This is a genomic window from Pseudomonas sp. 8_5_2, from assembly GCF_059295255.1.
Genome location: NZ_CM181238.1, coordinates 5,417,843 through 5,474,998 on the forward strand (window position 1 = coordinate 5,417,843; position 57,156 = coordinate 5,474,998).

General features: G+C 63.6%; 48 protein-coding genes, 1 pseudogene and 1 riboswitch (2 of these 50 only partly in view). Of the genes and pseudogenes, 25 read left to right on the plus strand and 24 right to left on the minus strand.

The genetic code is table 11. The features are described 5' to 3' along the window. Positions 1-123 carry the start of a carbamoyltransferase family protein gene (locus tag AC5O5R_RS24810; protein ID WP_110745982.1) on the minus strand. Its footprint begins 1,635 nt before the window's first position, so 123 of the gene's 1,758 nt are visible here — the first part of the coding sequence; it begins with the start codon at positions 121-123; its stop codon lies off the left edge, out of view. Between the two features lie 124 nt (positions 124-247). Beyond that, positions 248-1,084 (minus strand): 23S rRNA (adenine(2030)-N(6))-methyltransferase RlmJ, encoded by an 837-nt coding sequence (locus AC5O5R_RS24815; RefSeq protein ID WP_494514809.1) that lies wholly within the window; start codon positions 1,082-1,084, stop codon positions 248-250. Positions 1,085-1,274: 190 nt separating this feature from the next. On the opposite strand from AC5O5R_RS24815, the gene AC5O5R_RS24820 reads away from it, so the two are divergent. Next, the gene (locus AC5O5R_RS24820) at positions 1,275-1,529 is read left to right on the plus strand and encodes a hypothetical protein (protein ID WP_172224422.1); all 255 of its coding nucleotides are present in this window, start codon (positions 1,275-1,277) and stop codon (positions 1,527-1,529) included. A gap of 76 nt (positions 1,530-1,605) precedes the next feature. Here the strand turns inward: AC5O5R_RS24820 and putP are convergent, their stop codons facing one another. Continuing rightward, on the minus strand, positions 1,606-3,084 hold the full coding sequence (gene putP / locus AC5O5R_RS24825) for a sodium/proline symporter PutP (RefSeq protein WP_172224425.1): 1,479 nt from the start codon (positions 3,082-3,084) through the stop codon (positions 1,606-1,608). Between the two features lie 75 nt (positions 3,085-3,159). Here putP and AC5O5R_RS24830 point away from each other — a divergent pair, with 75 nt between their 5' ends. Together AC5O5R_RS24830 and putA are read left to right on the plus strand one after the other, a co-directional pair. Continuing rightward, on the plus strand, positions 3,160-3,378 hold the full coding sequence (locus tag AC5O5R_RS24830) for a hypothetical protein (protein WP_172224428.1): 219 nt from the start codon (positions 3,160-3,162) through the stop codon (positions 3,376-3,378). Positions 3,379-3,442: 64 nt separating this feature from the next. Then, positions 3,443-7,396 (plus strand): trifunctional transcriptional regulator/proline dehydrogenase/L-glutamate gamma-semialdehyde dehydrogenase, encoded by a 3,954-nt coding sequence (gene putA, locus AC5O5R_RS24835; RefSeq protein WP_172286282.1) that lies wholly within the window; start codon positions 3,443-3,445, stop codon positions 7,394-7,396. A 171-nt stretch (positions 7,397-7,567) separates the two neighbouring features. Here putA and AC5O5R_RS24840 read toward each other — a convergent pair. Continuing rightward, a pseudogene (locus AC5O5R_RS24840) lies at positions 7,568-7,669 on the minus strand (DUF3077 domain-containing protein); the annotation flags it as partial. A 155-nt stretch (positions 7,670-7,824) separates the two neighbouring features. Then, complete coding sequence (locus AC5O5R_RS24845; protein ID WP_256676313.1) at positions 7,825-8,022, minus strand: hypothetical protein; 198 nt, start codon at positions 8,020-8,022, stop codon at positions 7,825-7,827. Positions 8,023-8,320: 298 nt separating this feature from the next. Between AC5O5R_RS24845 and AC5O5R_RS24850 the strand changes: the two genes are divergently transcribed. The 8 genes from AC5O5R_RS24850 (at position 8,321) to AC5O5R_RS24885 (ending at position 20,054) form a co-directional block, all read left to right on the plus strand. Next, positions 8,321-10,123 (plus strand): acyl-CoA dehydrogenase, encoded by a 1,803-nt coding sequence (locus AC5O5R_RS24850; protein ID WP_172286281.1) that lies wholly within the window; start codon positions 8,321-8,323, stop codon positions 10,121-10,123. 32 nt (positions 10,124-10,155) lie between these two features. Next, positions 10,156-11,598 carry a TldD/PmbA family protein gene (locus tag AC5O5R_RS24855; RefSeq protein WP_494514810.1) on the plus strand — a complete coding sequence of 481 codons (1,443 nt, stop codon included), beginning with the start codon at positions 10,156-10,158 and terminating at the stop codon, positions 11,596-11,598. Next, complete coding sequence (locus AC5O5R_RS24860) at positions 11,598-12,917, plus strand: TldD/PmbA family protein (RefSeq protein ID WP_494511768.1); 1,320 nt, start codon at positions 11,598-11,600, stop codon at positions 12,915-12,917. The genes AC5O5R_RS24855 and AC5O5R_RS24860 overlap by 1 nt, the downstream gene beginning before the upstream one ends. Positions 12,918-13,054: 137 nt before the next feature. Next, positions 13,055-14,482, plus strand: a complete 1,428-nt coding sequence (gene mdtD, locus AC5O5R_RS24865; RefSeq protein ID WP_494514811.1) for a multidrug transporter subunit MdtD — start codon at positions 13,055-13,057, stop codon at positions 14,480-14,482. A gap of 113 nt (positions 14,483-14,595) precedes the next feature. Further along, positions 14,596-15,933 carry an ATP-dependent RNA helicase DbpA gene (dbpA, locus tag AC5O5R_RS24870; RefSeq protein WP_256676351.1) on the plus strand — a complete coding sequence of 446 codons (1,338 nt, stop codon included), beginning with the start codon at positions 14,596-14,598 and terminating at the stop codon, positions 15,931-15,933. 128 nt (positions 15,934-16,061) lie between these two features. Beyond that, entirely contained in the window at positions 16,062-17,243 is a 1,182-nt protein-coding gene (locus tag AC5O5R_RS24875; protein ID WP_172286751.1) for a BaiN/RdsA family NAD(P)/FAD-dependent oxidoreductase, read from the plus strand. A gap of 83 nt (positions 17,244-17,326) precedes the next feature. Continuing rightward, the gene (yccS, locus tag AC5O5R_RS24880) at positions 17,327-19,510 is read left to right on the plus strand and encodes a YccS family putative transporter (protein WP_172227266.1); all 2,184 of its coding nucleotides are present in this window, start codon (positions 17,327-17,329) and stop codon (positions 19,508-19,510) included. 91 nt (positions 19,511-19,601) lie between these two features. Continuing rightward, positions 19,602-20,054, plus strand: a complete 453-nt coding sequence (locus AC5O5R_RS24885; protein WP_172227268.1) for a GNAT family N-acetyltransferase — start codon at positions 19,602-19,604, stop codon at positions 20,052-20,054. A gap of 53 nt (positions 20,055-20,107) precedes the next feature. Here the strand turns inward: AC5O5R_RS24885 and AC5O5R_RS24890 are convergent, their stop codons facing one another. From AC5O5R_RS24890 to tkt, 9 genes are all read right to left on the minus strand, one after another. After that, positions 20,108-20,404 (minus strand): winged helix-turn-helix domain-containing protein, encoded by a 297-nt coding sequence (locus tag AC5O5R_RS24890; RefSeq protein ID WP_003249396.1) that lies wholly within the window; start codon positions 20,402-20,404, stop codon positions 20,108-20,110. 12 nt (positions 20,405-20,416) lie between these two features. Further along, the gene (locus tag AC5O5R_RS24895; protein WP_172286752.1) at positions 20,417-20,917 is read right to left on the minus strand and encodes a M48 metallopeptidase family protein; all 501 of its coding nucleotides are present in this window, start codon (positions 20,915-20,917) and stop codon (positions 20,417-20,419) included. A 39-nt stretch (positions 20,918-20,956) separates the two neighbouring features. After that, a complete protein-coding gene (locus tag AC5O5R_RS24900; RefSeq protein WP_494514812.1) occupies positions 20,957-23,083 on the minus strand; it encodes a putative bifunctional diguanylate cyclase/phosphodiesterase in 2,127 nt (708 codons plus the stop codon). Positions 23,084-23,299: 216 nt separating this feature from the next. After that, a complete protein-coding gene (gene fba / locus AC5O5R_RS24905) occupies positions 23,300-24,364 on the minus strand; it encodes a class II fructose-bisphosphate aldolase (protein ID WP_172227274.1) in 1,065 nt (354 codons plus the stop codon). Between the two features lie 100 nt (positions 24,365-24,464). Then, complete coding sequence (locus tag AC5O5R_RS24910) at positions 24,465-24,794, minus strand: MliC family protein (RefSeq protein WP_172227276.1); 330 nt, start codon at positions 24,792-24,794, stop codon at positions 24,465-24,467. Positions 24,795-24,971: 177 nt separating this feature from the next. After that, the gene (locus AC5O5R_RS24915) at positions 24,972-25,223 is read right to left on the minus strand and encodes a hypothetical protein (protein WP_172227278.1); all 252 of its coding nucleotides are present in this window, start codon (positions 25,221-25,223) and stop codon (positions 24,972-24,974) included. Then, a complete protein-coding gene (locus AC5O5R_RS24920; RefSeq protein ID WP_172227280.1) occupies positions 25,223-26,386 on the minus strand; it encodes a phosphoglycerate kinase in 1,164 nt (387 codons plus the stop codon). Before AC5O5R_RS24920 ends, AC5O5R_RS24915 begins: the two co-directional genes overlap by 1 nt. A 12-nt stretch (positions 26,387-26,398) precedes the next feature. Then, positions 26,399-27,460: an erythrose-4-phosphate dehydrogenase gene (gene epd, locus AC5O5R_RS24925; RefSeq protein WP_172227282.1), complete on the minus strand. Its 1,062-nt coding sequence runs from the start codon at positions 27,458-27,460 to the stop codon at positions 26,399-26,401. 191 nt (positions 27,461-27,651) lie between these two features. Then, positions 27,652-29,649 carry a transketolase gene (gene tkt / locus AC5O5R_RS24930; RefSeq protein ID WP_494514813.1) on the minus strand — a complete coding sequence of 666 codons (1,998 nt, stop codon included), beginning with the start codon at positions 29,647-29,649 and terminating at the stop codon, positions 27,652-27,654. A gap of 229 nt (positions 29,650-29,878) precedes the next feature. Here tkt and AC5O5R_RS24935 point away from each other — a divergent pair, with 229 nt between their 5' ends. From AC5O5R_RS24935 to AC5O5R_RS24950, 4 genes are all read left to right on the plus strand, one after another. Continuing rightward, the gene (locus AC5O5R_RS24935; RefSeq protein ID WP_172232941.1) at positions 29,879-30,871 is read left to right on the plus strand and encodes an ArsR/SmtB family transcription factor; all 993 of its coding nucleotides are present in this window, start codon (positions 29,879-29,881) and stop codon (positions 30,869-30,871) included. A gap of 18 nt (positions 30,872-30,889) precedes the next feature. Then, positions 30,890-32,080, plus strand: coding sequence for a methionine adenosyltransferase (gene metK, locus AC5O5R_RS24940; RefSeq protein ID WP_172232944.1), 1,191 nt, complete (start codon positions 30,890-30,892; stop codon positions 32,078-32,080). 146 nt (positions 32,081-32,226) lie between these two features. After that, positions 32,227-33,924 carry an NAD-dependent DNA ligase LigB gene (gene ligB / locus AC5O5R_RS24945; protein WP_172228761.1) on the plus strand — a complete coding sequence of 566 codons (1,698 nt, stop codon included), beginning with the start codon at positions 32,227-32,229 and terminating at the stop codon, positions 33,922-33,924. Positions 33,925-34,055: 131 nt separating this feature from the next. After that, entirely contained in the window at positions 34,056-34,448 is a 393-nt protein-coding gene (locus AC5O5R_RS24950; RefSeq protein ID WP_172228759.1) for a DUF1090 domain-containing protein, read from the plus strand. A 183-nt stretch (positions 34,449-34,631) separates the two neighbouring features. On the opposite strand, the gene AC5O5R_RS24955 is transcribed toward AC5O5R_RS24950, so the two are convergent. Continuing rightward, positions 34,632-35,081 (minus strand): c-type cytochrome, encoded by a 450-nt coding sequence (locus tag AC5O5R_RS24955; protein ID WP_172228757.1) that lies wholly within the window; start codon positions 35,079-35,081, stop codon positions 34,632-34,634. A gap of 119 nt (positions 35,082-35,200) precedes the next feature. Here AC5O5R_RS24955 and mltA point away from each other — a divergent pair, with 119 nt between their 5' ends. Continuing rightward, positions 35,201-36,352 (plus strand): murein transglycosylase A, encoded by a 1,152-nt coding sequence (gene mltA / locus AC5O5R_RS24960; RefSeq protein ID WP_172228731.1) that lies wholly within the window; start codon positions 35,201-35,203, stop codon positions 36,350-36,352. 82 nt (positions 36,353-36,434) lie between these two features. On the opposite strand, the gene AC5O5R_RS24965 is transcribed toward mltA, so the two are convergent. Continuing rightward, positions 36,435-36,821: an MAPEG family protein gene (locus tag AC5O5R_RS24965; RefSeq protein WP_172228729.1), complete on the minus strand. Its 387-nt coding sequence runs from the start codon at positions 36,819-36,821 to the stop codon at positions 36,435-36,437. Positions 36,822-36,849: 28 nt separating this feature from the next. Next, the gene (locus tag AC5O5R_RS24970; RefSeq protein WP_172228727.1) at positions 36,850-37,683 is read right to left on the minus strand and encodes an EamA family transporter; all 834 of its coding nucleotides are present in this window, start codon (positions 37,681-37,683) and stop codon (positions 36,850-36,852) included. Between the two features lie 293 nt (positions 37,684-37,976). On the opposite strand from AC5O5R_RS24970, the gene AC5O5R_RS24975 reads away from it, so the two are divergent. Further along, positions 37,977-39,212, plus strand: coding sequence for a cation:proton antiporter (locus AC5O5R_RS24975; RefSeq protein ID WP_172228725.1), 1,236 nt, complete (start codon positions 37,977-37,979; stop codon positions 39,210-39,212). 130 nt (positions 39,213-39,342) lie between these two features. Here AC5O5R_RS24975 and AC5O5R_RS24980 read toward each other — a convergent pair whose 3' ends face one another. Next, complete coding sequence (locus AC5O5R_RS24980) at positions 39,343-39,744, minus strand: acyl-CoA thioesterase (protein WP_027592453.1); 402 nt, start codon at positions 39,742-39,744, stop codon at positions 39,343-39,345. A gap of 178 nt (positions 39,745-39,922) precedes the next feature. Beyond that, positions 39,923-40,019, plus strand: a riboswitch (S-adenosyl-L-homocysteine riboswitch). Positions 40,020-40,039: 20 nt separating this feature from the next. Here AC5O5R_RS24980 and ahcY point away from each other — a divergent pair. The 5 genes from ahcY (at position 40,040) to rhlE2 (ending at position 46,547) form a co-directional block, all read left to right on the plus strand. Continuing rightward, positions 40,040-41,449, plus strand: a complete 1,410-nt coding sequence (ahcY, locus tag AC5O5R_RS24985) for an adenosylhomocysteinase (protein WP_172228723.1) — start codon at positions 40,040-40,042, stop codon at positions 41,447-41,449. A 105-nt stretch (positions 41,450-41,554) separates the two neighbouring features. Next, complete coding sequence (gene metF, locus AC5O5R_RS24990; protein WP_172231076.1) at positions 41,555-42,400, plus strand: methylenetetrahydrofolate reductase [NAD(P)H]; 846 nt, start codon at positions 41,555-41,557, stop codon at positions 42,398-42,400. Between the two features lie 93 nt (positions 42,401-42,493). Next, the gene (locus AC5O5R_RS24995) at positions 42,494-43,570 is read left to right on the plus strand and encodes a hypothetical protein (RefSeq protein ID WP_172231073.1); all 1,077 of its coding nucleotides are present in this window, start codon (positions 42,494-42,496) and stop codon (positions 43,568-43,570) included. A gap of 67 nt (positions 43,571-43,637) precedes the next feature. Then, positions 43,638-44,426 (plus strand): substrate-binding periplasmic protein, encoded by a 789-nt coding sequence (locus AC5O5R_RS25000; protein WP_172231070.1) that lies wholly within the window; start codon positions 43,638-43,640, stop codon positions 44,424-44,426. A gap of 219 nt (positions 44,427-44,645) precedes the next feature. Next, on the plus strand, positions 44,646-46,547 hold the full coding sequence (gene rhlE2 / locus AC5O5R_RS25005; protein ID WP_172231067.1) for an RNA helicase RhlE2: 1,902 nt from the start codon (positions 44,646-44,648) through the stop codon (positions 46,545-46,547). A gap of 88 nt (positions 46,548-46,635) precedes the next feature. On the opposite strand, the gene AC5O5R_RS25010 is transcribed toward rhlE2, so the two are convergent. From AC5O5R_RS25010 to AC5O5R_RS25020, 3 genes are all read right to left on the minus strand, one after another. Continuing rightward, the gene (locus AC5O5R_RS25010) at positions 46,636-47,214 is read right to left on the minus strand and encodes a YceI family protein (protein ID WP_172227145.1); all 579 of its coding nucleotides are present in this window, start codon (positions 47,212-47,214) and stop codon (positions 46,636-46,638) included. A gap of 34 nt (positions 47,215-47,248) precedes the next feature. After that, positions 47,249-47,800, minus strand: a complete 552-nt coding sequence (locus AC5O5R_RS25015; RefSeq protein ID WP_172227142.1) for a cytochrome b — start codon at positions 47,798-47,800, stop codon at positions 47,249-47,251. A 214-nt stretch (positions 47,801-48,014) separates the two neighbouring features. Beyond that, positions 48,015-49,859, minus strand: coding sequence for a flavin monoamine oxidase family protein (locus AC5O5R_RS25020; RefSeq protein ID WP_172227138.1), 1,845 nt, complete (start codon positions 49,857-49,859; stop codon positions 48,015-48,017). A gap of 208 nt (positions 49,860-50,067) precedes the next feature. Here AC5O5R_RS25020 and AC5O5R_RS25025 point away from each other — a divergent pair, with 208 nt between their 5' ends. The 3 genes from AC5O5R_RS25025 to AC5O5R_RS25035 all read left to right on the plus strand — a co-directional run bounded on the left by AC5O5R_RS25025 (position 50,068) and on the right by AC5O5R_RS25035 (position 52,896). Beyond that, a complete protein-coding gene (locus AC5O5R_RS25025) occupies positions 50,068-50,559 on the plus strand; it encodes a hypothetical protein (RefSeq protein WP_172227135.1) in 492 nt (163 codons plus the stop codon). A gap of 79 nt (positions 50,560-50,638) precedes the next feature. Beyond that, positions 50,639-52,045, plus strand: coding sequence for an adenosylmethionine--8-amino-7-oxononanoate transaminase (locus tag AC5O5R_RS25030; protein ID WP_172227132.1), 1,407 nt, complete (start codon positions 50,639-50,641; stop codon positions 52,043-52,045). A 131-nt stretch (positions 52,046-52,176) separates the two neighbouring features. Continuing rightward, positions 52,177-52,896, plus strand: a complete 720-nt coding sequence (locus AC5O5R_RS25035; protein ID WP_172227129.1) for a 16S rRNA (uracil(1498)-N(3))-methyltransferase — start codon at positions 52,177-52,179, stop codon at positions 52,894-52,896. On the opposite strand, the gene trhA is transcribed toward AC5O5R_RS25035, so the two are convergent. The 3 genes from trhA to AC5O5R_RS25050 form a co-directional block, all read right to left on the minus strand. After that, the gene (gene trhA / locus AC5O5R_RS25040; protein ID WP_172227126.1) at positions 52,897-53,514 is read right to left on the minus strand and encodes a PAQR family membrane homeostasis protein TrhA; all 618 of its coding nucleotides are present in this window, start codon (positions 53,512-53,514) and stop codon (positions 52,897-52,899) included. Between the two features lie 69 nt (positions 53,515-53,583). Then, the gene (locus AC5O5R_RS25045; protein WP_172227123.1) at positions 53,584-54,057 is read right to left on the minus strand and encodes a chemotaxis protein CheW; all 474 of its coding nucleotides are present in this window, start codon (positions 54,055-54,057) and stop codon (positions 53,584-53,586) included. Next, on the minus strand, positions 54,050-57,156 hold the 3' portion of the coding sequence (locus tag AC5O5R_RS25050; RefSeq protein ID WP_372242436.1) for a hybrid sensor histidine kinase/response regulator. The gene runs 1,885 nt beyond the window's last position; 3,107 of the gene's 4,992 nt are visible here — the last part of the coding sequence; its start codon lies off the right edge, out of view — the gene reads right to left on this strand; its stop codon occupies positions 54,050-54,052. Before AC5O5R_RS25050 ends, AC5O5R_RS25045 begins: the two co-directional genes overlap by 8 nt.

Consider the following 57,156-nt stretch of genomic DNA (forward strand, 5'->3'; position numbering starts at 1 on the left):
CGCATGCTTGTCACGCACGAAGCGCTCTTCTTCGGCGGCGGCAATCAGCTTGCCGTCAATGTACAGGGCCGCGGAAGGGTCATGGCTAAGGGCGCCGGACAGGCCAAGAATCGTCAATGCCAAGGGATTAGCCTCTTCGTTCGGTAGAAATGCGCCAGCGGCCTCATGGGCGGGTGGCGACTAAAGGGCGGGATTATAACGCAAACACCAAGAACTGCGCGCTCCTGCACAGGGATCGCGGCGCGGCTTATTCGGCGATCAGCCAGTCCATGCGATAGCTGCCGGCGGTCTGCGCCAGCTCTTTGGCCAGCCACGGCAGCAGCTCTTTGAGCTCTTCTTCCAGGCCCCACGGCGGGTTGGCGATGGCCAGGCCCGAGCCGTTCAGGCCCAGCGGGCTGTCCTGGTGATGCACATACAGCTCGACCCGCAGCAACTTCGGCGCGCCAGTGCTGGTCAGGTCCTGGTAGAAACGGGTGAGCGAGCGTTGATCCTTGATCGGGTACCAGATGGCCGCGACAGTCTGGCGCATGCGGCCGATCGCCTCTTTCATCGATGTGGTGCAACGCTTGAGCTCGTCAGCCTGCTCGAACGGCGGGTCGATCAGCATGATCGCGCGCTTTTCCTGCACCGGCAGCAGGGCCCGCGGCACATGCCAGCCTTCGCCCAGGTGCACGGTCACACGCGGGTCTTTCTTCATGTTCTCTTTGAGCAGCGGCCCGTCTTCAGGGTGCTTTTCATTGAGCAGGGCGCGGTCCTGCTGGCGCATGAGGCGGCGGGCCAATTCGGGCGAGCCGGGGTAGTAGCGCAGCTCGCCGTCGGCATTGAGGCGCTTGATGACGCGCAGGTAATCAGCGGCCATGGCCGGCAGGTCATCGCGATTCCACAGGCGGGCGACGCCTTCCAGGTACTCGCCGGTGCGGGTCGCCTGGTCGCCTTGCAAGTCATACAGACCAAGGCCGGCGTGGGTATCGATATAGGCGAACGGCTGCTCCTTGCGCGACATCAGGGCGATGAGGCGGGTCAGCACGATGTGTTTGAGGACGTCGGCGTGGTTGCCGGCGTGGAAGGCGTGACGATAGTTCATGGCAACTCCTGCGCAAGCGGCAAGTTTACCTCGCCTTGCCAGCGGAGTCAGGTGCAGCGATCAACCAGCAACACTTCTTCAGGCGCTCCCGCCCCCCCTGAAAACCTTCATCCGCCGGAACGGGTTCCTGATTCTCCGCCGCGCTGCCAGCAGCAAGAATCCAGCTTCCACCCACCAGGAGTAGATGCAAATGAAAGCTTCCATTCAATACGATAAAACTCAAAATCGACTGCACGGAACACTCGGCGTGAACAATGTGCCCTACACCGCGCAGCTGAAACTCAAGAAACAAGATGGCACTGCCGAGACAATAGTGGTACCGAGCTCGAAGTCCGACGAGTGGGAAGTGAGCCTGGACCGCCATGGCCCTGGTACCTATGAAGCCAGGATCGTCCCGCGTGAAGCCGGCGCATTCGAGCCGACCCGGTGCGAGTTCACGCTCTAAGCAACAATCGCCCCAAACGCAAGCGGCCCGAACAACTACATTGTTCGGGCCGCTTGCGTTACTCATTCACAACTCATCACTTGTCAGCGTGATATGCCGCATCAGCGGTCTCAAAACGCTGCACCATCGCCTGCGAGGGGCTGCCCAGCTTGCTCACCAGGAAAATGGCGATGCTGGCGAACAGGAAGCCCGGGATGATTTCGTACAGCCCGAGAGTGTCGAAGTTCTTCCACAGGATCACGGTCAGTGCGCCAACCACGATCCCGGCCAGCGCGCCGTTACGGGTCATGCCTTTCCACAATACCGAGATCAGCACCACCGGGCCAAAGGCAGCGCCGAAGCCAGCCCAGGCATAGGCCACCAGGCCCAGTACGCGGTTTTCCGGGTTGGCCGCCATGCCAATGGCAATCAGTGCAACGGCCAATACCATCACCCGGCCTACCCATACCAGCTCGCGCTGCGAAGCACCCTTGCGCAGGAAGGCTTTGTAGAAGTCTTCGGTCAGCGCGCTAGAGCACACCAGCAGCTGGCAGCTCAGGGTACTCATCACTGCCGCCAGAATAGCCGACAGCAGCACGCCAGCCACCCATGGGTTGAACAGAATCTTGGCCAGCTCGATGAACACGCGCTCGTGGTTCTCGGTCACCGGGCCCGCCAGGTCCGGGTGCGCAGAGAAGTAGGCAATGCCGAAGAAGCCGACAGCACAGGTACCGGCCAGGCACAGGATCATCCAGGTCATGGAGATGCGACGGGCCTTGGCGATCGACTTGACCGAGTCGGCAGCCATGAAGCGCGCCAGGATGTGCGGCTGACCGAAGTAGCCCAGGCCCCAGCCCATCAGCGAAATGATGCCGATGAAGGTCGCGCCCTTGAGCATGTCGAAGTTGGCCGGGTTCTGCGCCTCGATGGCCAGGAAGGTCGTGTCGACGCCGCCCGTGGAGATCAGCACGATGATCGGCGTGAGGATGAGCGCGAAGATCATCAGCGAAGCCTGAACCGTGTCAGTCCAGCTCACCGCCAGGAAACCACCGATGAAGGTGTAGGCAATGGTCGCCGCGGCACCGGCCCACAGAGCGGTCTCGTACGGCATGCCGAAGGTGCTTTCGAACAGGCGGGCACCGGCCACGATGCCGGAGGCGCAATAGATGGTGAAGAACACCAGGATGACAATGGCCGAGATGATGCGCAGCAGGCCGCTCTGGTCCTCGAACCGGCTGGAGAAGTAGTCCGGCAGGGTCAACGCATCACCGTTGTGCTCGGTCTGCACGCGCAGGCGGCCTGCCACGAACAGCCAGTTCAGGTAGGCACCGACCGTCAGGCCGATGGCAATCCAGGCTTCGGAAAGGCCCGAGAAATAGATAGCGCCCGGCAGGCCCATCAGCAGCCAGCCGCTCATGTCGGAAGCGCCAGCCGAGAGCGCAGTGACCACGCTGCCCAGGCTGCGACCGCCAAGGATGTAGTCGGAAAGGTTGTTGGTGGAGCGATAGGCGGCGAAGCCGATCAGCACCATTACCGCAATGTAGATCACGAAAGTGATCGTTAGTGGATTGCCCATGCGTGTGCCCTGGCGTTTGTTTTTATGTCATGCACAACCAACCGTTTGGATGGTTGCACCCAGGCGGCGAATCCTATGCAACAACGCAAAGACGGTGCAACCCTTTTTCAGTTACAAGTTGCACCTTCTGCAACATTTTCAGATAAAGCCGCTTTTTTGCTCCTTTTGGGAGCATCAACCGCAATTTTCAGAAGAAAAAGCAACCAAAACGGCCCTTTCGGCCATATGGAAAAGAGTGTCGGACGAGTTGCACCCAATAAACGGAAAATTCCGGTTGCACCTGGTTGCACCTGAAATATCCTACAGCTACTCTTGGCAACAGCTTAGGCCACAACCGTGGCAATAATGAGGATAAGAAATGGCGACGACCACCCTTGGGGTCAAACTCGATGACCCGACCCGTGAGCGACTCAAGGCAGCTGCGCAGTCTATCGACCGCACGCCGCATTGGTTGATCAAGCAAGCGATCTTCAATTACCTGGAGAAGCTCGAGGGTGGTGCCACCCTGACCGAAATCAACGGTCATGCCAGCAGCCTGGCAGATGACGCCGGCGAAGTGCAGGCCGATCATGCTCACCAGTGCTTCCTGGAGTTTGCCGAGAGCATCCTGCCGCAGTCGGTACTGCGCTCGGCAATTACCGCCGCTTACCGCCGCCCCGAACAGGAAGTGGTGCCGATGCTGCTGGAGCAGGCGCGCCTGAGCGCTCCGCTGGCCGAAGCGACCAACAAGATGGCCGCTGGTATCGCTGAAAAGCTGCGCAACCAGAAGAGCGCTGGCGGCCGTGCCGGTATCGTCCAGGGCCTGCTGCAGGAATTCTCCCTCTCCTCCCAGGAAGGCGTGGCACTGATGTGTCTGGCCGAAGCGCTGCTGCGCATCCCCGACAAAGGTACCCGCGACGCCCTGATCCGCGACAAGATCAGCAACGGCAACTGGCAGCCACACCTGGGCAACAGCCCATCGCTGTTTGTCAACGCGGCTACCTGGGGCCTGCTGCTGACCGGCAAGCTTGTTTCCACCCATAACGAAGCAGGCCTCACCTCCTCGCTCACCCGCATCATCGGCAAGAGCGGCGAGCCGATGATCCGCAAGGGCGTCGACATGGCCATGCGTTTGATGGGCGAGCAGTTCGTCACTGGCGAAACCATCGCCGAAGCCCTGGCCAACGCCAGCCGCTTCGAGTCCAAGGGCTTCCGTTACTCCTACGACATGCTTGGCGAAGCTGCACTCACCGAGCACGATGCGCAGAAGTACCTGGCGTCCTACGAACAGGCGATCCATTCGATCGGCAAGGCTTCCCATGGCCGTGGCATCTATGAAGGCCCGGGCATCTCGATCAAGCTGTCCGCGCTGCACCCGCGCTACAGCCGCGCCCAGTACGAGCGCGTGATGGAAGAGCTGTACCCGCGCCTGCTGTCGCTGACCCTGCTGGCCAAGCAATACGACATCGGTCTGAACATCGACGCCGAAGAAGCCGACCGCCTTGAGCTTTCCCTCGACCTGCTCGAGCGCCTGTGCTTCGAGCCGTCCCTGGCGGGCTGGAACGGTATCGGCTTCGTCATCCAGGCCTATCAGAAACGCTGCCCGTACGTGATCGACTACGTCATCGACCTGGCCAAGCGTAGCCGCCATCGCCTGATGATCCGCCTGGTGAAAGGCGCCTACTGGGACAGCGAGATCAAGCGCGCCCAGGTCGAAGGCCTGGAAGGCTACCCGGTCTACACCCGTAAGGTTTACACCGACGTGTCCTACGTGGCCTGCGCCCGCAAGCTGCTGGCCGTGCCGGAAGCCATCTACCCGCAGTTCGCTACCCACAACGCCCACACCCTGTCGGCCATCTACCACATCGCCGGCCAGAACTATTACCCCGGCCAGTACGAGTTCCAGTGCCTGCACGGCATGGGCGAGCCGCTGTACGAGCAGGTGGTCGGCAAGATCTCCGAAGGCAAGCTGAACCGTCCTTGCCGCGTTTATGCGCCGGTCGGCACCCACGAAACGCTGCTGGCCTACCTGGTGCGTCGCCTGCTGGAAAACGGCGCCAACACCTCGTTCGTCAACCGCATCGCCGACCACTCGATTTCCATTCAGGAACTGGTTGCCGACCCGGTCGCCAGCATCGAGCGCATGGGCACCCAGGAAGGCAGCCTCGGCCTGCCACACCCGCGCATCCCGATGCCGCGTGAGCTGTATGGCAGCGAGCGGGCCAACTCGGCCGGTATCGACATGGCCAACGAACACCGCCTGGCGTCGCTGTCCTGCGCCATGCTGGCCACCGCGCACAACGACTGGAAAGCTGCCCCGCTGCTGGCCTGCAGCGCCAGCGAGTCCGCTGCTGCACCTGTGCTGAACCCGGCGGACCACCGCGACGTGGTCGGCCATGTCCAGGAAGCCACCGTAGGCGACGTCGACAACGCCATCCAGTGCGCGATCAACGCCGCGCCGATCTGGCAGGCCACGCCGCCGGCTGAACGCGCCGCCATCCTGGAACGCACCGCCGACCTGATGGAAGCCGAGATCCAGCCGCTGATGGGCCTGCTGGTGCGTGAAGCCGGCAAGACCTTCGCCAACGCCATCGCCGAAGTGCGCGAGGCGGTGGACTTCCTGCGCTACTACGCAGTGCAGGCCCGCAACGACTTCAGCAACGACGCCCACCGCCCGCTGGGCCCGGTGGTGTGCATCAGCCCGTGGAACTTCCCGCTGGCCATCTTCACCGGCCAGGTGGCTGCGGCACTGGCCGCGGGCAACCCGGTACTGGCCAAGCCGGCCGAGCAAACCCCGCTGATCGCCGCACAGGCCGTGCGCCTGCTGCTGGAAGCCGGCATTCCTGAAGGCGTGCTGCAACTGCTGCCAGGCCGCGGCGAAACCGTCGGTGCCGGCCTGGTCGGTGACGAGCGCGTCAAGGGCGTTATGTTCACCGGCTCCACCGAAGTTGCCCGTCTGCTGCAGCGTAACGTTGCCGGCCGCCTGGACAACCAGGGCCGCCCGATCCCGCTGATCGCCGAAACCGGCGGCCAGAACGCCATGATCGTCGACTCCTCGGCACTGACCGAGCAGGTGGTGATCGACGTGGTGTCTTCGGCCTTTGACAGCGCCGGCCAGCGTTGCTCGGCCCTGCGCGTGCTGTGCCTGCAGGAAGACTCCGCCGACCGCGTGATCGAAATGCTCAAAGGTGCCATGGCCGAGAGCCGCCTGGGCAACCCGGACCGCCTGGCCGTGGACATCGGTCCGGTGATCGACGCCGAAGCCAAGGCCGGCATCGAGAAGCACATCCAGGGTATGCGCGAAAAAGGCCGTTCGGTTTATCAGGTCGCCATTGCCGATGCTGCCGAGGTCAAACGCGGCACCTTCGTCATGCCGACGTTGATCGAACTGGACAGCTTCGACGAACTGAAACGCGAAATCTTCGGCCCGGTGCTGCACGTGGTGCGCTACAACCGTCGCAACCTGGACCAGCTGATCGAGCAGATCAACAATTCCGGCTATGGCCTGACCCTGGGCGTGCACACCCGTATCGACGAGACCATTGCCAAGGTGGTGGAAACCGCCAACGCCGGCAACATGTACGTCAACCGCAACATCGTAGGTGCAGTGGTGGGCGTGCAGCCGTTCGGTGGTGAAGGCTTGTCCGGCACCGGCCCGAAAGCCGGCGGCCCGCTGTACCTCTACCGCCTGTTGTCGACCCGCCCGGTCGACGCAATAGCTCGCCACTTCGCACTGCAGGATGGCGAAGGCAAGCCAGACCGCGCCCTGCACGAGCAACTGATCAAGCCTCTGCACGGCCTGAAGGCCTGGGCCGAAGGCAACCAGCTGGCCGACCTGGCCACACTGTGCAGCCAGTTCGCCGGGCAATCGCAAAGCGGCATCGCCCGCCTGTTGCCAGGCCCGACCGGCGAGCGCAACAGCTACACCATCCTGCCCCGCGAGCATGTGCTGTGCCTGGCAGACAACGAAGCCGACCTGCTGGCGCAGTTCGCTGCAGTGCTGGCGGTTGGCAGCTCGGCGGTATGGGCTGACGGCGAACCGGGCAAAGCCCTGCGCGCCCGCCTGCCGAAGGAGCTGCAGGCCAAGGTCAAGCTGGTAGCGGACTGGAGCAAGGATGAGGTAGCGTTCGACGCCGTGATCCACCATGGCGACTCGGACCAGCTGCGCAGCGTGTGCCAGCAGGTAGCCAAGCGTGCCGGGGCGATCGTCGGTGTGCACGGGCTGTCCAGCGGCGACCATCAGATTGCGCTTGAGCGACTGGTGATCGAGCGGGCGGTGAGTGTGAACACTGCGGCTGCTGGGGGTAATGCCAGCTTGATGACCATTGGCTGAGGCTGGGGGTTGTTGAAAGGAAAGGGAGAGCTTCGGCTCTCCCTTTTTTATGGAGTGCATGACTTGAAATTGGGGGTGGGCAGACAGGTGCCCGCCCCTTCACGCAACCGGGAGGCATGCCCTCACTGCTTCATGCCCAACTCGGCATCATCCATCAGTGCCTTGGCCATTGCACGGGATACCGGGCTCAATGCGAAACAGTGGATGTGTGCAGTTTTCGCCTTGGTAGAAAGTCGTCTTGCCTACGGTGAACTGGGTATCTTCTGTTGTCATTGTTCAATCCCCTGATAATTTTCGACAGCCTGGGCGGCCCCTTTCGCGGGTGAACCCGCTCCCACAGGTTCATTACAAGCCCCAAGGTTTGCACAGTACCTGTGGGAGCGGATTTACCCGCGAAGAGGCCAGCCCAGGCAACACGTTACACAGCCTCAATGCACAGGCTTGGGCTCAGCGGCCATCTGCACCTGAATCAACGTCGACTCACGCAAAGCCCGCAGCGCCTCCAGTTCATGTATCGAGGTCATCATCAGGATCGAAGCCGGCGACCTGGGCTGCAGCTGCATGGCGTGGTGCACAACGGTTGCGGCACACGGCGCGTGATCCGTGGCCTGGAACAGGGTGCACAACCGCCACTCTCTTGTTTGACAGCAGGTGTGTGGTGGCCCTTATGACGGAAAACCTAACCGAACCAGGTCAGAATGCGGGGGACTGGAAGGTGTCCGCCTCACCCTTTCCAGCACCTGTGAGCGGCCTTGTCACGCGAAGCGCCACGCGGGCGGCGCCCGATCTCACAAGCGCAAAAAGGATCAAAGCGGGCAGCTGTATGCCCCACCCGTTCTCACCCCATATCACCCAAACCTATTAACCTCCCCCCACCTCAGCCGATTCCCTACACTCGCAGCATCCCGCCTCAGGACCGCCCCCATGCCCGAGACCCTGCTCTGCCACCGCAACCTGGCCTTCGAGCTCTACGAAGTCCTCGACGCCCAAGCCCTGACCCAACGCCCGCGCTTCGCCGAGCACAGCCGCGAAACCTTCGACGCGGCCCTGACCACCGCACGCACCATCGCCGAAAAGTTCTTCGCTCCGCACAACCGAAAGGCCGACGAAAACGAGCCGCGCTATGTAGACGGCCGCGCCGAGCTGATCGCGGAGGTGAAGCCGGCAGTCGACGCCTTCCTCGAAGCCGGCTTCCTCAACGCCAACCGCGACTTCGAGGTCGGTGGCATGCAGCTGCCCAGCCTGGTTTCGCAGGCCTGCTTCGCCCACTTCCAGGCCGCCAACGCTGGCACCACGGCCTACCCGTTCCTGACCATGGGCGCGGCGAACCTGATCGAGAGTTTCGGCACGGATGAACAGAAACGGCTGTTCCTGCAGCCGATGATCGAAGGCCGCTACTTCGGCACCATGGCGCTGACCGAGCCCCACGCAGGATCCTCGCTTGCCGATATCCGCACCCGTGCGGAACCGGCGGGCGACGGCAGCTACCGGCTCAGGGGCAACAAGATCTTCATCTCCGGCGGTGACCACGAACTGTCGGAAAATATCGTGCACATGGTCCTGGCCAAACTGCCGGACGCACCGCCAGGGGTGAAGGGCATCTCGCTGTTCATTGTCCCCAAGTACACGGTGAATCCGGACGGCAGCCTTGGCCCGCGCAACGATGTGCTGCTGGCCGGGCTGTTCCACAAGATGGGCTGGCGCGGCACCACCTCCACCGCCCTGAACTTCGGTGAGAATGGCCAGTGCGTCGGTTACCTGGTTGGCAAGCCACACCATGGCCTGGCCTGCATGTTCCAGATGATGAACGAGGCGCGCATCGGCGTTGGCATGGGCGCAGTAATGCTGGGTTACGCCGGCTACCTGTATTCGCTGGACTATGCCCGTCAGCGGCCACAAGGCCGGCTGCCGGACAGCAAAGACCCGCTCAGCCCCGCGGTACCGATCATCGCGCACACCGATGTGAAACGTATGCTGCTGGCACAGAAGGCATACGTGGAAGGTGCCTTCGACCTGGGCCTCTACGCAGCGCGCCTGTTCGACGATACCCAGACCGCCAACGACGAGGCGTCCCGCCACCAAGCGCAGGCGCTGCTCGACCTGCTGACCCCGATCGTCAAATCCTGGCCCTCGGCGTTCTGCCTCAAGGCCAACGAACTGGCTATCCAGATTCTCGGCGGCCACGGCTATACCCGTGAATACCCGGTTGAGCAGTACTACCGCGACAACCGCCTGAACCCGATTCACGAGGGCACCGAGGGCATCCAGTCGCTCGACTTGCTTGGGCGCAAACTGGCACAAAACAAGGGTGCCGGGCTCAAGCAACTTTTTCGGCTGATGGCAGCAACTGGCGAGCGCGCCAGCCACCATCCAAACCTTGCCTCCCTGCGCCAGCCGCTGGAGCAGTTGGTCAACCGCCTGCAAAGCGTAACCCTGGTACTGCTCGGCGACCTGGCCAAAGGTAAAGTCGCTGCCACCTTGGCCAATTCAGCCTTGTACCTCAAAGCCTTCGGTCACTGCGTGATCGGCTGGCGCTGGCTGGAGCAGGCGATTCACGCAGAGCTCGGCATGCGCAAAGGCAACCCCGCCGACCACGACTTCTACCTCGGCAAGCTGCAGGCCGCGCGTTATTTTCTGACCTGGGAATTACCAGGCTGCCATAATGAGCTGGCATTGCTCGAGGCGCGCGATGATACCTGCCTCGCCATGCAAGACGCGTGGTTCTAGGGGGGAGCCACCGTGTACACGGAGGCTTCCGCATGTTCGATTCCAGCGCCCTGCTGCGCCAGCGCTTTGCCGCGCTGCGCAGTACGGCCGAGTTGTTTTCCCTGCGCCATGTGACCCAGTCGCACCAGGCGCTTTCGGTTCGCCGCAATGTTGCCGAACCGCCGTTCTTCAGCCAGGACGAAGGCGCCATGCTCATCGCACGGGTGAATGGGGTGGAAGCTTATGCGGCCACCGCCGACCTGTCCCAGGCAGGCCTGCAGCGAGCACTGGAACGTGCCGAGGCACTGGCCCGGCAGATTGCCCGGCATAGCCTGCTCGATCTGCGCGATCAGCCAGTGACCGATGCACGCCACGACCACATTTCGCCCAACTTCGACCAACCTGTACCCACCCTGGGCGAGTGCCTTGGCCTGCTCGCCGCCGAATCGGCCAGCGTGCCCAAGGACAGCCGCCTGGTAGACTGGCAGGCCAGCCTGGGCCTGAGCCTGGTCGAGCAGACCTATCTCAATTCGGCCGGCGCCGAACTGCGCCACGCCCAACGCTTCCTGTTCCCCGGCCTGGGCGTCACCGCCAGCGATGGCCAGGACAGCCAGAGCCGTAGCCTGGGCCGCGACAACTTCGGCCAGCAGGGTGGCTTCGAGATCATCGAGCGCTGCGGCCTGGTGGGCGCAGCCAGCCGGGTGGCTGACGAAGCGCTGCAGCTGCTGCTGGCCCCGAACACACCCAGCGGCCCGCGCGACCTGTTGCTGATGCCGGACCAGATGATGCTGCAAATCCACGAGTCCATTGGCCACCCGCTGGAGATGGACCGTATTCTCGGCGACGAGCGCAACTACGCCGGTACCAGCTTCGTCAAAGCCAGTGACTTCGGCCACCTGCAATACGGCTCTCCGCTGCTGAACGTGACCTTCGACCCGACCATCGGCGAAGAACTGGCCAGCTACAGTTTCGATGACGACGGCACCCCGGCCAGCAAGCAGTTCCTGATTCGCCACGGCCTGTTGCTGCGCCCGCTGGGCGGCGCGCTGTCGCAGTTCCGTTCTGGCCTGGACGGCGTGGCCAACAGCCGCGCCTGTGGCTGGAACCGTGCGCCGATCGATCGCATGGCCAACCTCAACATCGAACCCGGCGACCAGACCCTGCGGCAACTGATCCAGGGCATCGAACACGGCATACTGATGCGTACCAACCGCTCCTGGTCCATCGACGATGCGCGCAACAAGTTCCAGTTCGGCTGTGAATGGGGCCAGTTGATTGAAAACGGCGAGCTCAAGGGCATCGTCAAGAACCCCAACTATCGCGGCATCTCCGCGCAGTTCTGGCGCAACCTGTCGGCAGTCGGCGACCGCAGCACCTTCCAGGTACTGGGCACGCCCAACTGCGGCAAGGGTGAACCCAACCAGGTGGTGCGGGTCGGCCACGCGTCGCCAGCCTGCGTGTTCCGCCAGATCGACGTATTCGGAGGGGACGCCTGATGAAACAAGCATTCGAAGCCCTGGCCCTCGATGTGCGCACCGAGCTGCAAGCGGGCGAACAATTCACCCTCGGCTACAGCGCCGAGCAATCGCAATTCGTGCGTTTCAACCACGCCAAGGTGCGTCAGGCCGGTGAAGTGAGCCAGGCCAGTGCGCAACTGCGGCTGATCAGTGATGGCCGCCAGGCTGAACAACAGGTGACCTTGAGTGGGGATGCGCAACTGGATTCCCAGCGCCTGGTCGCTGCCCTGGAGCAACTGCGCCAGACGTTGCCGCTGCTGGCGGTCGACCCCTACCTGCGCCTGGACGACAGCGCCTGGCACAGCCACAGCCAGCAGGAGCAACCGCTGCCCGAGCTGAGCGATGTACTGGCCCTGCTCGACCGCGAAGCCGGGGACCTGGACCTCGTCGGCATCTATGCCGCCGGGCCCATCTGCCGTGGCTTTGCCAGTTCGTTTGGCGCCTTCGGCTGGCATCAGGCCAACAGCTTCAACGTGGACTGGAGCCTGTTCCATGAAAATGGCCAGGCGGTGAAAGCCAACTATGCCGGTCAAGAATGGAACTCCGACAACTTCACCGCACGGCTGCGCCAGGCGCGGGAGCAACTGGGTTTCCTCGGCCTTCCGGCAGTCACCCTGAAGCCCGGCAGCTACCGCGCCTATCTGGCACCGTCAGCCATGGACGAGATCGCCGGCATGCTGTGCTGGGGCGGTTTCTCGGCGCAGGCGCTGGCCACCGGCAACAGCGCTCTGCAGCGCCTGTACAACGGCGATGCACGACTGAGCCCGCTGGTAAGCTTCACCGAGCAGGTCAGCGGCTCGTTGAGCCCGGCGTTTTCCGATGAAGGCTCGCCACGCCTGGATGTGCCATTGATTCAGCAGGGCCAGGCTGTGCAGCGGTTGACCAGTGCGCGCAGTGCCGCCGAGTTCGAGCTGCTGGCCAATGGCGCCGACAGCTACGAGTCGCCCTGCGCGCTCAGCCTGGCGCCGGGGAGCTTGCCCAGCGAGCAGATCCTCGAGCGGCTTGGCAGCGGGCTGTACATCAGCAACCTGTGGTACCTGAACTACTCCGACTTGCCGGCAGCCCGCATGACCGGGCTGACCCGTTTTGCCACTTTCTGGGTAGAGGATGGCCAGATCCAGGGGCCCGTCAGCACCATGCGTTTCGATGACAGCCTGTACAGTTTGCTCGGCAGCCAGCTGGAAGACCTGACCCGGGAGCGCGAGATGATTCTGTCGACCAGTACCTATGGACAGCGCAGTACCGGGTCGAGTCATTTGCCGGGGGCACTGGTCAAAGGCCTGACCCTGACATTGTAATAGGCCATTCCGGCCTCATCGCCGGCAAGCCAGCTCCCACAGGGACCGCACCCAGTCCGGGGCCTGTGGTGATCCTGTGGGAGCTGGCTTGCCGGCGATGAGGCCAGTACAGGCAATGCCGAACATTGAGGTTCCTCATGCCCGAACGCACTCCGCTGGACCCTGTCACCGCCCGCTGGATCCCCTGGGTGGTGGCGATCGCCTTCTTCATGCAGTCCCTGGACGGCACCATTCTCAACACCGCGCTGCCGGCCATGGCCCGCTCGCTGGCCGAAGACCCGCTGCGCATGCAGGGCGTGATCATCGCCTACATGCTCACCGTGGCCCTGCTGATCCCCGCCTCGGGCTGGATCGCCGACCGCTTCGGCACCAAGCGCATCTTCTTCAGCGCCATCCTGCTGTTCAGCTTCGGCTCGCTGTTGTGCGCTGCAGCCAACAGCCTGGGTTTTCTGATCTTCGCCCGGGTGGTGCAGGGCCTGGGCGGTGCACTGATGTTGCCGGTGGGGCGTTTGGTGGTGCTGCGCGCCTACCCGCGTAGCGAGCTGGTGCGGATCATGAGTTTCATCACCATTCCCGGCTTGCTCGGGCCATTGCTGGGGCCAACGGTTGGCGGCTGGCTGGTGGAAATCCTCACCTGGCACTGGATCTTTTTGCTGAACCTGCCGGTCGGTCTGATCGGTTGCTACGCGGTCTGGAGGTTCATCCCCGACCTGCGCGGCGCCGAACGCACCAGCTTCGACGGCCCTGGCTTTGTGCTTTTCGGCGCGGCGATGGTGCTGATCACCATCGCCATGGAAGGCCTGGGCGAGCTGCACCTGCCGCACTTGCGCGTGATGTTGCTGCTGTTTGCCGGCATGGCCTGCCTGGCCGCCTACTGGCTGCGCGCCGGGCGCGACCCGGAGCCGCTGTTCTCGCCCAGCCTGTTCCGTGTGCGCACCTTCGCCATCGGCATCCTCGGCAACCTGTTCGCGCGCCTGGGCAGCGGCGCACTGCCGTTCCTGGTGCCGCTACTGCTGCAGGTGGCGCTGGGCTATTCACCGGCCCAGGCCGGCATGAGCATGATCCCGCTGGCGGCGGCTGCCATGCTCGCAAAATCCATCGCCAGGCCGCTGATCGAACGCTTTGGCTACCGCATCATCCTCACCGGCAACACCCTGCTGCTGGGCCTGCTGCTGGCCAGCCTGGGCCTGGTCGACGAACAGACACCCTATGCTGTGCTACTGATCCAGCTGGGCCTGCTCGGCGCGGTCAACTCCATGCAGTTCACGGCAATGAATACGGTGACCCTGATCGACCTTGACGACGCCAGCGCCAGCAGCGGCAACAGCCTGCTGTCGGTGGTCGCACAGCTGTCGCTCAGCCTCGGTGTGGCCTGCGCCGGTGCGTTGCTCGGCGGGTTTACTGCAGCCGGCAGCGCCGATGGCGTGGAAACCACGCTGGGGGCGTTCCAGCTGACCTTCGTCACCATCGGCGTGATGGCAATGCTGGCAGCGGCGATCTTCATGCAACTGGCGCCGACGGACGGAAGGCGTGCCCGTCGTCCGGAACAACACATGGAGTCGTAGGGCGAATGGCCATGAGGCTGGTAGACTGTGCGGCATTTTTTCGCTTCGCAACGCAGGCCTGCCTCGTGACCACCGAATCCACCGCTTTTGCCACTCTGCCGCTGTCCGCCGCCATGCTGGCCAACCTGGACGCCCTTGGCTATGCCTCGATGACGCCGATCCAGGCCCAGAGCCTGCCGGTCATCCTCAAGGGCCAGGACCTGATCGCCCAGGCCAAGACCGGCAGCGGCAAGACCGCCGCCTTCGGCATCGGCCTGCTCAACCCGATCAACCCGCGCTACTTCGGCTGCCAGGCCTTGGTGCTGTGCCCTACCCGCGAACTCGCCGACCAGGTAGCCAAGGAGCTGCGCCGCCTGGCGCGGGCCGAGGACAACATCAAGATCCTGACCCTGTGCGGCGGCGTTTCACTGGGCCCGCAGATTGCCTCGCTGGAGCACGGTGCGCACATCATCGTCGGCACCCCGGGGCGCATCCAGCAGCACCTGGACAAAGGCACCCTGGTGCTGGATGGCCTGAACACCCTGGTGCTGGACGAAGCCGACCGCATGCTCGACATGGGCTTTTTCGACGCCATCGCCAGCATCATCGGCAAGACCCCATCGCGCCGCCAGACCCTGCTGTTCTCGGCCACCTACCCAACCGGCATCAAGCAGCTGGCTGCCGACTTCATGCGCAATCCGCAGCAAGTGAAGGTCGAGAGCCTGCACGCCGACAACCAGATCGAGCAGAGCTTCATCGAGATCGACCCGCAGCAGCGCCTGGAGGCCGTCACCCGCGTGCTCGGCCACTACCGCCCGCAGTCGTGCGTAGCGTTCTGCTTCACCAAGCAGCAGTGCGAAGACGTGGTTGCCCACCTCACCGCCAAGGGCATCGTCGCCCAGGCCCTGCATGGCGACCTGGAACAGCGTGACCGCGACCAGGTACTGACCATGTTCGCCAACCGCAGCAGCTCGGTGCTGGTAGCCACCGACGTAGCCGCGCGCGGCCTGGATATCGATGGCCTGGACATGGTCCTCAACGTGGAGCTGGCGCGTGATGCGGAAATCCACGTGCACCGCGTGGGCCGTACCGGTCGCGCCGGCGAGAAAGGGATTGCGGTCAGCCTGGTGGCCCCGGCCGAAGGCCACCGTGCCCAGGCCATCGAACAGCTGCAGAAGAGCCCGTTGCGCTGGGACCAACTGGACAGCCTGAAAAACAAAGGCGGCGAGCCGCTGCTGCCGGTGATGACCACGCTGTGCATCGCAGCCGGGCGCAAGGACAAGCTGCGCCCGGGTGACATCCTCGGTGCGCTGACCGGTGATGCCGGTATCCCGGGCAAGCAGGTGGGCAAGATCGCCATCTTCGACTTCCAGGCGTTCGTGGCCGTGGAACGTGCGCTGGCCAAGCAGGCCATGCAGCGGCTGAACAGCGGCAAGATCAAGGGCCGCGCCCTGAAAGTCCGCATTCTTTAATCCCAGACAGTGACCCTGTGGGAGCGGGTTCACCCGCGAAAGCCATGGTGCATGCGCCATCGTATTCGCGGGTAAACCCGCTCCCACAGGGTCGGCATTCCACATTCGAATCCAGACAGGTTCATACCGTGCACTCCACCGACGTGATCATCCTCGGCGCTGGCGCCGCCGGCCTGATGTGCGCCCAGCTCAGCGCCCGCCGTGGCCGCCGGGTACTGCTGCTCGACCACGCCAACAAACCGGGCAAGAAAATCCTCATGTCCGGCGGCGGCCGCTGCAACTTCACCAACATGTACACCGAGCCGGCCAACTTCCTTTCGCACAATGCACACTTCTGCAAATCGGCCCTGGCCCGCTACACCCAGTGGGACTTCATCGAGCTGGTGTGCAAGCATGGCGTGGCGTACCACGAGAAGAAACTCGGCCAGCTGTTCTGCGACAACAAGGCCAGTGACATCCTCGACATGCTGCTGGCCGAATGCGACGAGGCCGGTGCCGAGATCCGCATGCAAATCAGCATCGAGCAGATCGAGAAAACCGCAAACGGCTATCTGCTGCAGACCAGCGGCGGCCAGTTCGCCTGCCAGTCGCTGGTGATCGCCACCGGTGGCCTGTCGATCCCGACACTAGGCGCCACCGGCTTCGGCTACCAGGTCGCGCGCCAGTTCGGCCACACACTGCTGCCAACCCGCGCCGGCCTGGTGCCCTTCACTATCACCGAGCCCCAACTCAAGGCATTGTGCACCGAGCTGTCCGGCACCTCGCTGGATTGCACCGCCAGCTGCAATGGCAGCAGCTTCCGCGAGAACCTGCTGTTTACCCACCGCGGTCTGAGCGGCCCGGCGATCCTGCAGATTTCGTCGTTCTGGGAAGCCGGTGACACGGTCGAGATCAACCTGCTGCCGGACCGTGACGCACTGACCTGGCTGCAACAGATGCAAACCGAACGCGCCAACGCCGAACTGAAGACCGTGCTGGGCGAGGTCTTTACCCGCAAACTGGCCAACCTGCTGGCCGAGCAGTGGTTCGAGTCCAGGCCCATGAAGCAGTACACCCCGGCAGAGCTGGCCCAGATCGCCGAAAAGCTGGCGAACTGGCAGGTGGTGCCGGCCGGCACCGAAGGCTACCGCACCGCCGAGGTGACGCTGGGAGGGGTCGACACCCGCGAAGTGTCGTCCAAGACCATGGAATCACTGAAGAGCCCCGGGCTGTACTTCATCGGTGAAGTGCTGGACGTGACCGGCCACCTGGGCGGTTTCAACTTCCAGTGGGCCTGGGCATCGGCCAACGCCGCAGCGCAGTTCGTGTAGAGTAGAATCCATTCAGCAGCACGGAACGCTTCTTGCTGGCCGTGCTGCAATGCATTCATTCGCTCACTGCCTAGCAGGCCATCATGTCATCGAGCTCGTTCCGTCAGTCACTGCGTCGCCTGTGGGGCCAAGACAAGTTCAGCTACAGCATCCGGGTCACCATCGCCCTCACCGGCAGCCTGGCCCTGTGCTGGTACCAGAACGAGATGGCCCTGCTGATTCCGCTGTTCCTCGGCATCATCGCCAGTGCCCTGGCCGAAACCGACGACAGCTGGCAGGGCCGCCTCAGCGCCCTGGCCGTTACCCTGGTGTGCTTCGCCATCGCTGCACTGGCCGTCGAACTGCTGTTCCCCTACCCCTGGATCTTCGCCATCGCCCTGGCCCTGGCGGCGTTCGGGCTGACCATGCTCGGCGCCCTGGGCGAACGTTATGGCGCGATCGCCTCGGCAACGCTGATCACGGCGGTGTACACCATGATCGGCGTGGACCAGCGCGGTGGCCAGGTAACGGACTTCTGGCACGAGCCGATGCTGTTGGTGGCAGGTGCGGCCTGGTACGGGCTGCTGTCGGTGCTGTGGCAGGCGCTGTTCTCCAACCAGCCGGTGCAACAGAGCCTTGCCAAGCTGTTTTTCGAACTGGGCCGCTACCTCAAGCTCAAGGCCAGCCTGTTCGAACCCATCCGCACCCTCGACCTGGAGGCCCGGCGCCTGGAACTGGCCCAGCAGAATGGCAAGGTGGTGGCGGCGCTCAACGCCGCCAAGGAAATCATCCTGCACCGGGTCGGCAACAGCCAGCCCAACTCCAAGGTCAGCCGCTACCTCAAGCTGTACTTCCTGGCCCAGGATATCCACGAGCGGGTCAGTGCCTCGCACTACCCCTACAACGCCCTGACCGAGGCGTTCTTCCACAGCGACGTGATGTTCCGCTGCCAGCGCCTGCTGCGCAAGCAGGGCTCATCCTGCCAGGAACTGGCCCGCTCTATCCGCTTGCGCCAGCCGTTCGTACTCGCCAGCGGCTTTACCGAAGCACTCGAGGACCTCAACGCGTCGCTGGAGCACCTGCGCAACCAGAACAACCCGGCCTGGCGCAGCCTGCTACGCTCGCTGCGGGCGCTGGCCGCCAACCTGGCCACGCTGGACCGCCTGCTCAGCGCTGCCAGCAACCCCGACAGCCTGGCCGATGCCAGCGACAGCAGCCTGCTCGACCGTTCGCCACGCTCGCTGAAGGATGTGTGGACGCGCCTGCGCACCCAGCTCACACCGACCTCGCTGCTGTTCCGCCACGCCTTGCGCCTGCCGCTGGCGTTGTCGATCGGCTACGGCATGGTGCACCTGATTCACCCCACCCAGGGCTACTGGATCATCCTCACCACGCTGTTCGTGTGCCAGCCCAACTACGGTGCAACCCGGCGCAAGCTGGTGCAGCGCATTTTCGGTACCGCAGTCGGCCTGACGGTGGGCTGGGCGCTGTTCGACCTGTTCCCCAACCCGGTCATCCAGTCGCTGTTTGCCGTGGTCGCCGGGGTGGTGTTCTTCGTCAACCGCACCACCCGCTACACCCTGGCCACGGCCGCGATCACTTTGATGGTGCTGTTCTGCTTCAACCAGATCGGCGATGGCTATGGCCTGTTCCTGCCGCGCCTGTTCGATACCCTGGTCGGCAGCCTGATCGCCATCCTCGCGGTGTTCCTGTTCCTGCCCGACTGGCAGGGGCGGCGGTTGAACAAGGCACTGGCCAATACCCTGGCCTGCGCCAGCGTCTATCTGCGGCAGATCATGCAGCAGTACGCCCACGGCAAGCGCGACGACCTGGCCTACCGCCTGGCCCGGCGCAACGCCCACAACGCCGATGCGGCGCTGTCCACCACCCTGGCCAACATGCTGATGGAGCCTGGGCACTTCCGCAAGGAAGCCGACGTCGGCTTCCGCTTCCTGGTGCTGTCGCACACCTTGCTCAGCTATCTGTCGGGGCTGGGTGCGCACCGCGATATGGCGTTGCCCGCGCAGGTGCAGGAGCAATTGATCGAAGGTGCAGGGCAGAGCCTGGCCAACAGTCTGGACGAGATTGCCAACGGCCTGGCCGCACGGCTGCCGGTGGCGATTCATAGCGATGCCGAGGAGGCGCTGGCCAATGCCCTGGAACAGATGCCGGAAGAACTGGATGAACATCAGCGGCTGGTGCAGACCCAGCTGGCGTTGATCTGCCGGCAGTTGGGGCCGCTGCGTACCTTGGCGGGGCACTTGATCAAAGAGAGCCCGCCCGCCTGATTTTTCGCGGGGTCTGTGCTTTTCAGCCTCTATTTTGGCCAAATGCATTCGACATGCGATGATCGAGGTCTCATTCAAGGAGTTCGCGCCTGTGTCCATCGACTGGCTCTGCAAGCACCACACCGACCTTGGCAAAGATCAGCTCTACGCCATTCTGCAATTGCGTACCGAAGTGTTCGTGGTCGAGCAGCGCTGCGCCTATCAGGACGTCGATGGCCAGGACCTGAGCGGCGACACCCTGCACCTCATGGCGTGGCAGGAAGACAAACTGGTGGCTTACCTGCGTTTGCTCGATCCGCAATCCCAGGGCGGGGATGTGGTGATCGGGCGGGTAGTGACTTCACCTGCGGCGCGAGGGCTGAAGCTGGGGCACACGTTGCTGTCGAAGGCGCTGGAGGCGGCGGAGCATTGCTGGCCGGGAGTACCGGTTTATCTGTCGGCGCAGGCGCATTTGCAGGCGTTTTATGCCAGGCATGGGTTTGTGGTGGCGGGTGAGGAATACCTTGAAGATGACATTCCACATATCGGCATGCGCAAAGGCTGAATTGCCGGGGGTGCTTTGCACCCCTTTCGCCGGCAAGCCAGCTCCCATAAACCTCAGGGGTAGCCCAGCACTTCGCGTATCTGCCGCAGATGGCGGATGATCCACTGCTTGTCGATCGCACCCCAGTCATGAATGCGGTAATGCCCGGCGTGGTTGCGCGCGCCTTCCTGCTGCTCGAACTCGCAGACGATATCCAGGTCGGCTAGCGCCGCGATAGTGTCCTGGGCGGTGCGCCGTGGCATGCCGGTGGCCTCCATCAGGGCTGGCACGCTGGTCGCGGTCTGGCTGTCGATCAGCCAGGCCACGTACAGGCGGCGGTAGAAGCTGCTCTTGGTCTTGCTCACTTCCATGCTGCATGTTCCTTAGGGGTTGCCCGGCAGCTCCCGATAGGTCAGGTAGACGCGCAGGTCGAATTCCAGTTGGTGGTAGTCCGGCTCCATGTGCTGGCAGAGCTGGTAGAACGCCTTGTTGTGATCGCGCTCGCGCAGATGTGCCAGCTCGTGCACCACGATCATGCGCAAGAACTGCGGCGCGGCCTCCTTGAACAGCGACGCAATGCGGATCTCCTTCTTGGCCTTGAGCTTGCCGCCCTGCACCCGCGATACCGCCGTGTTCAGGCCCAGGGCCCGATGGGTCAGGTCGAGGCGGCTGTCGAACAGCACCTTGTCCAGGTTCGGCGCGCTGCGCAGGTACTGCTGGCGCAGGTCCTGGGCATAGCCATACAACGCTTTGTCGCTTTGCACGTCATGGCGGTCTGGGTAGCGGCGCTGCAGGTATTCGCCCAGGCGGTCGCTGTCGATCATCTGCCGCACCTGCGCCTGCAGGTGCGGAGGGTAGGCTTGCAAATAACGGAGTACGGTCATGGCACTGTAGTCGGCGTAACGAATGCCGATTCTAGCCAATCACGCCCGTGGCCAGGGGAAAATCGCCGGGAAGCCGCTGGCATCTGCCGCAGTCATCGGGTGCGCCACTAAAAACCCTTGCACGTATTCGCAATCATTGGCCCTCAGCCAGGCCGCCTGGGCCGGGGTTTCCACGCCTTCGGCGATGACCGTGATGTGATAGTCGGTACACAGGCCGATGACGCTGCGCACCAGCGCCGCATCCACTGCCGAGTCGGGCAGTCGCGCAACCAGATGGCGGTCAAGCTTGAGGGTATCGATTGGCAGGTCACGTAGCATGCGTAGCGAACAGTCACCCGCGCCAAAATCATCCAGCGCCACCCTTACCCCCAACTCGCGCAAGCGGTGTATCTGCTTCACGGCCGCATCGATGTTGTACATCAGCGAGGTTTCTGCCACTTCCACTTCCAGCTGCGTCGGGGCTAGCTGGTAAAGCTGGATGACCCGCTGCAACTCGTCGACCAGGCCGGGCATGACGAACTGCGCGCGGCTCAGGCTGATGCCCAGCACCAGGTCGGCCGGGAAGCGCTGGCACCATGCCTGGCGCTGCGCTGCGCCCTGCCGGTAGATCCAGCTGGCCAGGCGGTTGATCAGGCGCGCTTCTTCGAGCAAGGGGATGAACAACCCCGGCGGCACATCGCCAACACTGGGGTGCTGCCAGCGCAGCAAGGCCTCGAAGCCACGCAGACGACCATCGTTGAAACCCACCTGCGGTTGGTAAACCAGGGTGAAGTCCTGCTGCTCGATGGCGGCGCGCACGCTGTCTTCGAGCATCAGCCGCGACCGCGCCCGGCCATTGAGCTCCTGATCATAGAAGCGGTACTGCTGGCGACCGGCCTGCTTGGCCGCATACATCGCGGCATCCGCCGCCCGCAGCAGGCCTTCCACATTGGCGCCGCAGTCCGGGAAGGTGGCGATGCCGATGCTGACCCCGAGCGTTACATCCAGCCCTTCCACTTCGTGGCTGATGGAAACACGCTCGAGCAAACGCTCGGCATAGCGCCCGGCCTGCTCCGGGTACGGCAGGCTGTCGAACAGCGCAGTAAACTCATCCCCACCCATGCGCGCCAGCAGGGCATCGCTGCCCAGGCAGTCCTTGAGCTGCTCGGCCACCCAGCGCAGTACCCGGTCGCCGGCATCGTGGCCAAGCGAATCGTTGATCCGCTTGAAGCCATCCAGGTCCATGTACATCAGCGCCTGTGCCTTGTCCGAGCGCTCGTTGCGCAGCAGCGCCCCCTCGGCGGCCTGGTAGAAACCGCGGCGGTTGAGCAGGCCGGTGAGCGGATCGGTGACGGCCTGGTATTCAAGCTGCTGGTGCAGGTTGCGCACTACCGACATGTCCAGCACGGTCACCACCATGGCCTGCTGGTCTGCCGGCAACGGCGCGCAGGACAACGCCACCGGCACCAGTTCGCCAGCCACGGTGCGCAGCTGGGCGTCGTGCACGCGGAAAATCTGCCGAACCAGATAGGCTTTGTAGAAATCCGATTCTGGCCACAGGCTGGCGCTGGCCAATTGCACCAGGTCGAGCAGGTGGGCGCCCTGCAACTGCTGCACTGGCGCTGACAGCAAGCGCGAAATGGCAGGGTTGGCAAAGCCGATGATGCCCTTGTCATCCACTACCAGGATGCCTTCGGCGGCGTTTTCCAGGATTGACGCGTTGAACGCCCTGGCCGCTTCCAGCTCACGCGTCAGGCGCTGCAGCATGCGCCGGTTGCGCTGCTGGTCGAGCAGTGCCTGAACCTTGGGCTTGAGTATTTGCGGGTCGAACGGCTTGAACATGTAGTCCACGGCGCCGCTGGCGTAGCCTTTGAGCACGGCCGCTTCAGACTGTTCGTTGGCGGTGAGGAATATGATCGGTGTCAGCCGAGTGCGCTGGCTGCCACGCATCAGCCGGGCGACTTCAAAGCCGTCCATTTCCGGCATTTGTACATCCAGCAACACCAGGTCGACATCGTGTTCGAGCAGCGCACTCAAGGCTTCCATCCCCGAGCTTGCCGTCAACACTTGCCAATCCTGCCGGGCCAGCAATGCCCGCATGCTGATGAGATTCTCAGGGTAGTCGTCTACTACCAGAAGAATCGAGCTGCCATCCAGTGGCTGTGGTTGAGGGTGAGCGCCATCCATGCTGCTTCTCTATTATGTGACCGACTTCAAATACGGTTGGATCCGTTTAGTACTCTAGACCTGAGCTGCCGACACGCAATGCAATCAGAACGCTATCAGTGGCTAACTGTACGGTAGCCGACCAACGGTCGGTCTGCGGAAAGAAAGCGCAAGGTGGTAGCCGCCAGAAATGAAAAAACCCGCATCGCTGCGGGTTTTTTCAGGGTTGCCTGCGGATCAGTTGACCTTGGCGGCCAGCTCACCTTTGGCATAGCGCTGGAACATGCCTTCCAGGGAGATCGGCTTGATCTTCGAGGCGTTGCCGGCAGTGCCGAAGGCTTCATAACGCGCGATGCACACGTCACGCATGGCCTTCACGGTTTCGGCGAAGAACTTGCGTGGGTCGAACTCGCTCGGGTTCATGGCCATGTGACGGCGCATGGCACCGGTCGAGGCCAGGCGCAGGTCGGTGTCGATGTTGACCTTGCGCACGCCGTACTTGATGCCTTCGACGATTTCTTCTACCGGTACGCCGTAGGTCTCTTTGATCTCGCCGCCGTACTGGTTGATGATCGCCAGCCACTCTTGCGGTACCGAGGAGGACCCGTGCATCACCAGGTGGGTGTTGGGGATGCGCTTGTGGATTTCCTTGATGCGCTCGATGGCCAGGATGTCACCGGTTGGCGGCTTGGTGAACTTGTAGGCACCGTGGCTGGTACCGATAGCGATCGCCAGGGCGTCGACCTGAGTCTTCTTGACGAAGTCTGCGGCCTCTTCCGGGTCGGTCAGCATCTGGCTGTGGTCCAGCACGCCTTCGGCGCCGATGCCGTCTTCTTCACCGGCCATGCCGGTTTCCAGCGAACCCAGGCAGCCCAGCTCGCCTTCAACCGAAACACCGCAGGCGTGCGCCATGGCGACGGTCTGCTGGGTAACGCGGACGTTGTACTCGTAGTCGGTCGGGGTCTTGCCGTCTTCACCCAGCGAGCCGTCCATCATCACCGAACTGAAGCCCAGCTGGATCGAGCGCTGGCAGACATCCGGGCTGGTGCCGTGGTCCTGGTGCATGCACACCGGGATGTGCGGGAATTCTTCGATGGCAGCCAGGATCAGGTGGCGCAGGAACGGCGCGCCAGCGTATTTGCGGGCACCGGCCGAGGCCTGGACGATCACCGGAGAGTCGGTCTTGTCGGCCGCTTCCATGATGGCGCGCATCTGCTCGAGGTTGTTGACGTTGAAAGCTGGTACGCCGTAACCGAACTCGGCGGCGTGGTCCAGCATCTGGCGCATGCTAATGAGTGCCATTGTGTATCTCTCTCCCGACAAGCGTCGTCTGTTTCGTGCAAGCCTGCCGCAGGGGCGGTTGCTGTTCAAGTAGTGTGGGCCACCCTCGCGGCCCGGCCAGTCACGGTGCCTTGCAGCCCCGCCCAATCAGATCGTTGGTTGCCACCCAGTACACCAGGCCTTCTTCGCCCTTGGTGTGGAAGGCCAGCATGCCATCGCTATACAGCGCACCCGAGGCACCCGGCTCGGCCTTGAGCCGGTAAACCTGGTCGCCGCCGCCAAGGCGTACGTCGACCTGGTCGCGTTGCGCGTCGGCGAAGCGCCACAGCACTTCGGCCTGGGTATCGCAGACCCAACGGGTCCAGTTGTCTGCCGGGGCGGGTTGCGCCGGCTGCAGCAGTGAGCATCCTGCCAGTGTCGCCAGGGCCGTTACGGCCATAAGCGCTTTCATTCAGTTTCCTCAATTCAGGGCTGCTTTGCAGCCCATCGCCGGCAAGCCAGCTCCCACAGACCCCGCACATCCTTGCAAGAGAAGCTGTACCTGTGGGAGCTGGCTTGCCGGCGATGGGCCGCATAGCGGCCCCCTTTCCAAGACCACAAATCAGCCTTCAGGTTGCCGACTACCCGATCAAGGGCAACCCGGCGCCTTGCGCTGGTGGTCTTCGTCATACTTTTCCAGGCCTTCCGGGCCCACGCGCTTGCTGATGACCGGCACGGTCTCGGCCTGCCACTCGGACTGGTAGCAGCCGCCCTTGGGCGGGTGCGACGGGTCGCCGTCCGAGGCCGGGCTGCCGGCGCAAGCGCTCAGCAAGCCGGCCAGCATCATCACAGGCAATTGCTTGACCATCAGGCCACTCCCTTTGCCAAGCGCCGAAGTCATCAGGCCTTTGCCCGCTCTTCCAGGATTGCCACCGCTGGCAGGACCTTGCCCTCGACGAACTCGAGGAAGGCGCCACCACCGGTAGAAATGTAGGAGATATCCTTGCTGACGCCATATTTGTCGATGGCCGCCAGGGTGTCACCGCCACCGGCGATGGAGAACGCCGCGCTGTCGGCGATGGCATTGGCCAGCACCTTGGTGCCATTGCCGAACTGGTCGAATTCGAACACGCCCACCGGGCCGTTCCACAAAACGGTCTTAGACGACTTCAGCAGCTCGGCGAAGTTGGCTGCGGTCTGCGGGCCGATGTCCAGGATCATGTCGTCTGCGGCAACGTCGGCAATGGCCTTGACGGTGGCTTCGGCGCTTTCAGCGAATTCCTTGGCAACCACCACGTCAACCGGCAGCGGTACGTTGACCTTGGCCGCAATGGCCTTGGCGGTGTCGACCAGGTCTGGCTCGTACAGCGACTTGCCAACCGGGTGGCCGGCAGCGGCCAGGAAGGTATTGGCGATGCCACCACCCACGATCAGCAGGTCACAGACCGCGCTCAGGCTGTTCAGCACGTCGAGCTTGGTGGAAACCTTGGAGCCGGCAACGATGGCCGCCATCGGCTTGGCCGGGGCTTTCAGGGCCTTGCCCAGGGCGTCCAGCTCGGCAGCCAGCAACGGGCCGGCAGCGGCAACCTTGGCGAACTTGGCGACACCATGGGTCGAGCCTTCGGCGCGGTGTGCGGTACCGAAAGCATCCATGACGAACACGTCGCACAGGGCGGCGTACTTTTGTGCCAGCTCGTCGGCGTTCTTTTTCTCGCCCTTGTTGAAGCGCACGTTCTCGAACAGCACCAGGTCACCGGCCTTTACCTCGACACCGTCCAGGTAGTCGGCAACCAGCGGCACTTCGCGGCCCAGGGCCTTGCTCAGGTAGTCGGCAACCGGCTTGAGGCTGTTCTCGGCAGAGAACTCGCCTTCAGTCGGGCGGCCCAAGTGCGAGCAGACCATTACCGCTGCGCCCTTCTCCAGGGCCAGCTTGATGGTCGGCAGCGCTGCCATGATACGCGCATCGCTGGCTACCACACCGTCCTTCACAGGCACGTTGAGGTCTTCGCGGATCAGTACGCGCTTACCTTGCAGGTCGAGGTCGGTCATCTTCAACACGGTCATGAATGCAGTCCTTCAGGGCTGTTTGTTGCGGGTTGGGTGAACGACGTGCAGAAAGTGTTCGGCGACGTCGAGCATACGATTGGCGAACCCCCATTCGTTGTCGAACCAGGCCAGCAGGTTCACCAGGCGGGGGCCGGAAACACGGGTCTGGCTGGCATCGACGATGGCCGAATGCGGGTCGTGGTTGAAATCACAGCTGGCGTGCGGCAGCTCGGTGTAGGCCAGCAAGCCTTTCAGCGGGCCTTCCAGCGCCGCTTGGCGCAGCACCTGGTTGACCTCTGCCGCGCTGGTGTCGCGGGCGGTCTGCAGGGTGATGTCCAGGCACGAAACGTTGACGGTGGGTACACGTACCGCTTTGGCCTGGATTCGCCCGGCAAGTTCCGGAAGCAGCCGCTCGATACCGCGCGCCAGACCAGTGGACACCGGGATCACCGACTGGAAGGCCGAGCGCGTTCGGCGCAGGTCTTCGTGGTGGTAGGCGTCGATCACCGGCTGGTCGTTCATCGCCGAGTGGATGGTGGTGATCTGCACGTACTCGATGCCGAATGCCTGGTCCAGCACGCGCAGCAGCGGCACACCGCAGTTGGTCGTGCACGAGGCGTTGGACACCAGGCGCTCGCTGCCGGTCAGGCAGGCCTGGTTGATGCCGTAGACCACGGTGGCATCGACGTCGGCCTCGCTGGCCATGGGCTGGGAGAACAGCACCCGCGGCGCGCCGGCATCGAGGAAGCGCTGGCCATCGGCACGGGTGTTGTAGGCGCCGGAACACTCCAGCACCAGGTCGATGTCGAGGGCGGCCCAGTCGATACCCTCGGGGGTGGCACTGCGCATTACCTTCACGCAGTCGCCATTGATATGCAGACAGTCGCCGTCCACCCTCACCTCACCGGGGAAACGCCCGTGGGTGGAGTCGAAGCGTGTCAGGTATTCCAGGCTGGCCTGGTCGGCCAGGTCGTTCAGCGCGACGATCTCGAAACCGGCCTTTGCCCCCCGCTCGAACAGCGCGCGCAGGACACAGCGGCCAATACGGCCATAACCGTTGAGTGCAACTTTGTAGGGACGCAGGTGGGGCATTCGTTGGCTCGCTAACGCATGATGGCTGTTGGGGCCGCGTTGCGGCCCATCGCGACGCAAGGCCGCTCCTGCAGGGACCGCACCGCCATCTTGGGTTGCGCGGTCCCTGCAGGAGCGGCCTTGCGTCGCGATGGAGGGCAAAGCCCTCCCTTTGCACGACCTGGAGGGCGTCACTGCCCTCCTTTGTTACATCAGTCTTCCAGCAGCTCTTCGGCAGTACCGAGGATGTTCTCCAGGGTGAAGCCGAACTCTTCGAACAGTGCCGAAGCCGGCGCCGACTCACCGTAGGTGGTCATGCCGATGATACGACCTTCCAGACCGACGTACTTGTACCAGAAGTCGGCATGGGCAGCTTCGATGGCGATGCGCGCGCCTACTTCCAGCGGCAGCACGGACTGCTTGTAGGCAGCGTCCTGGGCATCGAACACGCTGGTGCACGGCATGGAGACCACGCGTACCTTGCGGCCCTGCTCGGTCAGCTTGTCGAAGGCCTGCACAGCCAGGCCCACTTCGGAACCGGTAGCGATCAGGATCAGCTCAGGCTCGCCAGCGCAGTCCTTGAGCACGTAGCCGCCGCGGCTGATGTCAGCGATCTGCTGGGCGTCGCGCTGCTGGTGCTGCAGGTTCTGACGCGAGAAGATCAGCGCCGATGGGCCGTCCTTGCGCTCCAGGGCGTTTTTCCAGGACACGGCAGATTCCACCGCATCGGCCGGGCGCCAGGTGTCCAGGTTCGGCGTGCTGCGCAGGCTGGTCAGCTGCTCGATCGGCTGGTGAGTCGGGCCGTCTTCGCCCAGGCCGATGGAGTCGTGGGTGTAGACGTGGATCACCCGCTGCTTCATCAGTGCCGACATGCGCACGGCGTTGCGGGCGTATTCCATGAACATCAGGAAGGTCGCGCCGTAAGGCACCAGGCCACCGTGCAGGGCAACGCCGTTCATGATGGCGGTCATGCCGAACTCGCGCACGCCGTAGAACACGTAGTTGCCGCTGGCGTCATTGGCTTCGACGCCCTTGCAGCCCTTCCACAGGGTCAGGTTGGAGCCGGCCAGGTCAGCCGAACCACCGAGGAACTCAGGCAGCAGCGGGCCGAACGCATTGAGGGCGTTCTGGCTGGCTTTACGGCTGGCGATGGTTTCGCCTTTGGCAGCCACTTCGTTGATGTAGGCCTGGGCCTTTTCGCTGAAGTCGTCCGGCAGCTCGCCGCTGTCACGGCGCTTGAACTCGGCAGCCAGCTCCGGGTAGGCCTTGGCGTAGGCGTCGAAACGCTGGTTCCAGTCGGCTTCGGCCTTGGCACCGGCGGCCTTGGCATCCCATTCGGCATAAATGTCGGCCGGGATTTCGAACGGGCCGTGGTTCCAGTTCAGTTCTTTACGGGCCAGGGCGATTTCGTCATTGCCCAGCGGTGCGCCGTGGCAGTCTTCCTTGCCCTGCTTGTTCGGCGAACCGAAGCCGATGATGGTCTTGCAGCAGATCAGGGTCGGGCGGTCGCTCTTGCGCGCCGTCTCGATGGCCATCTTGATTTCTTCGGCATCGTGGCCGTCGACGTTGCGGATCACCTGCCAGTTGTAGGCTTCGAAGCGCGCCGGGGTGTTGTCGGTGAACCAGCCATGCACTTCACCGTCGATGGAGATGCCGTTGTCGTCGTAGAAGGCGACCAGCTTGTTCAGGCCCAGGGTGCCGGCCAGCGAGGCGACTTCGTGGGAGATGCCTTCCATCATGCAGCCGTCGCCGAGGAAGACATAAGTGTTGTGGTCGACGATGTCGTGGCCGTCACGGTTGAACTGGGCAGCCAGTACCTTTTCCGCCAGGGCGAAGCCCACGGCGTTGGCCAGGCCCTGGCCCAGCGGGCCGGTGGTGGTCTCCACGCCTGGGGTGTAACCGAGCTCCGGGTGGCCCGGGGTGCGGCTGTGCAGCTGGCGGAAGGCCTTGAGGTCGTCGATCGACAGGTCGTAGCCGGTCAGGTGCAGCAGCGAGTAGATCAGCATCGAGCCGTGGCCGTTGGACAGCACGAAGCGGTCACGGTCGGCGAAATGTGGGTTGCTCGGGTTGTGCTTCAGGTAGTCACGCCACAGTACTTCGGCGATATCCGCCATGCCCATTGGGGCACCTGGGTGGCCGCTATTAGCCTTTTGCACGGCATCCATGCTGAGGGCGCGAATGGCGTTGGCACGTTCACGACGGCTGGGCATCGCTGGTCTCCTGGGGGGGCTTGAATAGGTGGTGTCACGAAAAAGGCGGCTATTTTCGCCCACTGGGGGTGCCGGGGGCAATGACGTATGGTCGCAGTCGGGGGATTTTCCTGTGATTGGCATTCAATTCGGGGCAAAACCGGGTGAAACGGCCCGTCCATCACTCAATATCAAAACTTTTTGATATTGGCCTTGCTAGGGCATCGATGCCTGTCTAGACTGCCGCCCCATGAACCTCCGTGCGCAATCCATTCCCGAGCAACGCGAAACACTGGCTGCCCTGTGCAAGGCCAGTGGCGACGAGTTGCGCCTGAACGTACTGCGCGCCCTGGCCAACGATTCGTTCGGCGTGCTGGAGCTGGCGCAGATATTCGACGTAGGCCAGTCAGGCATGAGCCACCACCTGAAGGTGCTGGCCCAGGCAGAGCTGGTAGCGACCCGCCGCGAAGGCAATGCCATCTTCTACCGCCGCGCCCTGCCCGACAGCCTGCGCCTGGGCGGCCGGCTGCATGCGGCGTTGCTTGAAGAGGTCGACGGCCTGACGCTGCCGCCGGACGTGCAGGCGCGGATCGCCCAGGTGCAGCAGCGCCGCGCGGTAACCAGCCAGGACTTCTTCTTGCGCGTGGAAGAAAAGTTTCGCGCCCAGCAAGACCTTATTGCCGGCCTGCCGCAGTACCGCGAAAGCCTGCTGGCACTGCTCGACAAGCTGAATTTCGACCCGGCTGCCAGCGCCCTGGAGGTCGGCCCCGGTGACGGCGGCTTCCTGCCAGACCTGGCCCGGCGCTTCGCCCGGGTCACCGCTTTGGACAACAGCCCGACCATGCTCGAGCTGGCGCGCCAGGTGTGCCAGCGCGAAGGGCTCGACAACGTGAACCTGCAGTTGGCCGATGCACTGGGTGCAACGGATGTGGCCGCCGACTGCGTTGTGCTGAACATGGTCCTGCACCATTTCAGCGACCCGGCCCTGGCCTTGCGCCAGCTGGCCAATCGGGTGAAGGCAGGCGGCAGCTTGCTGGTCACCGAACTTTGCAGCCATGACCAGGGGTGGGCGCGGGAAGCGTGCGGCGACCTGTGGCTTGGCTTCGAACAGGACGACCTGGCCCGCTGGGCCAACGCTGCCGGGCTGGCCCTCGGCGACAGCCTGTACGTGGGCTTGCGTAACGGTTTCCAGATCCAGGTCCGCCATTTCCAGCGCACGGCTGGCGACATACACCATCGGTAAATTTCAGGAACCTTCGAGATGAGCGAATACTCCCTTTTCACCTCCGAGTCCGTGTCCGAAGGGCATCCGGACAAGATCGCCGACCAGATTTCGGACGCCGTCCTCGATGCCATCATCGCCCAGGACAAATACGCCCGCGTAGCTTGCGAAACCCTGGTCAAGACCGGTGTCGCCATCATCGCCGGTGAAGTCACCACCTCGGCCTGGGTCGACCTGGAAGACCTGGTGCGCAAGGTGATCATCGACATCGGCTACAACAGCTCCGACGTCGGTTTCGACGGCGCCACCTGCGCTGTGATGAACATCATCGGCAAGCAGTCGGTGGACATCGCCCAGGGCGTCGACCGCTCCAAGCCGGAAGACCAGGGTGCCGGTGACCAGGGCCTGATGTTCGGCTACGCCAGCAACGAAACCGAAGTGCTGATGCCGGCACCGATCTGCTTCTCGCACCGTCTGGTCGAGCGCCAGGCCGAAGCCCGCAAGTCCGGCCTGCTGCCGTGGCTGCGCCCGGACGCGAAATCCCAGGTCACCTGCCGTTACGAAAACGGCAAGGTAGTGGGTATCGACGCGATCGTGCTGTCGACCCAGCACAACCCTGAGGTTTCGCAGAAAGACCTGCAGGAAGCCGTGATGGAGCTGATCGTCAAGCACACCCTGCCTGCCGAACTGCTGCACAAGGGCACCCAGTACCACATCAACCCGACCGGCAACTTCATCATCGGTGGCCCGGTGGGTGACTGCGGCCTGACCGGCCGCAAGATCATCGTCGACTCCTACGGCGGCATGGCGCGCCACGGCGGCGGCGCGTTCTCTGGCAAAGACCCGTCCAAGGTCGACCGTTCCGCGGCCTACGCCGGCCGCTACGTGGCCAAGAACATCGTCGCTGCCGGCCTGGCCGAGCGCTGCGAGATCCAGGTTTCGTACGCCATCGGCGTGGCCCAGCCGACTTCCATCTCGATCAACACCTTCGGTACCGGCAAGGTCTCCGACGAGAAGATCATCCAGCTGGTGCGCGAGTGCTTCGACCTGCGTCCGTACGCCATCACCACCATGCTCGACCTGCTGCACCCGATGTACCAGGAAACCGCTGCCTACGGCCACTTCGGCCGCACCCCGCAGCAGAAGACGGTCGGCGACGACACCTTCACCACCTTCACGTGGGAGCGCACCGACCGCGCCCAGTCGTTGCGTGACGCCGCCGGCCTGTAATTTTTCCTGCAGCGCTGTGCGAAAGCCCCTGCCGAGCAATCGGCAGGGGCTTTTTTGTGACATATCGGCTGACAACAGCGGCGCAGCAAGGGCCGCCAGACTTGCCTAGGCTGGGAACTCCCTTCCGCCATGCAAGGATGCTGGCCATGCTGATCAAGCTTTTGTTCACCCTGATGATGCTGACTGCCCCGCTGGCCTGGGCCGCCCCCTGCCCCGACTGGGGTCGGCAGCAAGTTGACGCCGAGGTCGCTCAACTACGCGCCACGCTCGCCCAGTGGGACGACCACTATCACCGTCAGGGCGTCGCGCTGGTGGCCGACGAACTCTACGACCAGAGCCGCCAGCGCCTGGAGCTGCTGCGGCAGTGCTTTGGCCTCGCAACCGGCCCTTCGCCCCTGGCCAGCGCTGGCGGACCGATCCCTCATCCGGTGCCACATACCGGGGTAGACAAGCTGGCCGACCAGCAGGCCGTGAAACGCTGGTTCACCGGCAAGACCGATGTCTGGGTACAGCCCAAGGTCGATGGCGTTGCGGTTTCCCTCACCTACCGAAAGGGCCGCCTGGTGCAACTGATCAGCCGAGGCGATGGCGTGCATGGGCACGACTGGAGCCGGCACATTCCCCAGCTCGGGGCCATTACCCGGCGGTTGCCCCGACCACTCGACCTGCAGCTGCAGGGGGAACTCTACTTGCGCCACGGCGCCCACGTACAAGCCCGGGCTGGCAGCGCCAATGCCCGTGGCACAGTTGCAGGCCTGCTTGCACGCAAGCAGCTGGCCGGTGAACAAGGCAACACTGTCGGCCTGTTCGTCTGGGACTGGCCACAAGGCCCCAGCCAACAAGCCGAACGCCTTGCCCAGCTGACGCAGCTGGGTTTCCCCGACAGCCAGCACTACAGCGTCGCGATCGATACACCGGCGCAGGCAGCACACTGGCGCGAGCACTGGTACCGCTCCGCCCTGCCCTTCGCCACCGATGGCGTGATTTTGCGACAGGGCAGCCGGCCCCCTGCCGAGCGCTGGCAAGCCAAGGCCCCGTACTGGATCGCGGCCTGGAAGTACCCCTATGTGCAGGTTTTGGCCGAAGTGCGCGACGTACGCTTTCGGGTCGGCCGCACCGGCAGAGTGACGCCGGTGCTGCACGTGCTGCCGGTCACGCTTGATGATCGACGAATCACTCAGGTGAGCCTTGGCTCGCTGGCCCGCTGGCATGGCCTCGACATCCGCCCTGGCGACCAGGTGGCCGTCAGCCTCGCCGGGCTGACCATTCCACGATTCGAGCAAGTGGTGCATCGCGCCGTCGAGCGACTGCCGGTAAGCGCACCTGAGCCCGGCCGGCATCACGCCCACAGTTGCTGGCAGATCAGCGAGGGCTGCGAAGAGCAGTTCGTTGCCCGCCTTGCCTGGCTCAGCAGCAAACAGGGGCTGGCACTGCCACGCACCGGGGCCGGTACCTGGCGCCGGCTGGTGGCTGCCGGGCTGGTGAATTCAATGAGCGACTGGCTGGACCTGGACGCCGAGCGCCTGCGCCAGGTAGCGGGCATCAGCATCGTGACGGCTACACAGCTGCAGGACAGTTTCAAAGCAGCGCGCTCGCGTCCCTTCGCCCAATGGCTGCGTGGGCTCGGGGCGCCCTTGCCTGGCGGCATGCAGGTGGCGGGCGCATGGTCGGCGCTGGCTGCGCGCACAAGCCTTGAGTGGCAAGCCTTGCCCGACATCGGGGCAAAACGCGGGCAACTGCTTGCCGACTTCTTTGCAAGCAACGAGGTCAATGCCATTGCAACCCAGTTGGCCGGCGCAGGGGTAGATGGGTTTGACGTCGAGCACACGGTGACCACGCAATGATTTTTTACCAATTTGCTTGTAGGGAAACCCTGAGATTGCACAAGAAATGCCTGAGAAGGGTTTCTAAATCGGCAAAACCAAGGCAGCATTTCCCCCAACTTTGCTACCCCGCCCCGTTCAGGAGGCTTTACATGAAGCGCTTTTCCACCTTTTTTCTGCTCGCAACGCTTGGCCTGGCCACGGGCTCCGTACAGGCTGCCCAGCCGGATGCCGGCCTGACCGGTTGCGCCGCCAAGCGCAGCGCCATCGAGAACCAGCTGAAAATTGCCCGCGAGCATGGCAACACCGACCAGGTCGCGGGGCTTGAGGAAGCGCTGCGCGGGGTCGACAACTGCACCGACGCCAGCCTGCGCAAAGAACGAGAGCAGAAAGTGCTCGATGCCCGCCATGAAGTGGCGCAACGCGAGAAAGACCTGAAAAAAGCCGAGAAGAAAGGCGACGCGGAGAAGATCAACAAGCGCAAGGACAAGCTCGCCGAGTCCCGTAAAGAACTGCAGGAAGCGGTGGACGAACTGGACCGCTGAAGCCCCCCGGCAAACGCGGTGAGTGTGTAGGAGCGGCCTTGTGTCGCGATCGGGCCGCGCAGCGGCCTCGGCGATTTACGCATCAAGGCTGAAATCCCAAGGCCGCTGCGCGCCCTAATCGCGACACAAGGCCGCTCCTACAGGATCTGTGCAAGACAGTTCCACAAAGGGCAATGCACGCTATCAATGATTACGAAACTCGGTATGACAGGCCTTGCACGCAGCTTCGACCTTGTCCATCGGTGCCTTCAGCTGCCCGGCATCGAGTGGCTGACCCCGAGTGGCATCGACCAGCTCGCCAGTGACGCCTTCCAGCTGCCGGGCCAGGTCATGAAAGCGCGCCTGACGCTCCCACACTTCGGCGCGCGCGCTACTGTCGCCAGCAGCATCACGCACCTGTGGGAAGTGCTGCCAGGGCTGATGCGACAGGTTGTCCAGCTTCAGCGCGCCGTCGGCAAACTTCAGCCCGTCGAACGGCAGTCGGCCACGCAGCATGCCGCCCAGGTCTTCGCTGGTCTTGAGCATGTCCTTGAAGATTGCCTTGCGTTGGCCCAGCGGCGAGTTCGGGTCGACCCGATCACAACCCGCCAGGGTCAGCGCTGCCAGCAGAACAACGGTCAATCGCTTCAACATCATGCTCACTTCAGCCTGCGCAAATGGGCGGCCAGTATCGCTGCCCAAGCCCCAAACACCAATAGCCACATAAATAACAGGGGCGAATCTTCATATTTGCGCCTGACAGGAATGCACTCATGAAATCTGCCCTGCGCCACCTGGCCTGGACAATCCCGGCCCTGGCTTTGCTGGCCGGCTGCAACGGCGGCGAGAACGCCAAGCCCGAGCCCCACGCCATCGCCACCTACGCCCCTGCTACCTGGCAAGACCTGCCTGCGGTCAGCGATGAAGACCTGCTGGCCGGCTTCTACGCCTGGCGCAACGGCTGCCAGAAGCTCAAGCGCGACCCGGTTTGGGCCGCCACTTGCGAAGCAGCTGGCAGCGATACCGCAAGCGCAGCACAGGTGCGTACTTTTCTTGAGCACAACCTGCAGGTGTACGGCCTGCGGTCTGCCGAGAACAACGCCAACGGCCTGATCACCGGTTACTACGAGCCGGTCTACCCGGGTAGCCTGAGCCAGTCGGCGACCAATCATGTGGCGGTCTATGGCGTACCTGAAGACATGATCGTGGTTGACCTTGCCAGTGTTTACCCCGAACTGAAAGGCAAGCGCTTGCGCGGTCGCCTGGATGGCCGGGTGCTCAAGCCCTACGACACGGCCGAGGTCATCAACCGTGACGGTGTCAAGGCACCGGTGCTGGCCTGGCTGACGGACCCGATGGACCTGCAGTTCCTGCAGATCCAGGGTTCCGGCAGGGTACAACTGGAGGACGGCCGCCAACTGCGCCTCGGCTATGCCGACCAGAACGGCCACCCCTATCGGCCGATCGGCCGCTGGCTGGTGGAACAGGGTCAGCTGAAAAAAGAAGAAGTGAGCATGGGCGCCATCCACGGCTGGGCCCAGGCCAACCCGCAGCGGGTACCGGAACTGCTGGCCAGCAACCCCAGCTACGTGTTCTTCAGCACCCGCCCGGACAGCAACGAAGGCCCGCGCGGCTCGCTGAACGTGCCGCTGACTGCCGGCTACAGCGTAGCCATCGACCGCAAGGTGATCCCGCTGGGCAGCCTGCTGTGGCTGTCCACCACGCGCCCGGATGGTTCACCCGTGGTACGCCCGGTGGGCGCCCAGGATACCGGTGGGGCAATTGCCGGCGAAGTGCGTGCCGACCTGTTCTGGGGCACCGGGCCGGAAGCCGGCGAGCTGGCGGGGAACATGAAGCAGCAGGGGCAGATCTGGATGCTGTGGCCCAAAGGCAAGCCGTTGCCTGAAGTGCCTAAAGTGCCTTGATCGGTGTCGCCCGCTCCCACAGCTATCGGATCCGCACAATACCTGTGGGAGCGGGCATGCCCGCGAAAAAGACAACGCGGTCTCAGATGGAAACCACAAAGAACGCCACGATCATGGCCACCCCGGCAAACCACACCAATGACCGCAAGGCAGCCCAGTCGGCCAGGTAACAGATGATGTAGAGCAACCGGCTGGTGATATACATCACCCCCAGCACATCCTGCGTCACCTGCTCGGCATTGCCGACGATATCCGCCACCAGCACTGCGGCCGCAAACGCCGGAAACGCCTCGTAGCTGTTCTGCTGCGCGGCATGCGCACGGCGCGGCAGGCCCGAGAGCGTGTCAAGGAAAGCGCGCGGGTCGTGATTGTCCTTCAGGCCGAAACGGCCGCTGCCGACCTTGGCAATCAGCGCACACAGGGGCGGCAAAATCATCGCGATCAAAATGCACCACAGGGCAACAGTCATGGACGGGACTCCTTGTTCAGTCTAGAGGTCAAAGCTTCATTACCAGCATGCCGGCCAATACCAGCCCGCAAGCTAGGAGTCTCGGCCCGCCAAAAGGTTCTTTGAGATAACGCATGCCCAGCAGTACCACCAGGATCACACTCAACTCCCGCAGTGCCGCCACCTCGGCCACCGAGCCCAGGTGCATCGCCCATAACACCAGGGCGTAACTGAACAATACGCAGAACCCTACCGCCAGCCCCAGGCGCCATTGGGTGCGCCAGAACAAGGCAAACGGTGCCGGTCGCGCAACGCCGGCCAGCAGCGGAAACTGCCAGGCGCTGAGCAGGGTCAGCCACACCAGGTAGTCCCAGGGCTTGCCCCACAAGCGGATGGCCTGGCCGTCGAACCAGGTGTAGCAACCGATACACAGGCCAATCAGGGCGACCACCGGCAACATCGACCAGGGCAGCCGGTCACCGCCGCCGCCCTGCCACAACAGGCAAGCCATGCCGCAAGGGATCAGCAGGATACCAATGATCTGCTGCTGGCTCAGCGACTCCCCGGCAAACGCCAGGGTCAGGCCCAGCACCACCAGCGGTGACAGCCCGCGCATCAGAGGATAGACCAGCCCCAGATCGCCGACGCGGTAGGCCTGGATAAGCAGATAGCGGTACAACTGCTCGGCCAGCGCAGAGGCCAGCAGCCACGGCCAGATATTGGCAGGTGGGACCTCGACGAAAGGTACAGCCAGCACGGCGAAGGCCAGCGCCACCGTGTCCATGCTGGCAATCACCAGCAAGCGCTCGCCGCTGAATTTGATCAGGGTATTCCAGGTCGCATGCAGCAGGGCGGCGACGAGCACCAGAGATGTTGCCAACACGCCTTGTTGTCCTTATGGCCTTTTTATGGCTGTGAATATATAGGGTTCGGGGGCCGCTGTGCGGCCCAATCGCCGGCAAGCCAGCTCCCACATTGACCGCGTTGCTTTCAAGGTCGATGCAGTACATGTGGGCGCTGGCTTGCCGGCGATTGGGCTGCGCGGCAGCCCCTTTACATGGGAACGATTGGAACGAATCCGGTCAAAGCCTGTGTCCCGAACCCCTCGCCAGGTCATCAAAGAACTGCCCGAGCCATTCGGGTTACGACTTGGAAGCCACTGCTACAGGATTTGGGATGCTTGAACTAGTTGCCGCGTTTATCTGCCTGACCACCCTCCTTACCTACGTCAATTACCGTTTCATCGGCCTGCCCCCCGCCATCGGCGTGATGGTCACGGCGTTGCTGTTTTCGCTGATCCTGCAAGGGCTGAGCCTGGTCGGCTTCCCCGGCCTGGAAGCTCGCGTCGAAGGGCTGATGAACCAGATCGACTTCAACGACCTGCTGATGCACTGGATGCTGGCGTTCCTGCTGTTTGCCGGCGCCTTGCACGTCAACCTCACCGACTTGCGCAGCTACCGCTGGCCTATAGGGCTGCTGGCGACCGTCGGCGTGCTGATTGCCACCGTGGTCATCGGCTACTTGTCGCACTGGGTATTCGCCATGTTCGGCTGGCAGGTACCGTTGATCTACTGCCTGCTGTTCGGTGCACTGATCTCGCCGACCGACCCGATTGCAGTGCTCGGCGCACTGCGTACCGCCAATGCCTCGAAACCACTGAAAACCACCATCGTTGGCGAGTCGCTGTTCAACGACGGTACCGCCGTGGTGGTGTTCACCGTGTTGCTGGGCATCATCCAGCTGGGAGAAACGCCGAGCTTTGCCGACACGGCGATTCTGTTCGCTCGCGAGGCCATCGGCGGGGTGGTGTTCGGCGGCATCATCGGCTACGCCACCTACCGCATGATCAAAAGCGTCGAGCAGTATCAAGTCGAGGTCATGCTGACCCTGGCGCTGGTCATCGGCGGTTCGGCCATGTGCTACGAGCTGCACGTTTCGGCGCCGATTGCCATGGTCGTGGCCGGCCTGATCATCGGTAACCTGGGCCGCAACCTGGCGATGAACGACATGACCCGTCGCTACATGGACGGCTTCTGGGAGCTCATCGATGACATGCTCAACGCCCTGCTGTTCGCGCTGATCGGCCTGGAGCTGTTGCTGCTGCCGTTCAACTGGATGCACCTGGCCGCCGGTGGCGTGCTGGCGCTGGCGGTGCTGCTGTCGCGGATGCTGACCGTGGCCCCGGCGATCTTGCTGCTGCGCCGCTGGCGCCCGGTGCCCAAGGGCACGGTGCGGGTACTGACCTGGGGTGGCCTGCGTGGCGGGGTGTCGGTTGCCCTTGCGCTGTCGCTGCCGCTGGGCGAGGAGCGTGACCTGCTGCTGTCGATCACCTACATCGTGGTGCTGTCGTCGATCCTGGTGCAGGGCTTGAGCATCGGCCGGGTGGTGCGCAAGGTCAGCGCCCAGCCGTAGGATTTTCGGGGCCGCTGTGCGGCCCATCGCCGGCAAGCCAGCTCCCACAGGATGGCGCCAGGCCCCGGTTCTGCGCTGTACCTGTGGGAGCTGGCTTGCCGGCGATGGGCTGCAGAGCAGCCCCGGAAAATCACTCTACCGCCGAATCCGGGAACTGGTCCTGCACGTACTTGATCTCGGTGCGCCCGTGCGCCGCCGGCATGCCGTCCTCACCCAGGTTGACGAACACCATCTTGTCGACGGTGAGGATGCTCTTGCGGGTGATCTTGTTGCGCACTTCGCACTTCAAGGTGATCGAGGTGCGGCCGAACTCTGTGGCAGTGATACCCAGTTCGATGATGTCGCCCTGGCGCGAAGCACTGACGAAGTTGATTTCCGACATGTACTTGGTCACCACGCGCTGGTTGCCCAGCTGGACGATGGCGTAGATCGCTGCCTCTTCGTCGATCCAGCGCAACAGGCTGCCACCGAACAAAGTGCCATTGGGGTTGAGGTCTTCGGGTTTAACCCACTTGCGGGTGTGAAAGTTCATCTGTACTCCTGACCTGCTTGGCTAACGTCCAGCAATGATGGCAGAGCGGCCGCGATCGCTCCATTGAACATCGACTATCGTCGCGATTAATCGACAGAAAACCTTGGGCAAGCCGCCCAGCACGGCTATAATCTGCGCCGTTTCACATGGCTGCCCACAGCGGCGCCATGCCCGCCACCTGTCCGAGGGGCGCTGCAGCAGGCTAGGCCTGTCAGGCTCGGATGGGGCGTTGCTCGCTCTCGCGGGCGCTTAACGCACAACGGCGCCCATTCGCACACTACGAATGGAGGCTCTCATGAGCGCTGCAAACATGCCTGCTGGTTTTACCGATTTCAAAGTCGCCGACATCTCCCTGGCCGCCTGGGGCCGTCGCGAAACCATCATCGCCGAATCGGAAATGCCTGCGCTGATGGGCCTGCGTCGCAAGTACCTGACCGAGCAACCGCTCAAGGGTGCGAAGATTCTGGGCTGCATCCACATGACCATCCAGACCGCCGTGCTGATCGAAACCCTGGTTGCCCTGGGCGCCGAAGTGCGCTGGTCGTCCTGCAACATCTTCTCCACCCAGGACCAGGCCGCCGCATCCATCGCCGCCGCCGGTATCCCTGTGTTCGCCTGGAAAGGTGAAACCGAGGAAGAGTACGAGTGGTGCCTGGAGCAGACCATCCTGAAAGATGGCCAGCCATGGGACGCCAACATGATCCTCGACGACGGTGGTGACCTGACCGAGCTGCTGCACAAGAAGTACCCACAGGTACTGGACCGCGTACACGGTGTGACCGAAGAAACCACCACTGGCGTGCACCGCCTGCTGGACATGCTGGCCAAGGGCGAGCTTAAAGTCCCGGCGATCAACGTCAACGATTCGGTCACCAAGAGCAAGAACGACAACAAGTACGGCTGCCGTCACAGCCTGAACGACGCCATCAAGCGTGGTACCGACCACCTGCTGTCGGGCAAGCAGGCCCTGGTGATCGGCTACGGTGACGTGGGCAAGGGCTCGGCCCAGTCCCTGCGCCAGGAAGGCATGATCGTCAAAGTCACCGAAGTTGACCCGATCTGCGCCATGCAGGCCTGCATGGACGGCTTCGAACTGGTTTCGCCGTTCATCGACGGCATCAACGACGGCACCGAAGCCAGCATCGACAAGGCCCTGCTGGGCAAGATCGACCTGATCGTGACCACCACCGGTAACGTCAACGTCTGCGACGCCAACATGCTCAAGGCCCTGAAGAAGCGTGCCGTGGTCTGCAACATCGGCCACTTCGACAACGAAATCGACACTGCCTTCATGCGCAAGAACTGGGCATGGGAAGAGGTCAAGCCGCAGGTACACAAGATCCACCGCACCGGCGCTGGCAGCTTCGACCCGCAGAACGACGATTACCTGATCCTGCTGGCCGAAGGCCGCCTGGTCAACCTGGGCAACGCCACTGGCCACCCGAGCCGCATCATGGACGGTTCGTTCGCCAACCAGGTACTGGCACAGATCTTCCTGTTCGAGCAGAAGTTCGCCGACCTGTCGGCCGAGAAGAAAGCCGAGCGCCTGACCGTTGAAGTGCTGCCGAAAAAGCTCGACGAAGAAGTGGCCCTGGAAATGGTCCGCGGCTTCGGCGGCGTGGTCACCCAGCTGACCAAGCAGCAAGCCGACTACATCGGTGTGACCGTCGAAGGCCCGTTCAAGCCGCACGCCTACCGCTACTAAGCAGCAGGCAACGCCAAGCAACGATGCCCAAGCCAGGCCGGCTCACACCGGCCTGGCTTTCACTTGCAGCTTGCCGCCTTAAGCCTGCTGCTCGAGGAACGATCAATGTCACAAGAACGCCGCTACAGCTTTGAGTTCTTCCCGACCAAGACCGACGCTGGCCACGAAAAACTGATGGGCGTCGCCCGCCAGCTGGCCACCTACAACCCGGACTTCTTCTCCTGCACCTACGGTGCCGGTGGTTCGACCCGCGACCGCACGCTGAACACCGTGCTGCAGCTGGAAAACGAAGTGAAGGTGCCTGCCGCGCCGCATCTGTCGTGCGTCGGCGACAGCAAGGCCGACCTGCGCGCCCTGCTGGCCGAATACAAGGCCGCCGGCATCAAGCGCATCGTTGCCCTGCGTGGCGACCTGCCGTCGGGCATGGGCATGGCCAGTGGCGAGCTGCGCTATGCCAGCGACCTGGTCGAGTTCATCCGCCAGGAAACCGCCGATCACTTCCACCTAGAAGTGGCTGCCTACCCGGAAATGCACCCGCAGGCGCGCAATTTCGAGGCTGACCTGGGCAACTTCGTGCACAAGGTCAAGGCCGGTGCCAACAGCGCCATTACCCAGTACTTCTTCAACGCCGACAGCTACTTCTACTTCGTCGAGCGCGCACAGAAACTGGGCGTGGACATCCCGGTGGTACCGGGCATCATGCCGATCACCAACTACAGCAAACTGGCACGTTTCTCCGACGCCTGTGGCGCCGAGATCCCGCGCTGGATCCGCAAGCAGCTGGAAGCCTATGCCGACGACACCGCCAGCATCCAGGCGTTCGGCGAAGAAGTGATCACCCGCATGTGCGAGCAGCTGCTGCAAGGCGGCGCACCTGGCCTGCACTTCTACACCTTGAACCAGGCCGAACCGAGCCTGGCGATCTGGAACAACCTGAAGCTGCCGCGCTGAAACTTTTTGGCAAAGTCTGCTTAAGAAATGATTAAGGCTTTGGTCATAGACTAAAGCCTTGTTCATTTTCCGGTTACACAGGTCTTGCCAGCCATGCAGCATCTCCAGCCTTCGCGGCCACAGCTCGTCTACCTGGCTTTTGGCCCGGCAACCTACCATCAGGAAGCCTGCTTCAGCATCGTCAGCGCCCTCGCCCACCTGGACAGCGCTGCGGGCGAAGCCATGGATATCCAGGTCTACACGGATAACCCGCAGCCCTATGCCAGCCTCCCGGTCACCGTCCACCTGCTGGACGAGGCCACGCGCCAGGCATGGAACGCCCCGCACGGCTATCACTTCCGCAGCAAGCATGTGCTGTTGCGACAGGTATTGCAGCAACACCCGCTGGCAGTCCTGATCGATACCGATACGTTCTTCCGCAAATCGCCACTGCAACTGTTCGCCCGGGTAGCGCCAGGCCAACTGCTGTGCAACGCCATCGGCGCCCGCTATGGCGCCAACCAGAAGTGCCTGCTGTACAGGAACCTGCTGGCGATCCTCGAATCCCGAGGCCTGGCCGACTGCCAGATGCCACTGGTCAACTCCGGAGTGATCGGCCTTACGGCCGAAGATGCCAGCACTCTGGACCGCTCCATTGCCATGATGGACGAGTTCCATCCCTTGGCACGCGAGGCCTACACCCTCGAGGAGTTCTGCCTGGCTGTGGCGGCTTACCGCACGCTGGCGGTGGCCGAATGCACCGATGTCATCCACCACTACTGGAGCCGCAAGGCGCAATTCCGTGCCAAGATCCAGGCCTGGCTGCGCAAGCACGGTGAAGCCCCCCTGAGCCAGGCCGCGCTCGCCGACGTCACCCTGGTCAACGACCAGCTGCCGCGACCACCGGCCTTGCAGCGCCTGGGCTATAAAGCGCTCAGCCTGACCCTGCCGCGCCACGAACGCCAGTTTGCCCGCGAGCTGCTGTATGGCTGCTACCCCTACCCCAACGAATTCGACCGTGCCTGCGCGCCGGCCTGGTGGGACAAGGCCCTGGAAAACCTCAATGCCCGCCATGGCCACATGGAGCCCGACCGGCTGCGCCAGTGCCTGCGCCACCCGGGGCTGCGCCTGTCGCTGGGCGAACAGCGCAAGGATATCGAGGCACATCTGTTGCGGGCCTCCCGGTGTTGAGTGGGGCCCGCACACAAGGACACCGTCTGCACTGGCCTTGCCCAGGCCGAGCGCGTAATCTCCGGCCATGCCACACGTCGCCCGCCTGTTCTGGATCCTGCTGCTCATATGCCTGAGCCCGTTGGCCCTGGCCGAGCGCTTGCGCCTGGTGAGCGACGACTGGGCACCCTATGTGTATGAACATGACGGCCAACCGCAAGGCATAGACTACGAAGTCACCACCCAGGTCTTCGCCCGCCTGGGCGTAGAAGTGGAATGGCAGTTCCTGCCGTGGAAGCGCTGCCTGGCAATGGTCGAGCAAGGCCTGGCAGATGGTATTCTCGACATCTTCCAGACCGAGGCACGCCAGCCTTACCTGGTTTATGCCCCCGAGCCCATGTCGATTGTGGAGTTCGTCCTGTTCCAGCAACATTCGCGTCGCCATAGCGTGACCAGCCTCGCAGATCTCGCCGGTCTTCGCGTCGGTACATCCCCCGGCTACGCCTATGGCAAGGCCTTCACCGAGGCGCCACACTTCAAGCGTGAGGCCGCGCCCACTCACGAAGCCAACTTTGGCAAGCTGGTACTGGGGCGTGTGGACCTGGCAATCACCGACCGCAAGGTCGGCCACTACCTGCTCCAGCGGTTGCGCCTTGAGCAGCAAGTCGAACAACTGCCGCTGGTGATCAGCCGCCAGCCTCAGTATCTGGGACTGGTGCGCAAGCCCGGGCGAGAAGCACTGGCCCTGGCCTTTGCCGAAGAACTGCGGCGTTTCAAGCAGGAACCGGCCTTCTTGGCGATCAGCAACCGCTATACGGGCGACATCGGAAGCATTCTCAACGCCGTTGAGCAGCAGGAAAGCGGCACAGCGCGATAGCTCTGTTATACTCGGGCCTTCCCGCCCGGCTCACGCCCGGACGCTCGGCCTCGCAACAGGCATCCCGATCGGCAATTGACGCACTTTCGCGTCCACCCTCCGTTTCCCGGATGTGCAGTGAAAGCCCAGCTGGACCGGACGCGATCGCATCCCACCGATGCCCGTCGCGCCAGGCAGAACATCCCTACGGGCCCAGCCCACACGAGAACAGGATCGCCCATGTCCTTTGCTTCCCTCGGTCTCTCCGAGGCACTTGTCCGCGCTATCGAGGCTGCGGGCTATACCCAGCCGACCCCCGTGCAACAGCGGGCGATTCCCGCCGTGTTGCAAGGCCGCGACCTGATGGTTGCCGCTCAGACAGGTACTGGTAAAACCGGTGGCTTCGCCCTGCCGATTCTCGAGCGCCTGTTCCCGGCCGGCCACCCCGACAAGTCGCAGCGGCATGGCCCGCGCCAGCCTCGCGTACTGGTCCTCACCCCGACCCGCGAACTGGCAGCCCAGGTGCATGACAGCTTCAAGGTCTACGCCCGCGACCTGCCACTGGTCAGCGCCTGCGTCTTCGGCGGGGTTGGCATGAACCCGCAGGTCCAGGCCATTGCCAAGGGCGTGGACGTGCTGGTCGCCTGCCCGGGCCGCTTGCTCGACCTGGCCGGCCAAGGCAAGGTCGACCTGGCCCACGTGGAAATCCTGGTACTCGACGAAGCCGACCGCATGCTCGACATGGGCTTCATCCATGACGTGAAGAAGGTCCTCGCCCGCCTGCCGGCCAAGCGCCAGAACCTGCTGTTCTCGGCGACCTTCTCCAAGGACATCACCGACCTGGCCGACAAGCTCCTGCACAACCCGGAGCGCATCGAGGTCACCCCTCCAAACACCACTGTCGAGCGTATCGAGCAGCGCATTTACCGCCTGCCCGCCAGCCACAAGCGTGCACTGCTGGCGCACCTGATTACCCTGGGTGCCTGGGAGCAGGTGCTGGTGTTCACCCGCACCAAGCACGGTGCCAATCGCCTGGCCGAGTACCTGGAAAAGCACGGCCTGACCGCCGCCGCCATCCACGGTAACAAGAGCCAGAACGCCCGCACCAAGGCACTGGCCGACTTCAAGGCCAACAGCGTGCGCGTGCTGGTAGCCACCGATATCGCCGCGCGCGGGCTGGACATCGACCAGCTGCCGCACGTGGTCAACTTCGAGCTGCCGAACGTGGAGGAAGATTACGTCCACCGCATCGGCCGTACCGGCCGCGCCGGTCGTTCGGGCGAGGCCATCTCCATGGTCGCGCCGGACGAAGAAAAACTGCTCAAGAGCATCGAGCGGGTGACCAAGCAGCGTATCCCGGACGGCGACTGGATGGGCTTTGATGCCAGCCAGGTAGAAGCCGAAAAGCCCGAAGTACGTGAACGCCCGCAAAACAACGGCCGTGGCGGTCGCAACCAGCAGCCACGCGGCGAAGGCAGCAAGGACGTCAACGGCGGCCGCAAGGACAAAGGCAAGGATAAAGGCAAGGCCAAGCCGCAGGCTGCTGACAAGCCGGCCGACAAGGAAAAGAGCGGCGACCGGCAACAGCAGCCGCGCAAGCCGCGCGACAAGAAGCCGCGTCAGCAGCAACAGCAGCAGGCCAGCAGCGCAAGTACGCCGAAAGCGCCAGCCGATCGCGATCCTGAAGCGTTCCTGGACGACGATGTGGATAACTTCGGTAACCGTGCCGACTACGTGAGCCCGTACCAAGGTAAAGGCCAAGGCCGCAATCGCCGCCCAGGTGCTGGTGCCGGTCAGGGCCAGGGTAACGCCCCACGCAGCAATGCCGGGGGCCAGGGCCAGGCGCGCAGTGGCGGCCAACAGCGTAGTGGTGGTGCTTCCAACGGTGGCGAAAAACGCCCACCCCGCGCCAATAACGGCGGCGGCGCCCGTCGTGATGGCGGTGGTGGCCGTGGCCGCCCGGCGCGTGACGATGCTGCCCGGCAAGAGCCGGCCGTGCGCAACCCGCGCCAGCCCGAAAAACAGCCCGTGATCATCCGCAAGGAATCCAAGCTTGACCGCTTCCCGACGCCCGAGCAGCTGGATGACCTGCCAAGCCGCCCGCGTGGCGAGCGCCCGGCCTTGTTGACCCGAAAAGGCTAAACCCAGGCCAGCCTTTGCCGGCTCATCCTCGGCAAAGGCAAATAAAAACGCCGCCCAATGGGCGGCGTTTTTTATTGCCGAGCAATAGTTACTTCTGCTTCACGCCTTCAACACTGATATCCAGGTCCAGGGTCTGCGAGGTCGCGCCCGGGCCTTTGATGCCGAAGTCGTTCAGGTTCAGCGTGGTGGTGGCGTTGAAGCCAGCGCGCTCGCCGCCCCATGGGTCCTTGCCTTCACCGTTGAAGGTGGCCTTGAAGGTGACCGGCTTGGTCACGCCGTGCATGGTCAGGTCGCCAGTCACGTCAGCAGTCTTGTCGCCAGTCGACTTGACGCTGGTGGAAACGAACTTGGCTTCCGGGTACTTCTTCACATCGAGGAAGTCGGCGCTGGCGATGTGCTTGTCACGCTCGGCGTGGTTCGACCACAGGCTGGCGGTTTTCAGGTCGACGCTGATCTTGCTGGCTTCAGGCTTGGCGCTGTCCCAGCTGAAGTTGCCGTCGAAGTCCTTGAAGGTACCGTGAATGAAGCTGTAGCCCAGGTGGCTGATCTTCCAGTCGACGAACGCGTGCTGGCCTTCCTTGTCGATCTTGTACTCGGCAGCCATGGCCTGGCCAGCGGAGAGCAGAGCGGTACCGAGCGCCAGAGCGGCAAAAGTCTTTTTCAACATCCTTACTTCCTTCCTTTGCAATTGAGGTTGAGAGTCAAGCTTTGCGGCCCAGCATACGGGTCAGGGTCGCGTCACGGTCGATGAAATGGTGCTTGAACGCTGCCAGGGCATGCAGCACGGCAAAAATCACCAGGCCCCAGGCCAGCCAGAGATGGATCACGCCAGCCACATCCGCCTGGTCGGGCAGATCGCTGACCAGTGCCGGGACTTCGAACAACCCGAACACCGGAATGCCAACACCGTCGGCGGTGGAAATCAGGTAACCGGCCGCCATCACCGCAAACAGGCCGATGTACAGAGCCAGATGGCCGAGCTTGGCCGCCAGGCGGGTGAATGCGCCGTGGTTGGCCGGAGCTGGTGGTGGTGGGCTGATGAAGCGCCAGAGCACACGCAGCAGCATCACTGCCAGCAGCACCAGGCCAATGCTTTTGTGCAAGTCCGGGCCGGCTTTGCGCCATGGGCTGTAATAGTCGAGGCCGACCATCCACAGGCCCAGGCCAAACAGGCCGAAGACTGCCAGCGCCACGCCCCAGTGCAGGACGATGCTGACCACGCCGTAGCGAGAAGGTGAATTGCGCAGTTGCATGTTGGCGTGTTTCCCCGTGAAAGCTGTGCACAGATTAGCGCGTAACGTATCGAATAAAAGCGGAAAAAACTGCTTCGGATTATCGAGAAATACGATATTTATTCTCTGAGCTGCCCATTAAGGAAACATTAACAATAGACGGAGAGAGTGCGCTTGCCAGTGCCGGCCTCTTCGAGGCGTCGACCGCCGCGAAAAGGCCGGAACTGTCCCTGCATCAGCCTGCTTTAGCCTGGCTATTGACCACGGCTTTCTTGGCAGGCTCGGACTTGGCAGTGGCCTTCTTGGGCTCGGCAGGTTTGTGCGCCGGTTTGTGCGCCGGGGCATGCTTGACCGGTGCAGCCTTGATCGCCGCAGGCTTGGCCGACGCTTCCTTGACCACTGCGGCCGGCGCGACTTGAGGAGCAGGCACAGGCGCAACTGCCGGTACCACTTCCTCAGCCTTGGCGATGGGCTCCGCCTTCACTTCAGGCTTGTCATCCCCACCAAACAGGCGCTTGAAGAAGCCAGGCTTGTCCTGTTTGGCCTCATCGACCTGCTTGAGCTCTGGCTTTGCAGGTGCCTTGTCAGCCTTGTCGGACGAGCCGCCGAACATATTGGAGAAGAACCCGCCCTTGCTGTCCTTGGCTGCTGCAGCTCCGGCTGCGGCCGCTGCAACCGGTACCGCTTTGGCCGGGTCGAACGACTTGCCGGCCAGCAGGTCCTGCGCCTGGCTGGCGGCGCGCTGGCCACTGCGCAGGGCGCCTTCCAGGGTGCCCGGGTACAAGGCATCGGTGTGCTCGCCGGCAAAGGTGATACGCTGCACCGGGCGCTCCCACAGGCGCCAGTATTTGCTGATCTGCCCCGGGCCATAGGCCAGGTAGGCGCCGCCGGTACCGGCGTCGACGCTGTAACGCTTGACCTCGTAGCCAGTGAACGCACCACGTGCCTGCGGGTAGAACGCGTGCAGGCGGATCAGCACCTGGTCGACCATCTGCTTGTCGCCGAAGGCCTGCAGCAGGCGGGCATTATCACCGGACAGGTTGATCACCACGTTGGCGCCACCCTTCAGCGCAGGCTCGATCCACAGCATGCCCAGGCCGGCATTACTGAAGATTTCACCCGACATGCGTGCGCGGCTTTCCCACACTGGCGTCTTGAACTTCAGCATCAGCTGGTCGCGCCAGCCATAGTTGGTGCCCTTCAGCGCCGCCACGTGCTGGCCGTCCAGCCCCGGGGTCATCTGGATCTTGGCCAGCGCGCGCAGCGGCACGGCCAGTACCAGGTAATCGGCCTGATAACCGACACTGCCAACCTTGACCGTGACGCCGTCCTTGTCCTGGACAATGGCGGTCACCGGCGAGCTGGTCTTGATGGTCTTGAGCTGCTTGACGAAAGCCTGGGCCAGCACCGGGCTGCCACCCGGCAGGCGCGCGGCGCGCAGGTCGCGGTCGCTGACGCCGCGGTACACACGGTTCTGCTGGGCGAAGTACAGCAGCGACAGGCGCGACGGCTCATCGTAGCGGGTACGGATCTGCTGGTTCACCAGCTGACGGGCGGTGGCCGGCAGTTGCAGTTTGTCCAGCCAGCTGGAAACGTTGATCTGGTCGAGGGCGAACAGCGTGCTGGTCGCCTGCGGGTTCATCGGGTCGTCGATCGAGCGTGCCAGGTCGTCGAGGGTCTTCTCGTAGCGCTTGAGCGCCTCGGCGGTGGCCGGTTGCTTGGTGGCCAGGTCAGTGGCGCTGAAGTACTCGCCGTCGATCAGGTAACCGGGGGTACGCACGAACTCGGGCGCCGGCAGTGTTTCAAGCTTGAAACGGTCAATGTACTGGTTGAGCACTGGCTGCGCCTTGGCGTTACCGATCCACTCGCTGGTGGCAAGGCCCGAGCGCCCGCCCATGCCCGCCTTGGCTTCCAGCAAGGTCACCTGCCAGCCTTTGTTCTGCAGCTCGTAAGCCGCTGTCAGGCCCGCCAGGCCGCCGCCCACCACAATAGCTGTGGGTGTCTTGTCCTTTGCCAGCGCGGCGCCGCTGGACACACCGATCAATACCAACGCGCACAGGCGCACCCAAGCAGCAGCCATGATGGCGAACTCCGAGTAAAAAGTTGCAGAGACGGGAGAGGCAGGAATGCCCCGGGGAGATGCGTTAAGAATACGTCACCTCCGCCAACCCTGCCAGCGCAGTGACATCAAGTGCTTTAGGCAACTGACATTTTTGCCAGTAGCCGTTTCACACGGCAGCAGGCGATGCTGGCGAAGATGGCCAGAAGCCCGCCAGGAGGGCACGCAGATGATGTTCGAAGAGCATTTCCAGCAAGTTGACCGCCAGTCGTTGCCGCACAAGCAGACCCTGCTCACGCCCTCCGGGCTGAGTATCCGCTCCAACAGCACTTCATCCAGCGGCTTTCATGAGGCGTTCAAGGGTGAGGACGGCACCGAGCTGGTCATCGGCGAACACAGCGATGTGGAAATCGCCTTCGCCCAGGAGGTCGAGTGCCTGCGGCTGGAATACTACGTGGTCAGCGACTTCCTCGGTGACGACCTGCACATGCTGTTCGATGCCGGGAACCACAACTACGACCTGATCGCACCGGCACCACGCAACTTCTACTGGCTCACACTTGAGGGCAGCGGCTTTCGCGACCTGCGCCCCGGCCCCATCGCCACGCAGCCCTACCACCAGGTGATCGACGGGCCGTTCCGCCGCCTGACCATCTCCACTTCGCAGGCCGGTACCGTGCACATCCGCAAGCTTGAATGGACCGGCACACAGCGCCATTGAACGGCAGCGGTTGTCCTGCCCTGCGGCATTGCTTAGGCTTACGCGGTCGAACCACGCCGCAAAGCCAGGAGAAGTGCCGATGGGCCTCAATGATCAGTGGATGCAACGCGACCTGAAGGTCCTGTGGCACCCCTGCACCCAGATGAAAGACCACGAGCAGCTGCCGCTGATCCCGATCAGGCGCGGTGAAGGCGTGTGGCTGGAAGACTTCGAAGGCAAGCGCTACCTGGATGCGGTGAGCAGCTGGTGGGTCAACGTGTTCGGCCATGCCAACCCGCGCATCAACCAGCGCATCAAGGACCAGGTCGACCAGCTGGAGCATGTGATCCTGGCAGGTTTCAGCCACCAGCCGGTGATCGAGCTGTCCGAGCGCCTGGTGGCCATGACCCCGGCCGGGCTGGATCGGGTGTTTTATGCCGACAACGGTTCGTCGTGCATCGAAGTGGCGCTGAAGATGAGCTTCCACTACTGGCAGAACGTCGGCAAACCGGACAAGAAGCGCTTTGTCACCCTGACCAACAGCTACCACGGCGAAACCATCGCCGCGATGTCGGTGGGCGACGTGCCGCTGTTCACTGAAACCTACAAGGCGCTGCTGCTCGACACCATCAAGGTACCGAGCCCCGACTGCTACCTGCGCCCCGAGGGCATGGGTTGGGAGGAGCACTCGCGCAACATGTTCCAGGTAATGGAGCAGACCCTGGCCGAGCACCACGCCTCGATCAGCGCCGTGATTATAGAACCGCTGATCCAGGGCGCGGGCGGCATGCGCATGTACCACCCGGTCTACCTCAAGCTGCTGCGCGAAGCCTGCGACCGCTACGACGTGCACCTGATCCACGACGAAATTGCCGTAGGCTTCGGCCGCACCGGCACCTTGTTCGCCTGTGAGCAGGCCGGCATTCGGCCAGATTTCCTGTGCCTGTCCAAGGCCTTGACCGGCGGCTACCTGCCGCTGGCCGCCTGCCTGACCACCGACAAGGTGTACCAGGCCTTCTACGACGACTACCCGACCTTGCGCGCGTTTCTCCACTCGCACAGCTACACCGGCAACCCGCTGGCGTGCGCGGCGGCGCTGGCGACCCTGGATATCTTCGAACAGGACAACGTGATCGAGGCCAACAAGCCCTTGGCCACGCGCATGGCCACGGCCACTGCTCACCTGGCCGATCACCCGCACGTGGCCGAGATCCGCCAGACCGGCATGGCCCTGGCAATCGAAATGGTCAAGGACAAGGCTGGCAAAGTCGCCTACCCCTGGCAGGAGCGCCGTGGCCTGAAAGTGTTCAAGCATGCCTTGAGCCGTGGCGCCTTGTTGCGCCCGCTGGGCAGCGTGGTGTATTTCCTGCCACCGTATGTAATCACCCCGGAGCAGATCGACTTCCTCGCCGAAGTGGCCAGCGAAGGCATCGACATCGCCACCCGTGATAGCGTCAGCGTGGCGGTTCCCGCAAACTTCCACCCTGACTTCCGCGACCCGGGTTAACTCCCGCAAGCCTGCCACCAAACCCTGTGGGAGCGGGTTTACCCGCGAATGCGATAGTGGATTCGCCGCCGCATTCGCGGGTGAACCCGCTCCCACAGTGTCACATGAGCCCATTCCGTCCGAGCTGATCCATGAGACTGTCCCGCTTCTTCATCGACGCCCCCCTGAGCATTGGCCAGCACGACCTGCCCGAAGCCCAGGCCCACTACATCGGCCGCGTGCTGCGCATGGCCGCCGGCGACGCCGTGCAACTGTTCGACGGCAGCGGCCAGGAATACCTCGGCCAGCTGCTCGAAGTGGGCAAGAAGACCGTGCGCGTCAACCTCGACCAGGCCTTCGCCGGCCAGGCCGACTCACCGCTGCACGTCCACCTTGGCCAGGGCCTGTCGCGCGGCGAGCGCATGGACTGGGCGATCCAGAAGGCCACCGAGCTGGGCGCCAACGAAATCACCCCCATCGTCAGCGAACGCTGCGAAGTGCGCCTGAAGGATGAACGCGCCGACAAGCGCCTGGCCCACTGGCGCCAGGTGGCGATCAGTGCCTGCGAACAATGCGGCCGCTCGACCCTGCCCGTCATCCACCCGCCGCTGACCCTGGCCGAATGGCTGGGCAGCAGCAATGCGGATTTGAAACTGGTCCTGCACCCGGTGGCAGAACCGCTCACCAGCCATGAAAAACCGGCAACCCTGGCCTTCCTGATCGGCCCCGAAGGCGGTTTGAGCGAGGCCGAAGTCGACCAGGCCAAGGCGGCCGGCTTCCACGCTGCGCGCCTTGGCCCCCGCGTGCTGCGCACCGAGACCGCGCCAGTGGTGGCGCTGTCTGTCGCCCAGCAGTTGTGGGGCGACTTTTAACTAGCGCACATAGAACGACACCGCCACGAAGTGCATCAGGCTGCCTGCGATCACGAACAGGTGCCAGATGCCGTGCGCGTGGCGCAGGCGGCTGTCCAGGGCAAAGAATATGATGCCCACGGTGTACAGCACGCCGCCGGCGGCCAGCCAGGCAAAGCCGGCGACGCCCAGCGAGCGCAGCAAAGGCTTGACCGCCACCAGCACGATCCAGCCCATCACGGCATAGATGATGATCGACAGGATGCGCGCTTCGCTGCGCGGTTTGATCTCCTGCAGCATGCCGAGCACCGCCAGCGCCCAGACCACGCCGAACAGGCTCCAGCCCCAGGGGCCGCGCAGGCTGACCAGGCAAAACGGCGTGTAGCTGCCGGCAATCAGCAGGTAGATCGACAGGTGATCGAGCTTGCGCATGATCACTTTCGCCCGGCCACGGGTGCTGTGGTACAGGGTGGAAACGCTGTACAGCAACAGCAATGTACTGCCGTAGATGGAGAAGCTGACGATCTTCCAGGGGTCGCCTTGCAGGCCCGCAACCACGATCAGCCAGATGGCACCGATACAGGCCAGGACGGCACCGACCAGGTGGGTCCAGGCGTTGAAGCGTTCACCGTAATACATGCAAACACAGACCTCCCGAGCCGGGCTGGGTTCCTGATGATGTCTGTTGCGGCCCTTTCGCGGGTAATCTTACCCAAGGTCAGGTTGCAGGTCTGCGTCACGCACCAGCCTTTCCAGTGCCACCAGGTCCGGCACCCGTGCCACCTGCTCACCCACCTGCACGGCCGCCAGCTCAAGGCGACCCAGCGCCACATCCACATAATTCAGCTGGCTGTCGAGCTTGCACGAGCGCGGGATGTCCTGCAGCAACAACGCCAGATAGCGCAAGCCGGTGTCGCCCAACGCATTGAGCACCACCACACGCGCACGCTCGCCGCACGGCGTTTCGCCGCCACAAGCCGCCTCGAACCCGACCAGCGGCAGACGCTGCTGGCGCCAGTCGATCCAGCCCAGGTGCCAGGCCGGCTCGCCAGGTTGGCACACCAGGTTGCGCTGGCCGCTCAATTCGGCAACCGCCACATTAGGCAACACCAGGGTGCGGTCACCCAAGGGCAGCAACAACCCGGTCAGGCTGCTGCGCTGGCCGGCGATCAGTTCAAGCATGGGTCGAGCTCCAGTGCGCGATGCTCTGCAACAGCAGCGATTCCTGATACGGTTTGCCCAGGTATTCATTGACCCCGATGGCCATGGCGCGATCGCGGTGCTTCTGCCCGGTACGCGAGGTGATCATGATGATCGGCAGGTCTTTGAGCCGCGCGTCACGCCGAATGCGGGTGGCCACCTCAAAACCGTCCATGCGCGGCATCTCGATATCCAGCAGCAATACATCCGGCCGGTGCTCTTCCAGCAGGGCCATGGCGTCGACGCCGTCCTTGGCGGTCAGCACACTCATGCCGTGGCGCTCCAGCAGGCGGCTGGTTACCTTGCGCACCGTGACCGAGTCGTCCACCACCATTACCAGCAGTGCCCGGCGCGGTGCCGGGCCAAGCAGCTGGCGCTGCGGGCCACCGCCGGGCAGGCGGGCCAGGCGTCGCTGCTGGCCGCGCAGCTGGCCAAGCAGATCGAGAATAAGCACTACCCGGCCATCGCCCAGCAACGTCGCCCCCGACAACCCGGCAACCGCAGCAAACTGCGGGCCCAGGCTCTTCACCACGATCTCGCGGCTGGGCGACAGGCTGTCGGCCTGGATGGCGAATGACTGCTCCTTGGAATGCACCAGCAGCACCGGCAGCGGTACGCTCTGCCCCAGCAATGCCGGGCGCGGCAGGCCTTGCAGCAACTCGCCCAGGTAGCGCAGCTGGTAGTCGTGACCGGCATAGACATAACGCGGCGTGTCCAGCTCATAGCAAGCGGCGAGCTCTGCTGGCGGCACGCGGACAATGCCCTCGATGGTATTCAGCGGAATGGCGTACTGCTCCTCACCCAGATGCACCATCAACGCCCGGTTGATCGACACGGTGAACGGCAGGCGGATAAGGAAGCGCGCACCCTTGCCCTGGGCCGACTCGATGCTCATCGAGCCACCCAGTTGCTTGACCTCCTCGTGCACCACGTCCATGCCCAGACCGCGCCCGGAGATCTGGGTGATTTTCTCGGCGGTGGAGAACCCCGGGCGCAGGATGAACTGCAGGATCTCGTGATCGCTCAAGCGCGCCTGCGGGTCCAGCAAACCGCGCTTGATGGCTTTGCGCCGTACCGCTTCCAGAGGCACGCCGGCACCGTCATCGGTCATTTCGATAACGATGTCGGCGCCTTCGTGGAGCAAGTTCAGGTGAATGGTACCTTGCTCAGGCTTTCCGGCCGCCAGGCGCATTTCGCGGCTTTCCAGGCCATGGTCGACAGCGTTGCGCAGCATGTGCTCCAGCGGCGCCACCATGCGCTCGAGCACACTGCGGTCCAGTTCGCCTTCGGCGTTACCGACCACCAGCTCCACTTGCTTGCCCAGCTCGCTCGCCACCTGCCGCACCACCCGCTGCAAGCGCGGCACCAGACGTTCGAAAGGCACCATCAGGGTAGCAGTCAGGCCTTCTTGCAACTGGCTGTTCACCCGCGCCTGCTGCTGCAGCAGGCTGGAGGCCTCCTGGGCGCGCTGGGCCAGGGTTTCCTTCAGGTCAAGCAGGTCCGAGGCGGATTCGAACAAGGCCCGCGACAGCTGCTGCAGCTGCGAATGGCGGTCCATTTCCAACGGGTCGAAGTCGTCGTAGGCATCCCCTTCGAACTGCTGGCGGCTGGAGATCCGCCCTTGGGTTTCGATATCCAGGCGCAGCAACTGGTCGCGCATGCGCTCCAGCGTGGTTTCCATCTCGTTGAGCGCGAACTGCGCGTCATTGACCTGCTGCTCGATGCGCCCGCGGATGATCGAATGTTCGCCCGCCAGGTTGCCAAGGCCGTCGAGCAACTCGGCATCGACCTTGACCATGTCACCTGGCGCCCGCTCCGGAGCAGCCGCAGGTACATCATTGGCGGCGGCTTCAAGCGGCCCCTGACCGGCAGCGCTGTCAGTCAGGGCCGCGCTGCTGAAATTGCGAATGTAGTCGATCAGTGCCGTGGCGGCGTGCAGCGGCTGCCCAAGGCGCACGGCATCGAGCATGTGCGCCAGGCGGTCATGGCAGTTCTGCAGCAGTGCGAACAGCGGCGCGCTCGGCGGCAGCCGGCCAGCGGCCAACAGCTCGTAGAGAAACTCCAGTTCGTGGGCCAGGTCGCCGATAGGCGCAATCTCGACCATGCGCGCCACCCCCTTGAGGGTGTGCAGGTCGCGCATCAGGTTGTCCACCTCGACACTGCTGCGCGGGTCGGCCTGCCAGCGCGCCAGGGCTGCCGCGGCGCTCTCGACGATATCCGAGCTTTCTTCGAGGAACACTTCCAGCAACTCTTCGCCAGGGCTTTCCGGCTCTTCGCTCAGCGGCTCGGCCAACTCGGGCAACAAAGGGCCATGCGCCCCCCCCAGTCCCAGGGTATCGGCCAGGTCCATGTCCGGGTGCAACGGTGTGACCGTGTCGATGCCCACCAACCCGGTGGCATCCGGCGCCAGGGCTTGGTCCAGCAGGTTGCGCAAGCTGTCGACCAGCTCGGGACGGGGCGGAATATCCTGCCCGGCTGCCACTTCGTCGAGCATGTCCAGCAGGGCTTCATGCGCCTGCTGCGCCTGGGCGAAGAAGCGTCCATCGGCCGGCAGGCTGCCCTCTTCCACCGCGCCGTACAGGTCGAGCAAGGCCTCGCAGACGTCGTCCATCTGCCACAGGTCGGCCAGGTGCGCGGCGTGACCCAGGCTGGTCATTTCGTCGAGCAGGATGTCCAGTGCGTCACGCTGGCCGGGCTGTTGCTGCCAGCGCGACAGCATCGACTCGGCATTGAGCAGGGTATCCATGGCCTGGGCCAGGAAGCTGGCGACACCCTGCGGGTCGCGCTTGGCGCCCTGCATCTGCTGCAGGCCATCGTCATGCAAGCTGGCCAGGCGCCCGTCGACCGCCTGGCCGACCTGCTCGATCAGCTCCGCAGCACCGGGGATAGCCGCCAGCGGCGTGCTGTCGAGTTGCGCAAGGCCAGCCTGGAACAGCCCGCGCGCTGCCTTTAGCCACTCGATTTCGGCCATTTGCACGGGCAATTGATGGCCTTTGTACTCACGGGCCAGGCGGTCGAAGGCGGTGGCCAGTTCGGCGACCGGCATCACCCCGGCCATGGCGGCACTGCCCTTGAGCGTGT

What these genes read in the sequence shown, in the direction of transcription:
- AC5O5R_RS25000 (WP_172231070.1), top strand. Translation starts at nt 43,638, where the DNA reads ATGCCACACGTCGCCCGCCTGTTCTGGATCCTGCTGCTCATATGCCTG.
- AC5O5R_RS24950 (WP_172228759.1), top strand. Translation starts at nt 34,056, where the DNA reads ATGAAGCGCTTTTCCACCTTTTTTCTGCTCGCAACGCTTGGCCTGGCC.
- AC5O5R_RS24900 (WP_494514812.1), bottom strand. Translation starts at nt 23,083, where the DNA reads ATGGATGGCGCTCACCCTCAACCACAGCCACTGGATGGCAGCTCGATT.
- yccS (WP_172227266.1), top strand. Translation starts at nt 17,327, where the DNA reads ATGTCATCGAGCTCGTTCCGTCAGTCACTGCGTCGCCTGTGGGGCCAA.
- dbpA (WP_256676351.1), top strand. Translation starts at nt 14,596, where the DNA reads ATGCTGGCCAACCTGGACGCCCTTGGCTATGCCTCGATGACGCCGATC.
- AC5O5R_RS25035 (WP_172227129.1), top strand. Translation starts at nt 52,177, where the DNA reads ATGAGACTGTCCCGCTTCTTCATCGACGCCCCCCTGAGCATTGGCCAG.
- AC5O5R_RS25025 (WP_172227135.1), top strand. Translation starts at nt 50,068, where the DNA reads ATGATGTTCGAAGAGCATTTCCAGCAAGTTGACCGCCAGTCGTTGCCG.
- ahcY (WP_172228723.1), top strand. Translation starts at nt 40,040, where the DNA reads ATGAGCGCTGCAAACATGCCTGCTGGTTTTACCGATTTCAAAGTCGCC.
- AC5O5R_RS24895 (WP_172286752.1), bottom strand. Translation starts at nt 20,917, where the DNA reads ATGACCGTACTCCGTTATTTGCAAGCCTACCCTCCGCACCTGCAGGCG.
- AC5O5R_RS24830 (WP_172224428.1), top strand. Translation starts at nt 3,160, where the DNA reads ATGCAACAACGCAAAGACGGTGCAACCCTTTTTCAGTTACAAGTTGCA.
- AC5O5R_RS24860 (WP_494511768.1), top strand. Translation starts at nt 11,598, where the DNA reads ATGAAACAAGCATTCGAAGCCCTGGCCCTCGATGTGCGCACCGAGCTG.
- AC5O5R_RS24975 (WP_172228725.1), top strand. Translation starts at nt 37,977, where the DNA reads ATGCTTGAACTAGTTGCCGCGTTTATCTGCCTGACCACCCTCCTTACC.
- putP (WP_172224425.1), bottom strand. Translation starts at nt 3,084, where the DNA reads ATGGGCAATCCACTAACGATCACTTTCGTGATCTACATTGCGGTAATG.
- AC5O5R_RS24820 (WP_172224422.1), top strand. Translation starts at nt 1,275, where the DNA reads ATGAAAGCTTCCATTCAATACGATAAAACTCAAAATCGACTGCACGGA.
- AC5O5R_RS25020 (WP_172227138.1), bottom strand. Translation starts at nt 49,859, where the DNA reads ATGGCTGCTGCTTGGGTGCGCCTGTGCGCGTTGGTATTGATCGGTGTG.
- trhA (WP_172227126.1), bottom strand. Translation starts at nt 53,514, where the DNA reads ATGTATTACGGTGAACGCTTCAACGCCTGGACCCACCTGGTCGGTGCC.
- tkt (WP_494514813.1), bottom strand. Translation starts at nt 29,649, where the DNA reads ATGCCCAGCCGTCGTGAACGTGCCAACGCCATTCGCGCCCTCAGCATG.
- rhlE2 (WP_172231067.1), top strand. Translation starts at nt 44,646, where the DNA reads ATGTCCTTTGCTTCCCTCGGTCTCTCCGAGGCACTTGTCCGCGCTATC.
- fba (WP_172227274.1), bottom strand. Translation starts at nt 24,364, where the DNA reads ATGGCACTCATTAGCATGCGCCAGATGCTGGACCACGCCGCCGAGTTC.
- AC5O5R_RS24955 (WP_172228757.1), bottom strand. Translation starts at nt 35,081, where the DNA reads ATGTTGAAGCGATTGACCGTTGTTCTGCTGGCAGCGCTGACCCTGGCG.
- AC5O5R_RS24850 (WP_172286281.1), top strand. Translation starts at nt 8,321, where the DNA reads ATGCCCGAGACCCTGCTCTGCCACCGCAACCTGGCCTTCGAGCTCTAC.
- AC5O5R_RS25045 (WP_172227123.1), bottom strand. Translation starts at nt 54,057, where the DNA reads ATGCTTGAACTGATCGCCGGCCAGCGCAGCAGCCTGACCGGGTTGTTG.
- AC5O5R_RS24980 (WP_027592453.1), bottom strand. Translation starts at nt 39,744, where the DNA reads ATGAACTTTCACACCCGCAAGTGGGTTAAACCCGAAGACCTCAACCCC.
- metK (WP_172232944.1), top strand. Translation starts at nt 30,890, where the DNA reads ATGAGCGAATACTCCCTTTTCACCTCCGAGTCCGTGTCCGAAGGGCAT.
- AC5O5R_RS24920 (WP_172227280.1), bottom strand. Translation starts at nt 26,386, where the DNA reads ATGACCGTGTTGAAGATGACCGACCTCGACCTGCAAGGTAAGCGCGTA.
- AC5O5R_RS24995 (WP_172231073.1), top strand. Translation starts at nt 42,494, where the DNA reads ATGCAGCATCTCCAGCCTTCGCGGCCACAGCTCGTCTACCTGGCTTTT.
- AC5O5R_RS24965 (WP_172228729.1), bottom strand. Translation starts at nt 36,821, where the DNA reads ATGACTGTTGCCCTGTGGTGCATTTTGATCGCGATGATTTTGCCGCCC.
- metF (WP_172231076.1), top strand. Translation starts at nt 41,555, where the DNA reads ATGTCACAAGAACGCCGCTACAGCTTTGAGTTCTTCCCGACCAAGACC.
- mdtD (WP_494514811.1), top strand. Translation starts at nt 13,055, where the DNA reads ATGCCCGAACGCACTCCGCTGGACCCTGTCACCGCCCGCTGGATCCCC.
- mltA (WP_172228731.1), top strand. Translation starts at nt 35,201, where the DNA reads ATGAAATCTGCCCTGCGCCACCTGGCCTGGACAATCCCGGCCCTGGCT.
- AC5O5R_RS24890 (WP_003249396.1), bottom strand. Translation starts at nt 20,404, where the DNA reads ATGGAAGTGAGCAAGACCAAGAGCAGCTTCTACCGCCGCCTGTACGTG.
- AC5O5R_RS24855 (WP_494514810.1), top strand. Translation starts at nt 10,156, where the DNA reads ATGTTCGATTCCAGCGCCCTGCTGCGCCAGCGCTTTGCCGCGCTGCGC.
- AC5O5R_RS24815 (WP_494514809.1), bottom strand. Translation starts at nt 1,084, where the DNA reads ATGAACTATCGTCACGCCTTCCACGCCGGCAACCACGCCGACGTCCTC.
- AC5O5R_RS25010 (WP_172227145.1), bottom strand. Translation starts at nt 47,214, where the DNA reads ATGTTGAAAAAGACTTTTGCCGCTCTGGCGCTCGGTACCGCTCTGCTC.
- AC5O5R_RS25030 (WP_172227132.1), top strand. Translation starts at nt 50,639, where the DNA reads ATGGGCCTCAATGATCAGTGGATGCAACGCGACCTGAAGGTCCTGTGG.
- putA (WP_172286282.1), top strand. Translation starts at nt 3,443, where the DNA reads ATGGCGACGACCACCCTTGGGGTCAAACTCGATGACCCGACCCGTGAG.
- AC5O5R_RS24910 (WP_172227276.1), bottom strand. Translation starts at nt 24,794, where the DNA reads ATGAAAGCGCTTATGGCCGTAACGGCCCTGGCGACACTGGCAGGATGC.
- AC5O5R_RS25015 (WP_172227142.1), bottom strand. Translation starts at nt 47,800, where the DNA reads ATGCAACTGCGCAATTCACCTTCTCGCTACGGCGTGGTCAGCATCGTC.
- ligB (WP_172228761.1), top strand. Translation starts at nt 32,227, where the DNA reads ATGCTGATCAAGCTTTTGTTCACCCTGATGATGCTGACTGCCCCGCTG.
- AC5O5R_RS24915 (WP_172227278.1), bottom strand. Translation starts at nt 25,223, where the DNA reads ATGACTTCGGCGCTTGGCAAAGGGAGTGGCCTGATGGTCAAGCAATTG.
- epd (WP_172227282.1), bottom strand. Translation starts at nt 27,460, where the DNA reads ATGCCCCACCTGCGTCCCTACAAAGTTGCACTCAACGGTTATGGCCGT.
- AC5O5R_RS24935 (WP_172232941.1), top strand. Translation starts at nt 29,879, where the DNA reads ATGAACCTCCGTGCGCAATCCATTCCCGAGCAACGCGAAACACTGGCT.